This window comes from Amycolatopsis ponsaeliensis, from assembly GCF_030182635.1.
In the GTDB taxonomy this organism is placed as follows: Bacteria; Actinomycetota; Actinomycetes; order Mycobacteriales; family Pseudonocardiaceae; genus Amycolatopsis; species Amycolatopsis ponsaeliensis.
Map to the genome: position 1 here is coordinate 57,672 of NZ_JAPZLD010000029.1, position 56,551 is coordinate 114,222.

At 70.6% G+C, this 56,551-nt stretch carries 51 protein-coding genes, 1 tRNA gene and 1 pseudogene (1 of these 53 running past the window's edge); 26 read left to right on the forward strand and 27 right to left on the reverse strand.

Going from position 1 to position 56,551, the window contains the following annotated elements:
• Positions 1-3,721, reverse strand: partial view of a non-ribosomal peptide synthetase gene (locus tag QQ657_RS35125; protein ID WP_284746618.1) — the start only. The gene continues 14,318 nt to the left of window position 1, outside the view; 3,721 of the gene's 18,039 nt are visible here — the first part of the coding sequence; the start codon lies at positions 3,719-3,721; the stop codon falls past the left edge of the window.
• Between the two features lie 136 nt (positions 3,722-3,857).
• Between QQ657_RS35125 and QQ657_RS35130 the strand changes: the two genes are divergently transcribed.
• The 4 genes from QQ657_RS35130 (at position 3,858) to QQ657_RS35145 (ending at position 7,324) form a co-directional block, all read left to right on the forward strand.
• Positions 3,858-4,895, forward strand: a complete 1,038-nt coding sequence (locus QQ657_RS35130) for a FecCD family ABC transporter permease (protein WP_284746619.1) — start codon at positions 3,858-3,860, stop codon at positions 4,893-4,895.
• Between the two features lies 1 nt (position 4,896).
• Positions 4,897-5,955, forward strand: a complete 1,059-nt coding sequence (locus QQ657_RS35135; RefSeq protein ID WP_284746620.1) for a FecCD family ABC transporter permease — start codon at positions 4,897-4,899, stop codon at positions 5,953-5,955.
• A 4-nt stretch (positions 5,956-5,959) separates the two neighbouring features.
• Positions 5,960-6,763, forward strand: coding sequence for an ABC transporter ATP-binding protein (locus tag QQ657_RS35140; RefSeq protein WP_284746621.1), 804 nt, complete (start codon positions 5,960-5,962; stop codon positions 6,761-6,763).
• A 75-nt stretch (positions 6,764-6,838) separates the two neighbouring features.
• Positions 6,839-7,324, forward strand: a complete 486-nt coding sequence (locus QQ657_RS35145) for a DinB family protein (protein ID WP_284746622.1) — start codon at positions 6,839-6,841, stop codon at positions 7,322-7,324.
• On the opposite strand, the gene QQ657_RS35150 is transcribed toward QQ657_RS35145, so the two are convergent.
• Positions 7,311-8,621, reverse strand: a complete 1,311-nt coding sequence (locus QQ657_RS35150; protein WP_284746623.1) for a lysine N(6)-hydroxylase/L-ornithine N(5)-oxygenase family protein — start codon at positions 8,619-8,621, stop codon at positions 7,311-7,313. The genes QQ657_RS35145 and QQ657_RS35150 overlap by 14 nt on opposite strands.
• A gap of 115 nt (positions 8,622-8,736) precedes the next feature.
• Here QQ657_RS35150 and QQ657_RS35155 point away from each other — a divergent pair, with 115 nt between their 5' ends.
• A complete protein-coding gene (locus QQ657_RS35155; protein ID WP_284746624.1) occupies positions 8,737-9,681 on the forward strand; it encodes a methionyl-tRNA formyltransferase in 945 nt (314 codons plus the stop codon).
• Here the strand turns inward: QQ657_RS35155 and QQ657_RS35160 are convergent.
• Complete coding sequence (locus QQ657_RS35160; RefSeq protein ID WP_284746625.1) at positions 9,644-9,868, reverse strand: hypothetical protein; 225 nt, start codon at positions 9,866-9,868, stop codon at positions 9,644-9,646. The genes QQ657_RS35155 and QQ657_RS35160 overlap by 38 nt on opposite strands.
• 380 nt (positions 9,869-10,248) lie before the next feature.
• On the opposite strand from QQ657_RS35160, the gene QQ657_RS35165 reads away from it, so the two are divergent.
• From QQ657_RS35165 to QQ657_RS35180, 4 genes are all read left to right on the forward strand, one after another.
• Positions 10,249-12,336, forward strand: coding sequence for an alpha-galactosidase (locus QQ657_RS35165; protein ID WP_284746626.1), 2,088 nt, complete (start codon positions 10,249-10,251; stop codon positions 12,334-12,336).
• Positions 12,337-12,448: 112 nt separating this feature from the next.
• Positions 12,449-13,723, forward strand: coding sequence for an extracellular solute-binding protein (locus QQ657_RS35170; protein ID WP_284746627.1), 1,275 nt, complete (start codon positions 12,449-12,451; stop codon positions 13,721-13,723).
• On the forward strand, positions 13,705-14,676 hold the full coding sequence (locus tag QQ657_RS35175; protein WP_284746628.1) for a carbohydrate ABC transporter permease: 972 nt from the start codon (positions 13,705-13,707) through the stop codon (positions 14,674-14,676). Before QQ657_RS35170 ends, QQ657_RS35175 begins: the two co-directional genes overlap by 19 nt.
• A complete protein-coding gene (locus QQ657_RS35180) occupies positions 14,673-15,494 on the forward strand; it encodes a carbohydrate ABC transporter permease (RefSeq protein ID WP_284746629.1) in 822 nt (273 codons plus the stop codon). Before QQ657_RS35175 ends, QQ657_RS35180 begins: the two co-directional genes overlap by 4 nt.
• Here QQ657_RS35180 and QQ657_RS35185 read toward each other — a convergent pair.
• From QQ657_RS35185 to QQ657_RS35200, 4 genes are all read right to left on the reverse strand, one after another.
• Positions 15,491-16,870, reverse strand: coding sequence for a GNAT family N-acetyltransferase (locus QQ657_RS35185; RefSeq protein ID WP_284746630.1), 1,380 nt, complete (start codon positions 16,868-16,870; stop codon positions 15,491-15,493). The genes QQ657_RS35180 and QQ657_RS35185 overlap by 4 nt on opposite strands.
• The gene (locus tag QQ657_RS35190) at positions 16,867-17,931 is read right to left on the reverse strand and encodes a hypothetical protein (protein WP_284746631.1); all 1,065 of its coding nucleotides are present in this window, start codon (positions 17,929-17,931) and stop codon (positions 16,867-16,869) included. Before QQ657_RS35190 ends, QQ657_RS35185 begins: the two co-directional genes overlap by 4 nt.
• 81 nt (positions 17,932-18,012) lie before the next feature.
• Positions 18,013-18,498, reverse strand: coding sequence for a GNAT family N-acetyltransferase (locus tag QQ657_RS35195; RefSeq protein WP_284746632.1), 486 nt, complete (start codon positions 18,496-18,498; stop codon positions 18,013-18,015).
• On the reverse strand, positions 18,495-20,132 hold the full coding sequence (locus QQ657_RS35200; protein ID WP_284746633.1) for an ABC-F family ATP-binding cassette domain-containing protein: 1,638 nt from the start codon (positions 20,130-20,132) through the stop codon (positions 18,495-18,497). The genes QQ657_RS35195 and QQ657_RS35200 overlap by 4 nt, the downstream gene beginning before the upstream one ends.
• A 143-nt stretch (positions 20,133-20,275) precedes the next feature.
• On the opposite strand from QQ657_RS35200, the gene QQ657_RS35205 reads away from it, so the two are divergent.
• The 5 genes from QQ657_RS35205 (at position 20,276) to QQ657_RS35225 (ending at position 25,917) form a co-directional block, all read left to right on the forward strand.
• The gene (locus tag QQ657_RS35205) at positions 20,276-21,187 is read left to right on the forward strand and encodes a PaaX family transcriptional regulator (RefSeq protein ID WP_284746634.1); all 912 of its coding nucleotides are present in this window, start codon (positions 20,276-20,278) and stop codon (positions 21,185-21,187) included.
• Between the two features lie 2 nt (positions 21,188-21,189).
• Positions 21,190-21,969: an enoyl-CoA hydratase/isomerase family protein gene (locus tag QQ657_RS35210; protein ID WP_284746635.1), complete on the forward strand. Its 780-nt coding sequence runs from the start codon at positions 21,190-21,192 to the stop codon at positions 21,967-21,969.
• A gap of 147 nt (positions 21,970-22,116) precedes the next feature.
• Entirely contained in the window at positions 22,117-24,372 is a 2,256-nt protein-coding gene (locus QQ657_RS35215; RefSeq protein WP_284746636.1) for a glycosyl hydrolase family 18 protein, read from the forward strand.
• A 182-nt stretch (positions 24,373-24,554) separates the two neighbouring features.
• A complete protein-coding gene (locus tag QQ657_RS35220) occupies positions 24,555-25,727 on the forward strand; it encodes an alginate lyase family protein (protein WP_284746637.1) in 1,173 nt (390 codons plus the stop codon).
• A gap of 116 nt (positions 25,728-25,843) precedes the next feature.
• Positions 25,844-25,917, forward strand: a tRNA-Pro gene (locus tag QQ657_RS35225).
• Between the two features lie 116 nt (positions 25,918-26,033).
• Here the strand turns inward: QQ657_RS35225 and QQ657_RS35230 are convergent.
• Both QQ657_RS35230 and QQ657_RS35235 read right to left on the reverse strand, forming a co-directional pair.
• A pseudogene (locus QQ657_RS35230) lies at positions 26,034-26,345 on the reverse strand (tyrosine-type recombinase/integrase); the annotation flags it as partial.
• Positions 26,346-26,547: 202 nt separating this feature from the next.
• Positions 26,548-27,228, reverse strand: coding sequence for a hypothetical protein (locus QQ657_RS35235; RefSeq protein WP_284746638.1), 681 nt, complete (start codon positions 27,226-27,228; stop codon positions 26,548-26,550).
• Positions 27,229-28,053: 825 nt separating this feature from the next.
• Between QQ657_RS35235 and QQ657_RS35240 the strand changes: the two genes are divergently transcribed.
• The 3 genes from QQ657_RS35240 to QQ657_RS35250 all read left to right on the forward strand — a co-directional run bounded on the left by QQ657_RS35240 (position 28,054) and on the right by QQ657_RS35250 (position 30,358).
• The gene (locus tag QQ657_RS35240; protein WP_284746639.1) at positions 28,054-28,542 is read left to right on the forward strand and encodes a hypothetical protein; all 489 of its coding nucleotides are present in this window, start codon (positions 28,054-28,056) and stop codon (positions 28,540-28,542) included.
• A gap of 55 nt (positions 28,543-28,597) precedes the next feature.
• The gene (locus QQ657_RS35245; protein WP_284746640.1) at positions 28,598-29,479 is read left to right on the forward strand and encodes a class I SAM-dependent methyltransferase; all 882 of its coding nucleotides are present in this window, start codon (positions 28,598-28,600) and stop codon (positions 29,477-29,479) included.
• Positions 29,480-29,545: 66 nt separating this feature from the next.
• Positions 29,546-30,358, forward strand: coding sequence for an SAM-dependent methyltransferase (locus tag QQ657_RS35250; RefSeq protein ID WP_284746641.1), 813 nt, complete (start codon positions 29,546-29,548; stop codon positions 30,356-30,358).
• On the opposite strand, the gene QQ657_RS35255 is transcribed toward QQ657_RS35250, so the two are convergent.
• The 3 genes from QQ657_RS35255 to QQ657_RS35265 all read right to left on the reverse strand — a co-directional run bounded on the left by QQ657_RS35255 (position 30,348) and on the right by QQ657_RS35265 (position 32,456).
• Positions 30,348-30,695: a ClpX C4-type zinc finger protein gene (locus tag QQ657_RS35255; RefSeq protein ID WP_284746696.1), complete on the reverse strand. Its 348-nt coding sequence runs from the start codon at positions 30,693-30,695 to the stop codon at positions 30,348-30,350. The genes QQ657_RS35250 and QQ657_RS35255 overlap by 11 nt on opposite strands.
• A 35-nt stretch (positions 30,696-30,730) precedes the next feature.
• Positions 30,731-31,120, reverse strand: coding sequence for a hypothetical protein (locus QQ657_RS35260; RefSeq protein WP_284746697.1), 390 nt, complete (start codon positions 31,118-31,120; stop codon positions 30,731-30,733).
• A gap of 91 nt (positions 31,121-31,211) precedes the next feature.
• Positions 31,212-32,456, reverse strand: coding sequence for a GDSL-type esterase/lipase family protein (locus QQ657_RS35265; RefSeq protein WP_284746642.1), 1,245 nt, complete (start codon positions 32,454-32,456; stop codon positions 31,212-31,214).
• Positions 32,457-32,597: 141 nt separating this feature from the next.
• On the opposite strand from QQ657_RS35265, the gene QQ657_RS35270 reads away from it, so the two are divergent.
• Entirely contained in the window at positions 32,598-32,873 is a 276-nt protein-coding gene (locus tag QQ657_RS35270; protein WP_284746643.1) for a hypothetical protein, read from the forward strand.
• Here QQ657_RS35270 and QQ657_RS35275 read toward each other — a convergent pair.
• The 3 genes from QQ657_RS35275 to QQ657_RS35285 form a co-directional block, all read right to left on the reverse strand.
• A complete protein-coding gene (locus QQ657_RS35275) occupies positions 32,870-33,709 on the reverse strand; it encodes a GH25 family lysozyme (protein ID WP_284746644.1) in 840 nt (279 codons plus the stop codon). The genes QQ657_RS35270 and QQ657_RS35275 overlap by 4 nt on opposite strands.
• Before the next feature lie 91 nt (positions 33,710-33,800).
• Positions 33,801-35,249: a radical SAM protein gene (locus tag QQ657_RS35280; RefSeq protein ID WP_284746645.1), complete on the reverse strand. Its 1,449-nt coding sequence runs from the start codon at positions 35,247-35,249 to the stop codon at positions 33,801-33,803.
• On the reverse strand, positions 35,249-37,828 hold the full coding sequence (locus QQ657_RS35285; protein ID WP_284746646.1) for a glycosyltransferase: 2,580 nt from the start codon (positions 37,826-37,828) through the stop codon (positions 35,249-35,251). The genes QQ657_RS35280 and QQ657_RS35285 overlap by 1 nt, the downstream gene beginning before the upstream one ends.
• Before the next feature lie 115 nt (positions 37,829-37,943).
• On the opposite strand from QQ657_RS35285, the gene QQ657_RS35290 reads away from it, so the two are divergent.
• The 5 genes from QQ657_RS35290 (at position 37,944) to QQ657_RS35310 (ending at position 45,263) form a co-directional block, all read left to right on the forward strand.
• Positions 37,944-39,026: a sensor histidine kinase gene (locus QQ657_RS35290; RefSeq protein ID WP_284746647.1), complete on the forward strand. Its 1,083-nt coding sequence runs from the start codon at positions 37,944-37,946 to the stop codon at positions 39,024-39,026.
• Entirely contained in the window at positions 39,023-39,667 is a 645-nt protein-coding gene (locus QQ657_RS35295) for a response regulator (RefSeq protein WP_284746648.1), read from the forward strand. Before QQ657_RS35290 ends, QQ657_RS35295 begins: the two co-directional genes overlap by 4 nt.
• 99 nt (positions 39,668-39,766) lie before the next feature.
• Complete coding sequence (locus QQ657_RS35300; protein WP_284746649.1) at positions 39,767-40,159, forward strand: hypothetical protein; 393 nt, start codon at positions 39,767-39,769, stop codon at positions 40,157-40,159.
• A 1-nt stretch (position 40,160) separates the two neighbouring features.
• The gene (locus QQ657_RS35305) at positions 40,161-41,456 is read left to right on the forward strand and encodes a DJ-1/PfpI family protein (protein ID WP_284746650.1); all 1,296 of its coding nucleotides are present in this window, start codon (positions 40,161-40,163) and stop codon (positions 41,454-41,456) included.
• 153 nt (positions 41,457-41,609) lie between these two features.
• Positions 41,610-45,263 carry a family 78 glycoside hydrolase catalytic domain gene (locus tag QQ657_RS35310; RefSeq protein WP_284746651.1) on the forward strand — a complete coding sequence of 1,218 codons (3,654 nt, stop codon included), beginning with the start codon at positions 41,610-41,612 and terminating at the stop codon, positions 45,261-45,263.
• Between the two features lie 69 nt (positions 45,264-45,332).
• Here QQ657_RS35310 and QQ657_RS35315 read toward each other — a convergent pair whose 3' ends face one another.
• Positions 45,333-45,677 (reverse strand): hypothetical protein, encoded by a 345-nt coding sequence (locus tag QQ657_RS35315; RefSeq protein WP_284746652.1) that lies wholly within the window; start codon positions 45,675-45,677, stop codon positions 45,333-45,335.
• 216 nt (positions 45,678-45,893) lie between these two features.
• On the opposite strand from QQ657_RS35315, the gene QQ657_RS35320 reads away from it, so the two are divergent.
• Positions 45,894-46,076 carry a CsbD family protein gene (locus QQ657_RS35320; protein ID WP_284746653.1) on the forward strand — a complete coding sequence of 61 codons (183 nt, stop codon included), beginning with the start codon at positions 45,894-45,896 and terminating at the stop codon, positions 46,074-46,076.
• A gap of 56 nt (positions 46,077-46,132) precedes the next feature.
• Here the strand turns inward: QQ657_RS35320 and QQ657_RS35325 are convergent, their stop codons facing one another.
• Positions 46,133-46,414, reverse strand: coding sequence for a hypothetical protein (locus tag QQ657_RS35325; protein WP_284746654.1), 282 nt, complete (start codon positions 46,412-46,414; stop codon positions 46,133-46,135).
• A gap of 55 nt (positions 46,415-46,469) precedes the next feature.
• Here QQ657_RS35325 and QQ657_RS35330 point away from each other — a divergent pair, with 55 nt between their 5' ends.
• Complete coding sequence (locus QQ657_RS35330; protein WP_284746655.1) at positions 46,470-47,036, forward strand: cysteine hydrolase family protein; 567 nt, start codon at positions 46,470-46,472, stop codon at positions 47,034-47,036.
• Between the two features lie 47 nt (positions 47,037-47,083).
• On the opposite strand, the gene QQ657_RS35335 is transcribed toward QQ657_RS35330, so the two are convergent.
• Together QQ657_RS35335 and QQ657_RS35340 are read right to left on the reverse strand one after the other, a co-directional pair.
• Positions 47,084-47,986, reverse strand: coding sequence for a serine hydrolase (locus tag QQ657_RS35335; protein WP_284746656.1), 903 nt, complete (start codon positions 47,984-47,986; stop codon positions 47,084-47,086).
• Positions 47,983-48,849 (reverse strand): LysR family transcriptional regulator, encoded by an 867-nt coding sequence (locus QQ657_RS35340; RefSeq protein WP_284746657.1) that lies wholly within the window; start codon positions 48,847-48,849, stop codon positions 47,983-47,985. Before QQ657_RS35340 ends, QQ657_RS35335 begins: the two co-directional genes overlap by 4 nt.
• 67 nt (positions 48,850-48,916) lie before the next feature.
• Here QQ657_RS35340 and bla point away from each other — a divergent pair, with 67 nt between their 5' ends.
• Positions 48,917-49,861: a class A beta-lactamase gene (gene bla / locus QQ657_RS35345; RefSeq protein WP_434056810.1), complete on the forward strand. Its 945-nt coding sequence runs from the start codon at positions 48,917-48,919 to the stop codon at positions 49,859-49,861.
• Here the strand turns inward: bla and rimO are convergent.
• The 8 genes from rimO to QQ657_RS35385 all read right to left on the reverse strand — a co-directional run bounded on the left by rimO (position 49,845) and on the right by QQ657_RS35385 (position 56,406).
• Complete coding sequence (gene rimO / locus QQ657_RS35350; protein ID WP_434056811.1) at positions 49,845-51,212, reverse strand: 30S ribosomal protein S12 methylthiotransferase RimO; 1,368 nt, start codon at positions 51,210-51,212, stop codon at positions 49,845-49,847. The genes bla and rimO overlap by 17 nt on opposite strands.
• A gap of 5 nt (positions 51,213-51,217) precedes the next feature.
• Positions 51,218-51,535, reverse strand: coding sequence for a hypothetical protein (locus QQ657_RS35355; RefSeq protein ID WP_284746659.1), 318 nt, complete (start codon positions 51,533-51,535; stop codon positions 51,218-51,220).
• 95 nt (positions 51,536-51,630) lie between these two features.
• Positions 51,631-52,263, reverse strand: coding sequence for an NAD(P)H-dependent oxidoreductase (locus tag QQ657_RS35360; protein ID WP_284746660.1), 633 nt, complete (start codon positions 52,261-52,263; stop codon positions 51,631-51,633).
• A 27-nt stretch (positions 52,264-52,290) separates the two neighbouring features.
• Positions 52,291-52,542: a hypothetical protein gene (locus QQ657_RS35365; protein ID WP_284746661.1), complete on the reverse strand. Its 252-nt coding sequence runs from the start codon at positions 52,540-52,542 to the stop codon at positions 52,291-52,293.
• Between the two features lie 85 nt (positions 52,543-52,627).
• Positions 52,628-53,878, reverse strand: coding sequence for a PucR family transcriptional regulator (locus tag QQ657_RS35370; RefSeq protein WP_284746662.1), 1,251 nt, complete (start codon positions 53,876-53,878; stop codon positions 52,628-52,630).
• A 24-nt stretch (positions 53,879-53,902) separates the two neighbouring features.
• Positions 53,903-54,601 carry an alpha/beta fold hydrolase gene (locus tag QQ657_RS35375; protein WP_284746663.1) on the reverse strand — a complete coding sequence of 233 codons (699 nt, stop codon included), beginning with the start codon at positions 54,599-54,601 and terminating at the stop codon, positions 53,903-53,905.
• A 15-nt stretch (positions 54,602-54,616) separates the two neighbouring features.
• Positions 54,617-55,720, reverse strand: coding sequence for an FAD-dependent oxidoreductase (locus QQ657_RS35380; protein ID WP_284746664.1), 1,104 nt, complete (start codon positions 55,718-55,720; stop codon positions 54,617-54,619).
• Positions 55,720-56,406 (reverse strand): TetR/AcrR family transcriptional regulator, encoded by a 687-nt coding sequence (locus tag QQ657_RS35385; RefSeq protein WP_284746665.1) that lies wholly within the window; start codon positions 56,404-56,406, stop codon positions 55,720-55,722. The genes QQ657_RS35380 and QQ657_RS35385 overlap by 1 nt, the downstream gene beginning before the upstream one ends.
• Between the last annotated feature and the right edge of the window lie 145 nt (positions 56,407-56,551).

Genomic DNA, 56,551 nt, shown 5'->3' on the forward strand with positions numbered 1-56,551 from the left:
CGGCGGTCGGGAACACCGTCCGCAGCGCCTCGTGCCGGTCGAGGACGTCGTGCAGGGAGGTCCGCAGCGCCTCGACGTCCAGCTCGCCCGCGAGCCGCATGACGAGCGGGACGTTGTAGGTCGCCGACCCGCCTTCCAGGCCGTGCAGGAACCAGAGCCGCTGCTGCGCGAACGACAGCGGCAGCCGTTCGGGCCGCTCGGTGACGCGGGCGAGCGGGCGCCGCTCGGTACCGGTCACCGCCCCGGCCAGCAGTTCCGCCAGCGCGGCGGGGGTCGACGCGTCGAACACCGCCCGCACCGGCACCTCGGCGCCGACGGCCGCGCGGATGCGCTGGATCAGGCGCGTCGCCAGCAGCGAATGCCCGCCGAGGGCGAAGAAGTCGTCGTCCGGGCCGGCCTGCGGCACGCCGAGGACGTCGGCGAACATCTCGCACAGCAGCTGTTCGACGGGGTTTCGTGGCGCGCGGCCCGGCCCGGCGGTGAACCGCTCCGGGCTCGGCAGGGCCTTGCGGTCGAGCTTGCCCGAGGCGAGCACCGGCAGCTTGTCCAGCACGACGAACGCCGAGGGCACCATGTACAGCGGCAGCCGGTCCCGCACGTGCGCGCGCAGCGACGCCACCAGCGCACCGGTCTCCCGCCGGGCCGCCGGGTTGTTCGCGTACGACGCGGGTGTGCCGGTCTGCCGCCCCGGGCGGTACGCGGGGCCGTCCTCCCCCCTCGAGAAGACGGCCTCCAGCGTCCCGCCCTCGGCGGCCCAGGTCACCGCGACCCGGTACCCGGTGCGGTCGCCGAGCCGGTGCAGGGCTTCGACGTCGACGCCGTCACGGCGGTCGAGGGCGGCCAGTGCGGCTTCGGTATCCCCTTCGTCGAGAGCACGCACCGCCGCCAGCTCACCGGACAGGCGAGCGTCCGGGATCCCGGTCACGCGCAGCCGACCGGGCGTCTCCGTGGCCAGGAACCGTTCCACCGCCCCGAGATCGCCGTAGGCGACGACCTGCTCGTCGGCCGCGTCCGGCTTCGGTGCCTTCCGCAGGACGACGTCGTAGCGGTGCCGGGTCAGCTCGTTGTGCGCGCTGCCGCGCTTGGCCCAGAGGTCGACGTCGTCGAAGCCGTCCAGGCCGCGGGCCAGTGCCGGGAAGAAGTCCGGGTCGAGCACCAGCTCGCCCTCGCGCGCGATCGCCTGGTCGACCGCCGCGACGTCGGCCCGGCCGTGCCGCAGCTCGACCGCGGTGCGGAAGGCCCGCAGCGAGCGCAGGTTGCGGAGGTCGCCGAGGAAGATCGTGCCGCCGGGCCGGACGAGACCGGCCGCGGTCCGGACGACCTCGGTGAGGTAGTCCGCGCTCGGGAAGTACTGCGCGACCGAGTTGATGATGACGGTGTCGAACGGCTCGGCCGGCAGTTCGCCCAGGTCGTGCGCGGGGCGGGCGGCGAGGTGCACGCGGTCGGCGAAGGGCATCGCGGCGACCTCGCGCCGGACGTTCTCGATCGCGCTCTCGGAGAGGTCGACGCCCCAGTACGTCTCGGCGTCCGGCGCGATCCGGGAGAGGATCAAGCCACTGCCGACGCCGATCTCCAGCACCCGCTTCGGCTTCAGCGCACGGATCCGCTCGATGGTCGCCGCGTGCCACTCCCGCATTTCATCCAGGGGGATGTCGGAGCCGTCGTAGCTGGAGTTCCAGCCGGCGAAGTTCTCCTCGATGCCGGTCGAACCGGCGAGCATCTCCTCGTGGACGGCGTGCCATTCCTCGACGTGGCCCTGCTCGGCCGCCTGGTCGCGGTCGGGCACCGGCACGGCGTAGGCGACGAGCCGGCCGTCCTGGGCGACGACGACCGACTGGCCGACGCGCGGGTGCTCGGCGAGCACGGACTCGATCTCGCCGAGCTCGATGCGGTAGCCGCGGATCTTGATCTGGTCGTCGGCGCGGCCGAGGAACACGAGGCGGCCGTCCGGGAGCCACTTCACGAGGTCGCCGGTGCGGTAGAGGCGGCCGCCCGAGCCGAACGGGTCGGCCACGAACCGCTCGGCCGTCAGCCCCGGCCGTCCGAGGTAGCCGCGTGCCAGGCCGGAGCCGGCGAGGTACAGCTCGCCGGCGACGCCGATGGGCACCGGCGCGAGGGACGCGTCGAGGACGTACGCGCGGGTCCCCGGGTCCGGGACGCCGATCGGCACGGCCGAGCCGGGCGCGATCTGCGGGTCGCACAGCCCGAGCGTCGAGTTGGTCGTGGCCTCGGTCGGGCCGTAGGCGTTGAACATCCGGCGGCCCGGCGCCCACCGGCGCACCAGCTCCGGCGACACCCGTTCCGTCCCGGCCAGCAGCACGCTGTCGCGCGGCAGGTCGCAGTCGTCGGGGAGCTCGGCGAGCAGCGCGGGCGGCAGGATCATGAAGTCGACGCCCTGGGCGTGGGCGTACTCGGCCAGCTCCGGGCCCGGCACGCGCCGCTCGGCGGGGACGATCACCAGGCGCCCGCCGGAAAGCAGGCCGAGGCACAGGTCCCAGAACGCGACGTCGAAGCTCGGCGACGCGAACTGCAGCACCCGGCTGTGCGGGCCCACCCCGAACCGCTGCGCCTGCGTCGCGACGAGCTTGGCGACACCGGCGTGCGACACCACGACGCCCTTGGGACGGCCGGTGGAGCCGGAGGTGTAGATGACGTAGGCCGCGTTCGCCGGGACGATCGCGGCGGCCGGGTCGGACGCCGGCTCCCACGAGATCGCGTCCAGCAGCAGGACGTCACCGTCGAAGCGGCCGGCGAGTTCGCTGGTGGTCACCACACAGACCGGACGAGCGTCGGACACCATGAACGCGATCCGCTCGGCCGGGTAGTCCGGGTCCAGCGGCAGGTACGCGGCGCCGGCCTTGAGCACGGCCAGTTCGGCGACGATCATCTCGATCGATCGCGGCACGGCGAGCGCGACGACCCGTTCCGGCCCGGCGCCGCGGCCGATCAGGACGTGGGCGAGCCGGTTCGCGCGCGCGTCCAGCTCGGCGTAAGTCAGCTCCTGGTCCTCGAAGACGAGCGCCACGGCGTCCGGTGCCTCCCGGACACGAGCGGCGAACAGTTCCGGCAGGGTCGAAAGGGGGGTGTCGAGGTCGGTGTCGTTCCAGTCTTCAAGGATCCGGTGCAGCTCCGGCTCCGGCATCAGGTCCAGGCGTTCGACGGGCCACTGTGGACGGTTCCGGGCATCGGCCAGGAGGTGCTCGAGGTGCCCGAGCATGCGATCCACGGTGGACTCGTCGAGGACGTCGGCACGGTAGTGCACGCCGTGTTCGGTCAGGTTCAGGTCGAGCGGCAGGTCCGTCTCGGCGCCGAAGCCGACATTCACCAGCAGCGATCCTCCGCGACCGGGCTCGGGCCGCACCTCGGCGACCAGGTCGTCGAACGGAACTTGGTGGGCCAACGCCTGTTCCCGCGCCTCGCGCACACGCGCGACGACGTCCGCGAAGCCGGGCGAGCCACCGAGGTCGACCCGCAGCGGCACCAGCGAGCCGAGGCCGAGCACGACGTCGGCGGTTCCCGCGTACCGGGACAGCAGCACCGTGAACGCCGCGAGGAGGGTCAGCTCGTCGGCCGCCGGCAGCGGCCGGGACAGCCGGGCCGGGACGGGCTCGGCGGCGTACGGCCGGTCGACCGGCAGGGCGAGCTCCTTCGGCGCCGAGGCGAGGCGGGCACGCCAGAAACCGAGCTCCGCCACCTGCTGCACAGCGTCACCGTTGCTCACCGGTAGACCAGCCTCCTGCTGCTCAAGACACCCCGAACCGGGCGTGGACTTAGGGCAACCTAACAAACCGAGGGTGAGAACGCACTGCTGTACCATCGGTTAGCCTTACCTAAAATGAGTACCAGTCGGAGGTGCGGTGCGAACAGACCCCGGAGGGATCGCTCTCACGCGACGCCCGCCACACACGGGCCGCGCACTCGGCCTCCTGGCCGCCCTCGGTGTCCTCGTCCTCCTGTGCCTGCTGAGCATCTGGCTGGGCTCGAAGGAGATCTCGTTCGGTGCCGTCTGGCAGGTGCTGTGGCACGACGACGGCTCCGCGGACGCGGTGATCATCCACAGTGTCCGGATGCCGCGGACGCTGCTCGCGGTCCTCGTGGGCGCCGGCCTCGGGCTCGCCGGCACGGTGATGCAGGCGCTGACCCGCAACCCGCTGGCCGACCCGGGCTTGCTCGGCGTCAGCGCCGGGGCCGCGTTCGCGATCGTCTTCTCGATCACCGTGCTGGGGATCAGCTCGCTCTACGGCTACATCTGGTTCGCCTTCGCCGGCGCGCTCCTCGCCACGGCGGTCGTCTACTACCTCGGCACGCGCGGGCGGGCCGGGTCGAGCCCGGTCAAGCTCGCGCTCGCCGGCGCCGCCGTCACGGCGCTGCTCTCGTCCTTCACCAGCGCGATGGTGCTGTCGGACCCGGTGGCGCTCAACCGCTACCGCTTCTGGTCGGCCGGCTCGCTTTCCGGTGTGGACGCGACCGCGTTGCTGCAGGTCCTGCCGTTCCTCGTGGCCGGCGTGGTGCTGGCGATCGCGAGCGGCCCGGCGCTCAACAGCCTGGCCCTCGGTGACGACGTCGCGATCGCGCTCGGCCGGAAGCTCGGCCCGCTGCGGCTGCGCGGCGCGTTGGCGATCACCCTGCTGACCGGCGCCGCGGTCGCCGTCGCCGGGCCGATCGTGTTCCTCGGCCTGATCGTCCCGCACGCGGTGCGCTTCGTGCTCGGCCCGGACCACCGCTGGCTGCTGCCCTACACCGCGGTCCTCGCGCCGTGCCTGCTGCTCGCCGCGGACATCCTCGGCCGGGTCATGGCGCGGCCGAGCGAAATCCGCGCCGGTGTGATCGTCGCGTTCCTGGGCGCACCGTTCTTCATCTACCTGGTCCGCCGCCGCAAGCTCGTGGAGTCCTGAGATGAGCCTGCTGCACCTGAAGCGTGACCGCGTCACCTTCCGCCTCGAGCGGCCGCCGGTGTCCGGGCGGGTCCGGCCGCGGCTGCTGCTCGTGTCCGTGGTCCTCGCGGTGCTCGCGTTCGTGCTGTTCTGCGTGGGCATGACGATCGGCGACGTGCCGATGACCGTGTCCGACGTGCTGTCCGGTCTGTTCGGCAGCAGTGACAGCGGGAACGGCTACATCGTGCAGGAGCTGCGCCTGCCGCGGGCGCTGACCGGCCTGCTGGCCGGGCTCGCGTTCGGCGCGTCCGGCGCGGTGTTCCAGACGATCACCCGCAACCCGCTGGCCAGCCCGGACATGATCGGCATCAACGCGGGCGCGGCGACGGCCGTGGTCGCCGGGATCTCGTTCGGCTTCGGCGGCGGCCTCGGCACCACCACCCTCGGCCTCCTCGGCGGCCTGCTCACCGCGCTGCTGGTCTACGCGCTGGCGTGGCGGCGCGGCACCACCGGGTACCGGATCCTGCTGGTGGGCATCGGCATCTTCGCGATGTGCACCAGCCTCACCGACTACCTGCTGAGCCGGGCGCAGATCACCGACGCGCAGGCGTCGATCGGCTGGCTGGTCGGCAACCTCGCCAACCGCGGCTGGGAGCACGTCGTGCCGCTGTCCGCCGCGCTCGTCGTGCTGTTCCCGGTGGTGCTGGCACTGTCGCGGTGGATGCAGACGCTGCTGCTCGGCGACGACGTGGCCGCCGGGCTGGGCACGCCGGTGCAGCCGGTCCGGCTCGGCCTGCTGCTCGCGGGCGCCGGCCTGGTCGCGTTCGCGACGGCGTCGGCGGGCCCGATCTCGTTCGTCGCGCTGACCGCACCGCAGATCGCGCAACGCCTCGCCCGGCTTTCGTCGCCGCCGATCACGGCGTCCGCGCTGACCGGCGCGGTCGTGGTGCTGGGCAGCGACATCATCGCGCGCTCGCTGACGGCGTCGGCGCTCCCGGTCGGCATCGTGACCGGCGTGCTCGGCGCCCCGCTGCTGCTCTGGCTGCTGGCCAGGGCCAACCGATCCGGCTCCGGAGGCTGAGAAGATGACACCGTCCTTGCGGGTGCAGGACCTCCGCGTCGCCTACGACGACCGGGTCGTCATCGACGGCCTCGACCTCGACATCCCGCCGGAGCAGATCACGGCGATCGTCGGGCCGAACGCGTGCGGGAAGTCGACGTTGCTGCGCACGCTCGCCCGGCTGCTCACGCCGAAGTCGGGCGGGGTGTACCTCGACGGCCGCTCGATCCACGACCTGCCCACCCGCCAGGTCGCCCAGCAGCTCGGGATCCTGCCGCAGTCCCCGGTCGCGCCGGAGGGAATGACGGTGGCGGACCTCGTCGGCCGCGGCCGCGCCCCGCACCAGAGCTGGTGGCGCCAGTGGTCCACATCGGACGAAGGCGCAGTGGCGTCGGCGTTGCAGGCCACGGAGATGACGGACCTCGCCGACCGCCCGGTGGACGAGCTGTCCGGCGGCCAGCGGCAACGGGCGTGGATCGCGATGGCGGTCGCGCAGGGAACCCCGGTGCTGCTGCTGGACGAGCCCACGACGTACCTCGACCTGGCCCACCAGATCGACGTGCTGGACCTGGTGGTCGACCTCAACCGCGGCGAGGGCCGGACGGTGGTCATGGTGCTGCACGACCTGCCGCAGGCGTGCCGCTACGCCGACCACGTGATCGCGATGAAGTCCGGGCGGATCGTGGCAGCGGGCAAGCCGGTGGAGGTGATCACGGAGGAGCTCGTGGACGAGGTGTTCGACGTGCGCTGCCAGGTGACGCCGGACCCGGTGAGCGGGACGCCGATGGTGATCCCGATCAGCCGCCACCACCCGGCGCCGCTGAACTAGCGCTATGCTGACTGCGGCCCGCCTCGTGTCGTTCCGAGGTCCGTCCGGCCACCACCCCACCTTTGGAGCTGACCTGTGTTCGTGCTGCCCGAAATCACCACCGGATCCGAGCGTCTCCTGCTGGAGGCGACGATGGACCGCCAGCGCCGCGCGGTCGCCGACACCGCGCGCGGCCTGTCCGAAACCGACGTCCGGCGGCGCTTGGTCACGTCCCTGACCACGCCGATCGGCCTCGTCAAGCACGCCGCAATGGCCGAACGCCGCTGGTTCCAGCTCTTCCTGCTCGGCCTCACCGAGTCCGAGTGCGACGGCCCGACGACCCCGGGCGACGCCAGTTTCGTCGTCACCGACGACGAAACCCTCGACGACGTGATCGCCGAGTTCGAGCGGGCCAGTGCGCGCTCACGCGAGATCGCGGCCCGCTTCGAACTCGACGACGTCCGGACGCACGACGTCCTCGGCGAGGTCAACCTCCGGTTCGTCTACCTGCTCCTGATCGAGGACTTCGCCCGCCACGCCGGCCACAGCGACATCCTCCGGGAGCAGCTCACCGCGCGCTGACGGCGTACTCCCCCTCGGGTGCCGCGACCACGCGCCGGTCCACAATGGACTGCAGGATCTCGCCCACCCGCACCGCGGTGTTCGACAGCAGCGACGACGTGATCCCGTGCGTGTGCTCGGTGCCGCCCTGCAGGTAGATCCCGCCGCGCAGGGGCGGCTCCGTCGTGAGCCGGTAGTCGCGCTCGACGCGCAGGCGCCCTTCGTCGTCGCGCAGGCAGCGTGCGCCGAGCTCGCCCAGCAGCGGGGTCGGGTCCGCCGGGCGGTAGCCCGTCGCGTAGACGACCGCGTCGGCCTCCAGCACCGTCTGCGCACCCGTCGTCAGGGACTCGACCGTCACCGTTCCCGTGCCGGTCACCTCGACCGGGCGCGAGACGTTGAACAGCCGCAGCCGCTCCACGCCTAGCACCTTCTCGCGGTACATGCGGCGGTACAGCTCGTCGATCAGGTCGATGTCGACGGCCGAGTAGTTCGTCGCGCCGTGGTAGCGCATCAGGCGGTCCTTGACCGGCTCGCCCGCGCGGTAGAACTGGTCGACCGCGTCCGGGTCGAAGATGCGGTTCGCGAACGAGCTGTCGTCGGCCGGGCTGTAGCCGTAGCGCGCGAACACCGCGCACACCTCGGCGCGCGGGAACTCGTCGTGCAGCAGCGCCGCGACCTCCGCCGCGCTCTGCCCGGCACCGACCACGACGAACCGGCGAGGATCGGTGCCGCGCAAGGCGTCCACCCGGAACAGCAGCTCGCTGTTGTGCCAGACCCGGTCGCCGGCGGTGACGCCCTCGGGGAGCTGGGGCCGCAAGCCCGTGCCCACCACCAGGTTCCGGGCGCGCAGCGACGAACCGTCCGAAGCCTCGACGTCGAAGTAGGCGACTTCCGGACCGTCGTACACCGGCTTCACCGCGACGACCTCGGTGCCGTAGGAGACGACGTCGTCGACCTTCGCGGCCGCCCACTCGAAGTAGTCGTGGAACTCGACGCGCAGCGGGAACAGGTTCTTGTGGTTGATGAAGTCGACCAGCCGCCCCACCGAGGAGAGGTAGTTGAGGAAGCTGAACTCGCTGGTCGGGTTGCGCATGGTGACCAGGTCCTTGAGGAACGACACCTGCATGGTCGCGGTGTCGATCAGCATCCCGCGGTGCCAGCCGAAGCGCGGCTGCCGCTCGAGGAAGTGCGCGGTCACCGGCTCCCCCGGGCCCGCGTTGTGCTCGGCGAGAGCGATGGCGAGGGCCAGGTTCGACGGGCCGAAGCCCACCCCGACGACGTCGTAGATCGGGATCTGTTCGCCGGCCTCTGCAGTCATGTTGCTCCCTTGCGCGCTCCGGTACCGTTCAGGGAACCCTAACCTAACTTAGGCGAGCCTCGCCTAGTACGTTCGTGGTGATGTTCGTCCCCCGATCACGAAAGGGCACTCTCGAATGCGCGTGGCGATGTTCGGCTACCAGACCTGGGGGCACCGGACCCTCCAAGCGCTCATCGACGCCGGTCACGAGGTCGCCCTCGTGGTCACGCACCCGAAGAGCGACCACGCCTACGAGCGGATCTGGGCCGACTCGGTCGCCGACCTCGCCGAGGCCAACGGCATCCGCGTCCTGCTGCGCAACCGCCCGGACGACGCCGAGCTGCTGGCCGAACTGAAGACGGCGGAGCTCGACCTGATCGTGGCGAACAACTGGCGCACGTGGCTGCCGCCGGAGATCTTCGAGCTGCCGCGCCACGGCACCCTGAATGTCCACGACTCGCTTCTGCCGTCCTACGCCGGCTTCTCCCCGCTGATCTGGGCGATGATCAACGGCGAGTCGGAGGTCGGCGTGACGGCCCACATGATGGACGGCGAGCTCGACGCGGGCGACATCGTCCTGCAGCGAGCAATCGCGGTCGGGCCCGCGGACACGACGACGGACCTGTTCCACCGCACGGTGGACCTGATCGCGCCGATCACGGCCGAAGCGATCTCGATGATCGAGACCGGCTACACCCCGGTGCCGCAGGACCGCACGAAGGCGAGCTTCTTCCACAAGCGCGCGGCGCGGGACAGTCTCATCGACTGGACGTCCGCGCCCGCCGACATCGAGCGTTTCGTGCGCGCGCTGTCCGACCCGTACCCGAACGCGTTCACCCACCACCGGGGCGAAGAGCTCCGGATCCTGCGCGCGTCGGTGTCGCAGGGGCACTACGGCGGCACGCCGGGCCGGATCTTCATCCGGGAGGGCGAGGGCGTCGTGATCGTGGCCGGGCCGGACGCGCGCCGCGGCCGGTCACCGGGCCTGCTGGTGGAGCGCGTCCGCACGGCCGACGGCACGGAACTCGCCGCGGCCGACTACTTCAAGACGATGGGGGGCTACCTGACGGACCGGCCTTGACCGGTCCGTTGTCCTTGCCCTGCCCGGTCTCCGCGGGCCGCGGATCGGCGGCCTCCGGCAGACCGGGCAGCGTCCGGACGATGGTGTCCTGAGCCCAGCGTTCGCTGAACCCGGCGAAGAACAGGACCTTCTCGCCCGTGAGCGAGGTCGCGATCGGCAGCAGCCCGCCGGTCACGAGCACGAACACGATCGCCCCGAAACCGCACCGATGATCGACAAAAGCCGACCGACGGCCGCTGCTCGGCCGGCAGCGGCAGCATCACGGCCGCGTAAACGCCGAGGGCCACGGCCGCCGCTCCCAGGAAGATCCCGGAGAGGTACCGGACCAACGCCGATTTCATGGCGACGATGGACGCGTAGTCTTCGATCTGCCGGGTTCCTTCTTCGCCGAGGCGGCCGGGTCTTGTACACGACGCCGCCCGAGCGGCGCTTGCGCTTCGGAGCTACCAGCAGCAGCGCGGCGGGGAACCTGAGCGCGTAGTACTCGCGGCCGTCCGTCCTCGGTGATTACTCCGGTCATCGGGACGCCCCTTGGCCGCCGGCCGCCCCGGCGCCAGGATGGCGCGCATGGGCGAGATCGGTTTCCTCGACGACCACCGGACCTGGGTACTCACCAACGACTCGACCACCTACGCCCTCCGGCTCGACGAGGACGACGTCCCGGCCCACGTCTACTGGGGCCCGAAGCTGCGCACCGAAGACATCCCGCAGCTCCTCGAAAAGCCCCTCCCCTGGTGGGACGGCTTCAACGACCCCAACGAAGGCCTCGACGAACTCGCCGCCGACGGCGGGACCAAGTACTGGACCCCCGCCCTGCAAATCCGCTTCGCCGACGGCACCCGCGCCCTCGAATGGCGCTACCGGAACCACGAAATCCACCAGGACCACCTGCGGATCCACTTCGAAGACCGCCACTACCCCCTCCGGATCACCCTCCACTACCGCCTGAAATCCGAAGTCCTCGAGCGCTGGACCGAATTGACCGCCGACACCGAGGTCGACGTCACCAGGGCCGACTCCGCGACCTGGGTGCTGCCCATCCGGGACGACTACCGGCTCAGCCACGTCACCGGCCGCTGGGCGGCGGAAACCCAGCTCCGCCGCACCCCCGCGCCGCACGGTGAGACGACGTTCGCGAGCCGGCGCGGGATCACCGGGCACCACGCCAACCCGTGGATCATGGTCGACGACGGCACCGCCACCGAACGCCACGGCGAGGTCTACGGCGTCGCCCTCGCCTGGAGCGGGTCCTGGCGCCTCACCGCGACCCGTTCGTCCACGCAAAGGCTCACGATCAGCGGCGGCTTCGGGCAAGACGGCGTCACCCAGCGTGTCGGCCCCGGCAACCCCCTGACCACACCCGTCATCGCGGGCCTCTACACGAACGGCGGCTTCGGTACCGCGAGCCGCGCGTGGCACACCTACGTCCGGGAGCACGTCCTGCCCCACCCGCGGGAACTGCGCCCCGTGCTCTACAACTCCTGGGAGGCAACGGGTTTCGACGTCGACGAGGTGAACCAGCGCACCCTCGCCGACCACGCCGCCACCCTCGGGGTCGAGCTGTTCGTCGTCGACGACGGCTGGTTCGGCGCGCGGACCGGCGACCACGCGGGACTCGGCGACTGGCACGTCAACCGCGACCGCTTCCCCGGCGGCCTCAAACCCTTGGTCGACGCCGTGCACGCGCTCGGCATGAAGTTCGGCATCTGGGTCGAACCCGAGATGGTCAACCCCGACAGCGACCTCTACCGCGCCCACCCGGACTGGGTCCTGCACCACCCGCACCGGCGCCGGTCCGAACTGCGCAACCAGCTCGTCCTCAACTTCGCCCGGCCGGACGTCGAGGCCTGGGCCCACGATTGGCTCGACCGGCTCGTCGGCGACCACGGCGTCGACTTCCTCAAGTGGGACATGAACCGCCCGTTCAGCGAAGCGGGCTGGCCGGGCGACGCGGACCCGGACCGCCTGTGGGTCGAGCACACCCGAGCCGTTTACGCGCTCATTGACCGCCTCCGCCAGGACCACCCGAGCCTGCGCATCGAGGCGTGCAGCGGCGGGGGCGGCCGGATCGACCTCGGCGTGCTCGCCCGCGCCGACCAGGTCTGGACGTCGGACAACACCGACGCCCTCGACCGGCTGCGGATCCAGCACGGCTACGGCCAGCTCTACCCGGCCCGCGCGATGTCGGCGTGGGTCACCGACAACCCGAACTTCGTCACGGGCCGCTCGGTGCCGCTGCGGTTCCGGTTCCACGTCGCCATGGCCGGCGTGCTCGGCGTCGGCGGCGACATCGCGCACTGGCCCGGCGACGACCTCGCGCTCGCCCGCGAGCTGATCGCGCTCTACAAGGACATCCGGCCCGTGGTCCAGCACGGCGCGCTGTACCGGCTGCGGCCACCCGCCGACGACGGCGTCACAGCGCTCCAATACGTCCACGAAGACCGAACCGTCGTCTTCGCCTACCGGCAGGCCGCGCACTTCAACGCGCCGGAGCGCCCGTTGCGGCTCGACGGCCTCGATCCCGCTGACCGGTACGTCGATTCGGACGCCGGCACCACGCACAGCGGGGCCGTGCTGCTCGCCCGCGGGCTGCCCCTCGGCCTGCCGACCGGCGACTTCGCCAGCGTCGTCCTCCGATTGCGGCGAAAGATCTGATCTCTCGGCGGATCGTCCTCGGATTCGACGGGATTCGACGCTTGACACCGCATCAGAGGTCCGATCAAATGCGTCGTACATCACATATGGTGGGTGGCATGCGGGAGGAACGATGAGGCGGTCCCTGGCGCTCGGAGCGGCGATGCTCCTGGCCGTGAGCGGATGCTCGGTCGGCTCGAACACCGGCGGCAGTGGCGGCGAGCAGGAGATCACCTTCCTGACCTTCGAAACGCCGAACCTCACGCCGGCCTACTGGGACGCCGCCATCAAGCGCGTCACCGACAAGAACCCCGGGATCAAGGTCAAGAAGCTCGTCGCCCCGACGGCCGACGGACGGACGTCGTACGCGAAGCAGCTCCTGCAGTCGGGCCAGTTCCCGGACGTGATGATCGCCGTCGACTCCGCGGGCTTCGCCGAAGCGGGCAACCTCTACGCGTGGACGCCGGACGAGCTCAAGGACTTCCAGTTCCCCGACGCCAACCCCGTGAAGGGGAAGTACTACCAGCTTCCGGCGAACACCCAGACCATCCCGCCGATCTACTACAACAAGAAGATGTTCGCCGACGCGGGCATCACCGCGACGCCGAAGACCTGGGCCGAGCTGGAGGCCGACGCCGGCAAGCTGAAGGACAAGGGCAGCACGCCGTTCACCATCGGCGGCGGCAAGGACGGCTTCCCGTCTTCGATGATCCTCTCCGGCCTGGTCAGCACCGAGGTCTACAACCAGATCCCCGACTGGCTGGCCCAGCGCCGCCAGGACAAGGTCAAGTTCACCGACCCGGCGTTCCAGGCGGCGTTCTCGAAGCTCGCCGACCTCGCCGCGAAGGGGTACGTGGACAAGACCAGCGTGTCCCGCGACTACGCCGCGACCGAGCAGGCTTTCCTCGACGGCAAGAGCGCGATGTACCCGATGGGCAACTGGTTCGCCGCCAACGCCGACACCAAGAAGCACGACTTCGAAGTCGGTGTCTTCAACTTCCCCACCGAAGACGGCAAACTCGTCGTCCCGGCCTACACCGGCGGCGGCATGATCGTGAACGCCAAGGCCGCGAACCTCGACGCCGCCAAGAAGTTCGCGCTCGGTTTCCAGCTCGACAAGGACCAGCTCGACGCGTCGGTCAAGGCCGACGGCCTGTTCCCCGCGATCAAGGGCTACACCCCGCCCGCGGACGTCGGCCCGGCCTTCAAGGCCGGCTACGACCTCTACACCCAGGCCGTCCAGCAGAACGCCGTCGTGCACGCCTTCCGGTGGGAGACCGCCGACGACGGCCTGCTGCCCGGGATGAAGGACAAGGTCGACCAGGCCGCCCAGGACGTCATCACCGGCCGCAAGTCCGTGGCCGACGCCTGCGCGTTCCTGGACACCGAGTGGGCGAAGGCGGGCTGACGCAGTTGGCCGCCGTCGTCAGTCCCCCCGCTCCCCCGAAGCCGCACCGGGCGCCGTCCCGAAGCCGGCGGCGCAAGCCGATCCTGCCGCGGCTGGGGCACTTCGCGTCGTTCGGTGCCCCGGGTGTGCTCGTCTACCTGTGCTTCGTGCTGGCCCCGATCCTGATCAGCTTCGGGTACAGCCTCACGAACTACAACCCGTTCAACCCACCGGTGAAGTTCGTCGGCCTCGACAACTACAAGCTGCTCTTCACCGACGAACAGTTCCTGACCGCGCTGAAGGTCACCACGGTCCTGACGCTGATCGTGGTGATCGTGCCGAACGTCCTGGGTCTCGGTGTCGCCCTGCTGCTGGACCGGAAAGGCTGGCTCTACAACGCTTTGCGCAGCGTGTTCTTCACGCCGGTGATCCTCAGCTCGGTCGTCGTCTCGATCGTCTGGTCCCGGCTGCTCGACGACCAGGGCCCGCTCAACACCCTGCTGCGGTCGCTGGGGGTCGAGCACCCGCCGGGCTGGCTGTCCGACCCGGACGTCGCGCTGTACTCGGTCGCTTCGATCGTGTGCTGGCAGATGCTCGGCTTCTGCGTCGTCGTCTACCTCGCCGGACTGCAGGGCGTGCCCGCCGAACTGCTGGAGGCGGCCGAGATCGACGGCGCCGGGCCGCTGCGGCGGTTCCGCGCCGTCACCTGGCCGCTGCTCGCGCCGTCGCTGACGATCAACACGGTCGTCCTGCTCATCTCCGCCTTCAAGACCTACGACTACGTCAAGGTGATCACCAACGGCGGCCCGGGATCCGGTGCCACCGCGACGATCGCGTTCGACGTGCTGCAGACCGGCTTCGACTCGAACCACGTCGGGTACGCGTCCGCGATGGCCGTGCTGATGCTGGTGATCGTCGCGGTCGTGACCACGGTCGTGCTCGGCTTCCTCCGCCGCCGGGAGGTGGACCTGTGACCCGGGCCTGGCTGCGGCCGACGGTCGCGCTCGTCGTCGGCGCCGTGTTCTTCGTGCCGCTGTACCTGGTGCTGACCAACGTCTTCAAGCAGGGCGATCTCATCGCGAAGGACCCCGCGTCCCTCCCGCTGCCGCCGACGCTGGCCAACATCCACGCCGTGCTGACCCGCCCGGACGGCCTGTTCTGGGTCAGCCTGACCAACAGCGTCGTCGTCACCGTGCTGTCGATCCTGGTGCTGACCGTCCTGTCGGCGATGCTCGGCCACTACCTGGCGCGCTCGGGCAAGCGGTGGACGAAGGTCCTGACGCTCGTCCTGCTGGCCGGGCTGATGATCCCGCCGCAGGTCATCCTCATCCCGATCACCGACGTCCTGCGCGTCACCCATCTGATGGCGACGCTGCAGGGGCTGGTCCTGTTCAACGTCGGGTACTACGTGCCGTTCGGCGTGTTCGTGTTCAGCGGGTTCATCCGCGGGGTCCCGGTGGAGCTGGAGGAGGCGGCGCTGCTCGACGGCGCGAGCCGGATGCAGGTGTTCTGGCGGGTGGTGTTCCCGCTGCTGCGCCCGGCGACGGCGTCGGTGCTGATCTTCCTCGGCGTGTGGATCTGGAACGACTTCATCGACCCGCTGATCATCCTCGGCCCGAGCCAGGGCACCACGATCACGACCGGCATCTACCGCTCGATCGGCCAGTACCAGGCCGACCTCGGGAGCGTGTTCGCGCTGATGTTCCTGGCCACGCTGCCGGTGCTGATCTTCTACTTGGCCTTGCAGAAGCAGTTCGTCAAGGGCCTGACCGGCGGCGCGACCAAGGGCTAGCGAAGCGGGACGACGTCGGCGGTCAGGCCCCCGGCGATCCGTTGGTAGGTGGGGTGTTCCCGCGGCTCGGCCACGCCGTACACGGCGGAAAGCAGCTCGGCGAGGTCGGTCAGCAGGTCGGACACGGTCAGCCGCGGCGGGTCGTAGCTCCGGCCGGGCGGCTTGAAGAACAGGCGACACGGCACGTCCTCGCTCGCGCCGAGCGCGGGCTGCCGGTAGTCGACCGCCAGTTCGCGGCACCCGACGCGGTGGAACGGCGCGGGGTCGGTGCCGGGGCCGATTTCGGCGTACCAGCCGCGGACCTCCGGCCGGTCGGCGAGCAGCCTTTGCTCGAGGCGGGCGACGAGCGCCGGGAACCGGCCCGAACCACGCAGCGGGCCCGTGAGCGTGACGTAGCCCAGCAGCGCGGCGGCGGTGAATGCGTGGAACGACGCCATCCCCGACGGCGCCGGGTCGGCAGGCTCCGCACGCAACGCCCACAGGTGGTAGCCCGGCTCGGCGACCGCGCGCCGGAACTCGTCCTCGCCGACGGCCGTGGGCCCGGGCGGGAACGCGATCCGGTAGACGTCCAGGGTCCGGGCGAAGTCCGGGTCGTCCGCGCCGGTGACCGCGTGCACGTCGAGCGGGCGGGCGGCGTCGTGGCCGACGTAGCGGTCCAAGGGCAGCCGGCCGACGTCGTCCCGCGCGCTGAGGTGCGCGGCCATGCACCGGTACTCGGCCGAGTCCGCGGGACGTTCGATCCGCATGGCCCACCGCAGGTATTCCCGCACGACCAGGATGATCGCGGAGGCCGGGACGCGTTCCCGCCAGGCCGCCGACAGCGGCTTGCCGATCAGGATCAGCCCGGTCACCGGCGCCTGTCCCGGCGAGAGCGCGGGCTGCCGGTAGGGAAAGTCGAGGCCGACGTAGCCGTACCGGTGCCAGATCAGGGCTCGCGCGACCGGATCGAGGGTGTCGGCCATGGCCGACACCGCGCGCGGATCGTTCATCTCGGCTACCACCCCGGCGAGTTCGCGCCCGCCGGCGGAGGCGTCGGCGGCCAGCACCGCCTCGATGTGGTCCATCAGCGCGCGGCCGACACCCCGGCCGCGCACGTCGGGCGAAACGAGCAGGTACTCGATCACCCCCGCGGCGGGTTCGGCCAGGTAGTCGGCGATCACGGCGCCGGCCAGCAGGTCGCCGACGAACGCGAGGACGATGTGGTAGTCGTTCGCGCCGTACCAGCCGTGTTCCTTCAGCCTCAGGTAGCCGGCCATGTTCGCGAGCGACTCGCGTTCGTCCGGATCGGGGAACAGGCCGACGTAGAGGCTCCGGTGGAACTCGGCCAGCACGGCGAGGTCGTCCCGGTGGGCGGTGAGCTCCCGGAAGGTGATCACTGCCGGTCATCCTCGCCGATCGAGCCGAGCAGCCGCTGGAAGTCCCGCGACCCGAGCGCGGAATCCCCGGGCACGAGGAAGCCGGACTTCTGCAGCAGTTCGAGCTTGCCGCGGCGCTCGCTGACGTAAGCGGCCTTGTGCGCCAGGCTGTCGAGGTTGTACTCGATCGCGTCGACGTTGGTCAGGTCCGTGTGTTCCCAGAGCAGATAGCAGTCGCTCAGCCGCGGCGGCCGGCCCTCCGGGACGTCCTTGGTGGCCCACCAGCACTGCCAGATGTAGGCGGAGTAGAAGTCCGGGACCTCGAGCATCGGGTCGATCCGGTGGTGGTCGGCCTCCAGCAGCAGGCAGTAGTCGAACTCGCCCTGCCACCGGGCGGCCGCGGCACCCAGCGCCGGGTTGCGCGTCATCAAGTGGGACCGGTGGCAGAGCAGCGCGGTGACCTCGGCCTTGAGTGCGCCGACCCCGCGTTCCCGGAGCATCGGCATGATCCCGCTGCGGATCGCCCGGCCCTTCTCGCCGACCACGGCGACGAGGATCGAGTTCGCTTCGTCGCCCCGGCCGAGCTGGCCCAGGAAGAACCGCGACCGGTCCGGCCCGTCCTCGCTGGTGAAGTCCCACGACGGTGCCCATTCCTCGAACCCCGCGTAGGTCCACTGCTGGATACCGTTGCCGCGCACCGGATCCGAGCCGCCCCTGGCGCGCTCCCACCACCCGGCGTTGAGCAGCACGGCGGGTGAGAACACGCCGGTGACGCGCACCGGTTCCGGGTGGCGCGGCGGGCGGTTCGCCGGACCGAGCCGGGCGCGGAGCTGGTCGACGTCCAGCACCTTCGGCATCCGGTCCCGGCGAGGCACCGACGAAGGCATGCCCCCGACGAAGTCGGTCGTGTGGAGCACCTTCTGCAGCAGCAAGGTCAGCGGGTCCACGATCTCGGCCCGGATGATGTCGGCGATCAGCCCTGGCCGGTAAGGGATCCCCAAGCTGATCTTCAGGGGGCCGACGCCGCCCGAAATGTGCCACAAGGATTCGGTGCCCGAAACTTCGCTCCGGTTGGCCGTCATGTCTCCGCCGTCCACTCGATCGCTGAACGGTGATAGGTCGGAGCCGTACCGGACGTCGTTACACCGGCAGTGAATACCGGATCAGGTGAGGATCTTGACCATCGTGTCGGAATCCGCGGAGCCCGCGCCCACGACCTCGTAGCCTTCCGCGAGGTACAGCCGCTGCGCGAAGTTCTTCCGTTCGACGCTCAGGGCGATCCGCCCGATGCCCGCTTCGAGGGCGCGCGCTTCGATCGCCCGCAGGAGTGCCCGCCCGACGCCGCGTCCGCGCCAGGGGGCGGCGACGCCGATCGTCAGCTCGGGGACGTCGGCGGCGACGAACCCGTACCCCGGTTCCCCGGGCGGGAAGAAGCGCAGCCAGGCCGCGCCGACGCGTTCGCCGTCCGCTTCGGCGACCACGCCCAGGTCGTCTTCCCGTGGCCAGCCGGCGATGTAGTGGGCGGTGTTCGGTGCCGCCAGCACCCGGCGGCGGCTCTTCTTCTTCCACTCCGGCGACCAGTTGACGGCCGCCACGAGCATGTCGGCGAGGAAGTCGCCGTCGTCGCGACCCGCCTCGCGGACGATCACAGCTCGCGGACCTTGCCGCCGTCGACCTCGAGACGCCGGGTGACGTGCACGGCATCGAGCATCCGGCGGTCGTGCGTCACCAGCAGGAGCGTGCCCGGGTACTTGTCCAGCGCCGCTTCGAGCTGCTCGATCGCCGCCAGGTCCAGGTGGTTGGTCGGCTCGTCCAGCACGAGCAGGTTCACGCCGCGGGCCTGCAGCAGGGCCAGCGCCGCGCGCGTGCGTTCGCCCGGCGAGAGCGTCGCCGCGGACCGCAGCACGTGCGCGGCCTTGAGCCCGAACTTGGCCAGCAGCGTCCGGACGTCGGCGTCGGCCAGCTCCGGCACCTCGCGCGCGAACGCCTCGGCGAGCGGGCCGTCGCCGAGGAACAGCTGCCGCGCCTGGTCGACCTCGCCGACGACGACGCCGGGCCCGAGCGTCGCGCTGCCTTCGTCCGGGTCGAGCCGGCCGAGCATCGCGGCCAGCAGCGTCGACTTGCCCGCGCCGTTCGCGCCGGTGATGGCGACCTTGTCCGCCCAGTCGATCTGCAGGTCGACCGGCCCGAGCGTGAACCCGCCGCGCCGGACGACCGCGCCACGCAGGGTCGCGACGACCGCGCCCGCCCGCGGGGCCGCGGCGATCTCCATCCGCAGCTCCCACTCCTTGCGCGGCTCCTCGACGACGTCCAGACGCTCGATCATCCGGTCGGTCTGCCGGGCCTTCGACGCCTGCTTCTCGGTCGCCTCCGCGCGGAACTTGCGGGCATTCTTGTCGTTGTCGGGCTGCTTCCGCCGGGCGTTCTTGACGCCCTTCTCCATCCACGCCCGCTGCATCCGCCCGCGCGCTTCGAGCGCGGACTTCGTGTCGGCGAACTCCTCGTAGTCCTCACGCGCGTGCCGGCGCGCGACCTCGCGTTCTTCGAGGTAGGCCTCGTAGCCACCGCCGTAGACGTTGACCTGTTGCTGCACCAGGTCCAGCTCGACGACGCGGTCGACGGTCCGGGCGAGGAACTCGCGATCGTGGCTGACCAGCACGGTCGCCGACCGCAGCCCGGACACGAACCGCTCCAGCCGAGCGAGGCCGTCCAGGTCGAGGTCGTTGGTCGGCTCGTCGAGCAGGAAGACGTCGTAGCGGCTCAGCAGCAGCGACGCGAGCCCGGCGCGCGCGGCCTGCCCGCCCGAGAGCGACGTCATCGGCTGGTCCAGGTCGACGGCGAGCCCGAGGTCGGCCGCCACTTCGGCGGCCCGTTCGTCGAGGTCGGCGCCGCCCAGGTCGAGCCACCGGTCGAGGGCCACGGCGTAGCGGTCGTCCGCACCGGTTTCGCCCGCGGTGAGGGCTTCGGTCGCCGCGTCGAGGTCCGCCTGCGCCGCGGCCACGCCGGTGCGCCGCGCCAGGAAGGCGCGCACCGACTCGCCTTCGCGCCGCTCGGGCTCCTGGGGCAGGTGCCCGACGGTCGCGGTTGGCGGGTTCAGCCGGATCTCGCCGTCATCGGGCTTGGCGAGCCCGGCCAGCGTCCGCAGGAGCGTCGACTTCCCGGCGCCGTTGACGCCGACCAAGCCGACGACGTCGCCGGGCGCGACCACGAGGTCGAGGCCGGAGAAGAGGATGCGGTCACCGTGGCCCGCGGCCAGGTCCTTCGCGACGAGAGTTGCGCTCATGAGGTAGCCAAGTCTACGGGCCCGTGCTGAACTGTCAGATCATGGTCAAACCCACCGACTGTGTGTGTCCGGTGGCGCTTTGATCACTCAGTGTGGGTAATCTGTTCGGTTGTCGATACTCCCGAGCAGTGAGGTGAAACAGCATGGGCGAATCCGCTCCCCCGGTCACCCTCGGCCGAAGGCCGAAACCGAGGGAAGGCCGCCCGTCCGCGCCCCGGCCCACGGTGAGCCGGCGGCGCGAGGTCAGCCACGCCAGCGCGCGGTCGCTGCTGATGACCGTGCTCGGCGAGTACACGCTGCCGCGGGACAAGCCGGTCTGGACGTCGATGCTGGTCGAGGTGCTCGGCATCCTCGACATCGAGGAGAAGTCGGCGCGGCAGGCGCTGGCCCGCTCCGCCGCCGAGGGCTGGATGGTCTCCGAGCGCGTCGGGCGCCGCGTGCGCTGGTCGCTGACGCCGCCGGGCCGCCGGCTCCTGACCGAAGGCGCCGAGCGGATCTACGCGTTCGGCCGCGAAGAGCGCCCCTGGAACGGCCAGTGGCTGATGCTGATCGTCTCCGTGCCGGAGGCCAAGCGCGACCTGCGCCACCGCCTGCGCACGCGCCTGACCTGGGCGGGCTTCGGCTCGCCCGTCGCCGGCGTGTGGGTCAGCCCGGACCTGTCCCGCCAGCGGGAGGCCCAGCAGATCGTCAGCGAGCTCGGCCTCGACGCCCAGGCGATGTCCTTCACCGCCGGTTACGGCGAGGTGGGCGAACAGGAGACGATGGTCGCCCGATCGTGGGACCTGACCGAGCTGAAGGACCGCTACGAGGACTTCATCGACCGGTTCACCGGCCTGCACCCCACCGGCGGCCGCGCTGTGCTGCGCGCGCAGACCGAGCTGGTGCACGAGTGGCGGCGGTTCCCGTTCCTCGACCCGCAGCTGCCCGCCGAGCTCCTGCCGGCGAAGTGGAGCGGGACGAAAGCGGCGGAACTGTTCCATCACAAACACGTCGACTGGCGCCCGGAGGCCCAGCAGTATTGGGACGACATCGTCGCCGCCGAAGAAGCAGGGTGAACATGACCGACCTGGCCCGCCTCGACCGTGACGGCGGGCTCGCCGTCCTGACCATCGACGCTCCGCCGTTGAACCTCTACACGGCTTCCCTGCAGTCGTCGCTGTCGTCGGCGCTCGATTCGCTGGAGCAGGCGCCCGCGCGGGCGCTGCTGATCCGCGCCGAGGGCAAGCTCGTCAGCGGCGGGGTGGACGTCTCGCTGTTCGACGCGCAGGGCTCGCCCGCCGAGGCGAAGGTGCTCTTCGACGAAATGCTCGCGGTGCCGGACCGGATCGCGGCCCTGCCGTTCCCGACGGTGTTCGCGGCACACAGCCTGTGCCTGACCTGGGCGTTCGAGGTCGCCGTGGCGTGCGACATCATCCTCGCCGCGACGCGCGCGAAGTTCGGGCTGGTCGAGAAGGTCGTCGGGCTGACGCCGACCATGGGCGGCACCCAGCGGCTCGCCGCGCGGGCCGGCGTCGGGCGCGCCAAGGAGTTCGTGATGACCGGCGACACCTACGACGCCGCGACGCTCGAGCGCTGGAACGTCGTCAACCGCGTCCTGCCGGACGAGGGTTTCGACGCTGAGGCCCGGGCCTTCGCCGCGCGGTTGGCCGAGGGCCCGACACAAGCCCATGCGGCGACCAAGCGCGTCCTCGACCACTTTTCCGCCGGCGGTGTCCCGGAGGCGAACGCGCACATCACGTCGATCGCCGCGGAGCTGTTCGAGACCGAGGACCTCCGGGGTGCCGTGAAGTCGTTCCTCGCCGACGGACCCGGGAAGGCGACCTTCACCGGGCGGTGAAACCCCCGTTCGGACAACGGCTTCGACCGTTCGGGGGCGCGCCCGTTTCGTCTTGATCGATGTGGTCTGGACCGGTTGTCCCGGCGCGGGTTACATTCGGACGTGGTCTAGACCACCTCGTCCCCGCGTGCCGCTTGGAGAACCGCCATGAGACGCACTCCCGCACGACTACGCTCCGCGCTCGCCGCCGTACTGATAGCAGCCGGCGGCGTCGCGGCGCTGGCCCCGCCCGCCGCCGCGGCCGGTTCGCTGACCGCCACCCTCGCGCTGAGCGGGACGACCGGCACCTACACGGTCGCCAACACCGGCACCGCGTCGGTGAGCAACTGGGCGATCACCTTCGCGCTGCCCGCCGGCGTCACCGCTTCGACCGGCGAAAACGGCACGGTGACCCAGAACGGCACCCAGGTCACGCTCACCCCGGCGTACTACATCGCGACGCTGGCCCCGGGCCGCAACACCTACCCGTACAGCCCGACCTTCCGGCTCAGCACCGCCGCGACGCCGGCGCAGTGCCGCGTCGACAACGCGAACTGCGACGGTTCACCCGACACTCCCCCGGGCGCGCCGGCCAACCTGCGGCTGGTCGCGAAGACGACCAAGACGGTCGCGCTGGCCTGGAACGCCTCGGCCGCCGGTTCGCTGCCGGTGACCGGTTACGACGTCTACCAAGGGGCTTCGCTGGCCGCGTCGGTGACCGGGACGAGCGCGACGATCAGCGGGCTCACGCCGAGCACCGCCTACTCGTTCACGGTGAAGGCCAAGGACTCCAAGGGAACCACTTCGCCGGCCAGTGCGGCATTGGCCGTGACCACCAACAACCCGGCCGACGACACGTCTCCGCCTTCGGCACCGGGTGGACTGCGATCGACGGCCGCCGACTCGGGAAGCGTGTCGCTCGCTTGGAACGCTTCGACGGACAACACCGGGGTCGTCAGTTACGACGTCTACCGCGGTGCCTCGCTGGCGACGACGGTGACCACGACGTCCGCCGTCGTGACCGGGCTGGCACCGTCCACTTCGTACACCTTCACGGTGCGCGCCCGGGACGGCTACGACAACGTGTCGGCGCCGAGCACCGCGGTGACCGCGCGGACCGGCGACATCGTTTCCGGGTACGCGAAGGTCGGCTACTTCGTGCAGTGGGGCATCTACGGGCGCCAGTACTTCGTGAAGAACCTCGAGACGTCGGGTGCGGCAGCCAAGCTGACGCACCTGCTGTACGCGTTCGAGAACATCGACCCGGTGAACCTGACGTGCCTGTCCGGCGTCACGAAGGGCACCACGGCGAACCCGCAGGACCCCAACCAGGGTGACGGCGCGGGCGACGCCGAAGCCGACTACTCGCGGCCCTTCTCGGCGGCGCAGTCGGTGGATGGCGTGGCCGACACGGGCTGGGAGTCGTTGCGCGGCAACTTCAACCAGCTCAAGAAGCTCAAGGCGAAGCACCCGAACCTGAAGGTGCTGGTCTCACTGGGCGGCTGGACGTATTCGAAGTACTTCTCCGACGTCGCGGCCACCGACGCGTCGCGGAAGAAGTTCGTCGCGTCGTGCATCGACACGTGGATCAAGGGCAACATCGCGTCCTACGGCGGCGCGGGCGGGCCGGGCACGGCGGCCGGCATCTTCGACGGCATCGACCTCGACTGGGAATGGCCCGCGAGCGCCGACGGCCACCCGGGCAACCACTGGAGCCCGAACGACAAGAACAACCTGACGGCGCTGCTGGCCGAGTTCCGCACGCAGCTCGACGCGTACGGCGCGACGACCGGCAAGCGCTACCAGCTGCACGCGTTCACCCCGGCCGACCCGGCGAAGGTGGCGTCCGGCTGGGATCTGTCCAAGGTGTTCAGCTATCTGGACGTCGCGAACGTGCAGGGGTACGACTTCCACGGTTCCGGCAGTGACAATTCGTGGGAGCCGAACCGCACCGGACACCAGGGCAACCTCTATGCGGACGCGGACGACCCGTACAACTTCCATTTCAGCGCGGAAGCGGCGATCAACGCGTACACGAACGCGGGCGTCGATCCCCGGCGGCTGACCTTGGGGCTGGCGTTCTACGGCCGAGGCTGGCAGGGCGTCGCGGACGGCGGGAAGCACGGCGAGTGGCAGTCGGCGACCGGCGCGGCGCCGGGCCAGTTCGCCGAGGAAGCCGGAACACGGGGTTACGCGAACCTCGTGGCGAGCGTGCCGGCGTGCACGGTCTACCACGACACGGCCGCGGTCGCGACGTCGTGCTACACGGGCAACGGCGGCCAGTGGTGGACGTTCGACGACGCTTGGTCGATCGGGTTGAAGACGACGTGGCTGAAGCAGCGCGGCCTGCTGGGCGTGATGGCGTGGGAGATGTCGGGTGACACCGGGACGTTGATGAACGCGGTCAGCGCGGGTCTCGGCTAACGGTACGGCGATTCAGCCCGCTGAACGGAAAACACCTTCCGTTCAGCGGGCTGAACAATTTTCCGGCTCTTTTCTTCAGGAGGCGAAGAAAGGACTCTCCCGGTCTTGACTGCCGATGGTCTGGACCATGAAACTGGCGGGACAGCGCGCTCTGGAGTGACAACGCCGTCTCGAGGAGAGCCATGTCCCGCTTGAGAAAAGTCCTGACCCTCGCGATCTCGGTCCCGCTCGCCCTGGGCCTGGTCGCCACCCCGGCACCCGCGGCGCCGGCGACGTTCACGCACCCGGGCGTACTGGTCAGCCGCCCGCAGCTGGACTTCGTGAAGGCGCAGGTGAACGCCGGCGCCCAGCCGTGGAAAGCCGCGTACGACCAAGCGCACGCCAGCTCTTACGCTTCCCTTTCCCGTACGCCGAAACCACGTTCGGTGGTCGAATGCGGCCCGTATTCGAACCCCAACAACGGCTGCACGGACGAGCGCGAGGACGCGATCGCGGCGTACACGGACGCCCTGATCTGGTACATCTCCGGCGACGCGAGGTACGCACAGAAGGCGATCGCCCTGATGGACGCGTGGTCGGCGACGATCACGAACCACACCAACAGCAACGCGCCGTTGCAGACGGGCTGGGCGGGCTCATCCTGGCCCCGAGCGGCGGAGATCATCAAGTACACGTACACGAGCTGGCCGAACTCGGGCCGCTTCGGCACGATGCTGAGGAACGTGTACCTGAACAAAATCATCAACGGCAGCAACAGCAACGGCAACTGGGAACTGTCCATGATGGAGGCAGCGGTAGGGATCTCGGTGTTCCTCGAGGACAAGACGAACTTCGACAAGGCGGTAACGCGCTACCGAAACCGCGTCGCTGCTTACGTCTACCTGTCCTCGGACGGCGCTCTCCCGAAGACGGTTCCCGGCAGCGGGCTGTCCACACGGGACCAGATCGTGGGCTACTGGCAGGGCCAGGGAACATTCGTGGACGGCCTCACCCAGGAAACCTGCCGCGACTTCACCCACACGGGGTACGGAATCGCCGCGATCGCGGACGTGGCGGAGACGCTGCGCATCCAGGGCCAGGACGTGTACGGAACGGACGTGGGCGAGCGCCTGCGCCAGGCGCTGGGGTTCCAGTCGAAGTACCAGCTGGGCACGGCAGCGCCATCGTGGCTGTGCGGCGGCAAGCTGAACCTCGGTTTGGGCCCGGTGACGGAGGTGGGGTTCAACGCGCTGCACACGCGCCTGGGCATCGCCATGGCGAACACGCAGACACTGACGGAGCGCCAGCGCCCGGCGGGCTCGAACAACCTGTTCGTGGCATGGCAGACCCTGACCCACGCGGGCAACACAGCGTGACCGGCGTCCATCCGCCTGACTTGCGTTTTCGCAGGTCAGGCGGATGAGGCCCCCACGTGAAGGGCCGTTCGGCGGGCACGCTAGAGTACTTATCACGCACTCAGCGAGTGCGGGTCCGGGCTGTGGCGCAGTTTGGTAGCGCACTTGACTGGGGGTCAAGGGGTCGCAGGTTCGAATCCTGTCAGCCCGACCGGATCGGCCACGTTCACGCAGGTGGACGTGGCTTTTTTCATTCCCGAGGTAGTTCCGGGCGCGACTCAGCCCCGGGGCTGCCCACATTCTGCCCACATGCCCCGGGGCTGATCATCACTCCGCCATGCTCGCCAGCGCCTGTGTACGTCGGGCGTCGAGCACGTCCGCGACCTCATCGAGGCGGTCCGGGAACAGGTGCCCGTAGACGTTGAGGGTCATGGCCGCGTCGGCGTGCCCGAGCATCTGCTGAACGACCTTCACGTCCGCGCCGGCCGCGATGGCGAGGGACGCTGCCGTGTGCCGGAGCTTGTGCGGGGTGAGGCCGGCGACACCGAGGTCAGCAGCTTTAAGCGCGGCGTTGAACTCCCGGACGCGCCAGTTGTTCGCCCGCAACGACTGGCCCCGTCCTGTCGTGAACAGGGCGCGCGCGGGGTCGCGTCCGTGAGCGGCCTGTCGCCATCTCGCCGACCTCCCGGAGGGCTATCACACCGCGTCAAGGGGGCGACTCGCAGAAGCACGCTCAGCCGGGCGGAAGGTGCCCCCTTGACCCGGCGCGATCGGGCGTTGCCAGGTCGACGAGATGGCGAAGAGGCCACCCACTTGAAGTAGATCACCAAAAAGGCGAGACCTATTCCGGCAACGATATTCCATCATTCATTTCTAGATAAAACTCGTTATCTGACAACGAGATCGAAGCTGGGTCACGAGTCCCCGCAGGCGAGTCATCAGCCAAGAGGTTTGCATAAGACTTCATTAAGATCTGACGCGGCTCCAAACTGTCGAACCCCTCTAAGGGGAGCCGTCCTGAACGAATAGAAGTGTACAGAAATTCTTCCGCATCGCTAAACGACTTAGCGCCGATATACGCAATACTTATTGAAAATAGTAATCCCGCCAACCAAAAAGGGCCGGCAACAATCGCCAGAATGATCCATAAAGCCAGAGAAGGAATGGCGAGAGCTAGTCTAAATTCACCCTCAGTCCAACGTCGGTCGAACTCGCTATAGATCTGATCTTCCTTGCCGGCGAGTCGATACCTTGCAAAATCAGCATCAGTTCGGCCATGAGGAAGGTGGCCATCGACGTCGGAGAGCTTGAGGACAAGATTGGCCCTGAACAGCGCATTCTCGCTCGCGTGGCGCTCCAGCTCGTCGTCCGGCATGTCCACCATAAACGCGTACCTCAACTTATGGCCGTACTTCTCCGACATGAATCGCGCTCGCCGCAGATGTCCCAAAACGCGTGCCTGAAATCCGCTGTCAGCCTCATACCTGCGCACCAGCCTGCTTTTCAGCGCGTCTTCAATCATATTATCGGCTCGCTGATCACTCCGATGACTGGGAAGTAACCTCTGAGCCCACTTCCATCTACCTAAAACCCGGAAAGATAGCCCGTTAATAAGAGATGTCAAAGATACCGAAAGCACGCCCACAACGTAAGCGAGAAACGAAACGGCAATCAATGTTCCAGGCTTACCGACCCAGTTTGCTAGAGTTACAATCTGACCGAAAACGGTACCTGATAGACTGCGATTTTCAAACATTCTGCCTAGAAGCAGCCATAAGGAGAGTAACCACACATACCCGGCCGACAGCGGCGCGCGAACCTCGCGAAGGCCTGGGAGAACGTTCTGTAGCACGCAGGAAGACTACCGACCAGGCGGCCGACTCGCTCGGTCAAGGCTGGAAGCGCAGGCCTCCCGAAGCGTTTCGCAACCAGCCGGGGACCGGCAGCCCACATTCTGCCCACATGGCACACGCGAATGACGAAGGATGACCATGACCAAGGACTCAAGTCTTGCCTGCACAACGGTCACAGTGAGACGACTGCGCAGCTTCTCGATCTAGCGAGTAAGTGCAAGGGGTCACAGGTTCGAATCCTGTCAGCCCGACGGACACACTTGCAGGGCCCGTGAGCAGCATAACCACCGCTCACGGGCCCTTTGCGTTGCTCCCGTCCGCGATCACCCCAGTCAGGAGCTTCAGGTCGGTACCCGACCAGCTGCCTGACTGTCCCTCCCAAGTCCTTCCTCCGCACCCGCCGACTAAACCACTCACCGAGTCATGCGTGTGGAGGTTGAAGGTCGAAACGTCAGAGGGGGCACAAGATGAAACCCTGGAGAACCATCGCAAGCGTGGCACTCGCAGCAGCTACCGTCGTCGTCCTGCCGGCCGAAGCGAGCGCCTCCGCCGGTGCGTACTGCGTTCAAGATCTCGCAGGTGGCCCGCAAGCCTGCTTCACCACCGAGCGCGCCCTTGAGTCCTACCAGACGGAACTCTCCCTGAGCCCGCTGCTCACCGTCTTCGACAGCACCGACTGGCACGGCGGAAGCGGATACCTCAACTTCGTCAGCGCATACGGACGCACCTACTGCGACGCCGCCAAGGACGTGAACGAGGCGTCCGAAGGAAACCTCGACGTGCGTCACTTCTCCAACGGCGTGAAGGTCGCCGGCCGCATCAGCTCGTATGTCATCAAGGCTGATTCCCGGTGCTCCGTCACCTTCTGGAGCGAGACGGGCTTCAACGGCAATGGCGTCACCTCGAACCAGAACTGCAACGACATGGCCCGGTGCTTCGGCAGCTACTTCAACGATCGCGCATATTCGCTCGCCGTCACCTGAGTGGGCGCCGTAATTCGATGGCTCCCCCTGGACGCCCATTGTTAGCCTCCGCCGCGTGATCCATGAAGACCCGCGGGCGTACCTGCTCGGGCTTGAAGGCCTTGCCTTGCTGCGCGCGTTCACCGGAGAGTTCGACCGCGATTTCGTGGAGGCGCGCATCGCGGAGATCCGGAGCGTGCTCGCCGACGAGGCGCTGGCGCACGCCGCCGTGGACGTCGAGCGGGTCGATACGGTTACGGGCTATCGGCTGTGGTCGGCGACGTACGACCGGCCCAACTCGGCGTTCGACCTCGACGAGCCCGTGGTCAAGGAGATCGTGGACGCGCTGCCCGTGGGAGTTGCGCTCGATGCCGCCTGCGGGACTGGGCGCTATGCCGAGTTCCTCGCCGGGCGTGGCCATCGGGTCGTCGGTGTGGACGGCTCGCCCGACATGCTCGCCCGGGCGCGTGTCCGGGTGCCGCAAGCCGAGTTCGTGCTCGGTGATCTGCGCCGGCTCCCGGTAGCCGAGGTCGATCTGGTCGTTTGTGCCTTGGCGCTGACGCATATCGAGACGCTCGAGCCGGTCATGGCGGAGTTCGCCAGGGTGCTGCGTCCGGGCGGACACCTCGTGCTCGCCGACATGCACCCCGAGCGCGTGGCGCAGGGCGCGGTTCCACCCGTGCGCCAGGATGATGGCCGGCCTGGACGGCTGAGTTCCTACCGCCACCCGATCGGGGACTACCTCCGTGCCGCGCTGCCTGTGGGACTGCAGGTGCGCCGCTGCGAGGAACCTCGATTGCCGACCGGCGAACGATCGGGGCGCACGAGCACGCTCGGAGAGATTGGTCCGTGGGAATTGTGGCCGTGGTGTCTCGCCGACATGGTGCCCGAAGCAGCACGAGCCGTCAGCGCGGGTGCGCCGGCGATGGTCGTCTGGCATTTCCAGCTGGGTGAGTAACCGGACTCCGAGGACGGCGGCGACCGGACCCGCTAGGGTGGTCCGAGCCGATTCGAGGGGGAAGCGATGACCGATCAGGAAGGCGTGGACTGGATCCCGCCCGGGGCCGACCTTTCCCGGCCCAGCGCCGCCCGGATCTACGACTACCTCCTCGGCGGGGCGCACAACCTCGCCGCCGATCGGGCCGTCGCCCAAAAACTCGAGGCCATCCAACCTCAGGTCGCCACCGTTGCCCGGCGGAACCGGGCCTTTCTGCGCCGTGTCGTGCGGTTCATGCTCGAGCAGGGCATCCGGCAGTTCCTCGATCTCGGCTCCGGGATCCCGACCGTCGGCAACGTCCACGAAGTCGCCCAGGCCGTCGATGCCGCGGCCAAGGTCGTCTACGTCGACTACGAACCCGTCGCCGTCGCGCACAGTCTCATGCTGCTCAAGGACAATCCCCACGCCGGGGCCTTCGAGGCCGACGCCACCGACACCGCGGCCGTGCTCGGCTCCGGGCCTGTCAACGACCTGCTGGACCTCACGCAACCCGTCGGGCTGCTCGCCATCACCCTCGGGCACTACCTGCCGGACGTCAGCCGGATCTTCGCCACCTACCGCGACGCGCTCGCGCCCGGCAGCCACCTCGCGCTCACCCATCTCACCAACGACTTCGCCATCCTGCGCGACCCCAAGATCGCCGAGACCATGCGGTCGACGCAGGACAGCATCTACCCGCGCTCACGCGACGAGGTGCTCGCCCTCTTCGACGGCTTCGAGCTCGTCGAACCGGGGCTGACCACCTCCGCGAACTGGCGGCCGGACCGGCTCGCCGCGGTCGTCGACCCCGAAGAAGACGGCCTCTACGCCGGCGTAGGCGTCAAACTCGTCAAGCCGTAGCCGAACCGAACCGCTCCCACGCAGACTGGCGGGTCATCCCCAGCGCCTCGCCGATCTGTGCCCACGTGCCGCCCAGGGTCCGCGCCTTGCCGACCCACGCGGCCAGGTTCTGCTGCACCTGCGTGGTCGCCGCCGAGACCGGGCCGAGGTTCTGCAAAACCTGTTCGAGCGGCAGGTCGTGCTCCCACGGCGCGATGAGCGGCGCGTCCGACGGCTTGCCGTCGATCACCGAGACGCACAGCTGGACGCACCCGTCGCAGATGAACACCCCCGGACCGCCGACGAGCGTGTCCACCTCCGTGTTCGGCTTCGCGCAGAACGAACACCGTGCGATCACCGCGGTCATGAAACCCTCCTTTGTCAGGACGGACCTTACGCCCGTAAGGCGGACCCTGACAAGCTCAAGAACGCGGACGTCCACTCGGCGAGCTCCATCAGCCGCGAAGTGAGCTCTTCGATCTCGGCCCACCGGCGGTGTTCGCGCTCGAGGTCGGGCACCAGGAAGTCCTCGACCAATTGCAGCAACGTGGCGATCTCGTAGGCGACGTCGGCGAGCTGCAGGAACGGCCGGTACTCGGCCTCCGCCCCGGTGCCGTTGCGCGTGGCCCAGTCGCGGGCGCCGTGCCCCGCGGCGCGGCACACGGAGACGACGGTGCGCCGGAGGTCACCGCGCCGGGAGTCCGGCCGCCCTTCGGTCAGCGGGGCGACGTTCCAGGCCACCGACAGCAGGCAGCAGCCCGCGTCGTCCATCGAGTTGTTCATCACCGGACGTACTTTGCGGACCCGCGGGCACACTCCGGTCGCTCCGACTCGCGAGGTCACGCCATCGTGTGAAGAACCCGCCCGGATCGGGTCATCGACGCGCGGAGCCGGCCAGCAGCGGCAGCGAGACGAAGTCCGCCAATGCCTGCTGGCCCGCCGCGTTCGCGTGGATTCCGTCGCCGTTGTCGTACGCCGGGAGGATGATGTTCGGCTTCAACGGGTCCTTCAGCACCTCGTCGAAGTTCACCACGCCGGAACACGTGCCGCCGCACGAAGACCAGCGGGAGACGAACAGGCCGATCTCGTGCCGCGCCAGGTTCGCGGCGTCGCTGTACCCCGGGCGGGGCGTGCTCGGCGTGACGTACACGGCGATCCCGGCCGCGCGCAGCCGCTCGAAGACGGCTCGGTAACTGGAAAGGATCGCCGCCGCGTCGCAGCCGTACGCCAGGTCGTTCGTGCCGTAGTAGTAGATCACCGATGTGACGCCGTGCAGCGCCAGGACGTCGCGGTCGAGGCGGCTGCCCGCGTCCAGGCCCGCCACCGACGGCGGCATCCCTGGGCACGAAGGTGCGCTCGTCGTCCCCGAAACGCCCGCGTTGGCCACCGCCAGCTGCGCCGAAGCGGGTGCCTCCGCGACGATCCGCCGCGCCAGGTCGTCGGTCCAGCGGCGGTCCGCGCCGAGCTGGGTGCACCCCGGACCGCAGTTCGTGCTGCCGATCCCGTCGACCACCGAGCTGCCGAACGGGACGACCGTGCCCTTCAGCGAAGTGTTGTGCACGTCGACGGCGCTGACCACGTACGTCGAGCCGACGGTCGACGTGAAAGCGGCGGCCGAAGTATCGGCGGTGTGGTCCCCCGAGCCCGGCGCGCTCAGGTAGTTGTCCCGCAGCCCCGCGCCGTGACGGCCGGGCGTGGCCGTTCCCGCCACGAACATGCTCACCGCGAGATTCGTGTCCGGGCGCGTCACGAGGCGGGTTTCGTCGCTCCAGACGTCTCCGCCGACCGGAATCGTCACCGAAGACTTCCCGGCGAACGTCAGATCGCGCGTCCCGGAAACCTCGGCGCCGCTCGTGCTGAGGCCGGCGGTGGCGTGCCCGATGGTCAGCGGTCCGGTGCCGAAGGTGTTCTGGAGCCGGACGCGCACGGCGTCGCCGCCCTGGCTGAGGTGGGTGATCATCCGCAGCGACTGGCCGGACACCGGCGCGTCCGCGTGCCCGTCCTGCGACTGCGCCCACGACGTGAACCAGGCGGGCCCCGCGCCGTCCGCGCCGGGCGCCGAGGCGACCACCAGTGCGGAAACCGTGGCCAGCAGGGCGATTCGGTGGGCTGCTCGCACGGTGCCTCCCGGTCCACAAAGGACTTCGTGGCGACGTCGGCGTCACCACTCCCCGACCGATCGTAGGGAGCCGGTCACGGAAGCGGCAAGCAGCTTGTCCGATCTTGTCAGCGGCCGGATTTGCGGGTTCGATGAGCAGTCATGACGCTGCGAGGCCTGCCGAGACGACACGAAAGCACCCCACGGCTGTTCGGCGAACCCTACGAGACCCCCGACGGCACGACGGTGATCACCGTGACCAGCCCACCCGGTGTCTTCGCGATCCGCGAGGGCCAGGCCAAGTTCGAGCCGGCGGTCGACGCGACGCGCATCGCCGTGCTGGCCGTCGGCACCGGCCTGGTGGCGGCGACCCTCGGCACGCTCGCCGTGCTGCGCCGGCCGCCGTGGCCGGACCTCAAGGGCCGCTGGGAGCGTTAAGCCGCTCCCCCGGCCAACGCGACGACCCGGCCGAACGGGCCGTTGTAGTAGTTCTGGTCGCCCGGCAGGCCGCCGCCGCGCGCGAACTGCCAGATGCTCTGCTTGTCCCAGCCCGCCGGCAGCTCGCCGACCTCCGGGCCGTAGCGCGCGAGCCACAGCGGGTTCGTGTTCCCGAACCGGGACGCGTTGCCGGTGCACTGCTTCCACCACGCCGTGCTGGTGTAGATCAGCGCGCTCCGCTTGACCTTCGCCAGGTACGTCCGGGTGAAGTCGGTGATCCACGCCGTCATGTCGGCCTGGTTCTTGCCGTAGCAGACATCGCCGTACGGGTTGTATTCGATGTCCAGCGCGCCCGGCAGCGTCTTGCCGTCCGAACGCCAGCCGCCGCCGTGGGCGATGAAGTACTCCGCCTGCTCCGCGCCGCCCGAGATGTCGGGCCGCGCGAAGTGGTACGCGCCGCGGATCAGGCCCGCCGCGTGCGCGCCGTCGTACTGCTGGCCGTACTGCGGGTTGACGAACCCGGTGCCTTCGGTCGCCTTGACGTAGGTGAACTTCGCACCGCCGGCTGCCGCCGCGGCCCAGTCGACGGCACCTTGGTGCCCGCTGACGTCGTGGCCGAGCGTCTGGTCGGTCGTGTCGGCGCGGGCGGAACCCGGCACGACGCCTTCGTGCAGGGCGATCTGCGTGCCCGCGAAGTTCGTGTCGGCGAGCGAGTAGTCGGGCGCGGCTTCGGCAGGCATCGCGACGACCAGCGAAGCGAACGCGGCCAGCGCGCCCGCCCCGGCGAGGCGCGCCCGCCACCGCCGTTCGTCGTGTCCGGCAACGGTTCGGCTCATCGGGGCTCCGATCTCGGTACGGGCACGGGCGAACCCCATGCTGCCTGCCCTTGTCGCTCCCCGCGAGCGCTGTGTCACTCGATGTGGTGATCTATAGCTCGGTGGTGATGATCGCCTCGACCAGCACCTCCCCCGCCCGGGTGAGTTCGACGACGCCGTCGTCCGGCCGTAGCTCGACGAGGCCCCGCGCGGCCAGCGACCGGAACTTCCCCAGCCACGGTTCCGTGAACAGCGACCGCCCCGGGAACCGCTCGGCGTGCAAGGAATCCCGCAGCGGCTGCAACGTCGTGAGCGCCATCTTCACCGCCCGGGCCTCCTGGGCTTCGGGCGTGAACCGCGTCGCCGAGCCCAGCGGAATCCGGCCGGACGAAACAGTCTCGATGTAGCGGCGGGAGTTGACGTCGGTGATCGCCTCGGAGGCCCGGCAGCTCGACGAACCACCCAGCCCGATCGCGACTTCGGCCTCCTGCTTGTCCTGGTCGACCATGATGGCCTTCCACTTCTCGGGCCCGAGGCCGGCGCGCGCGAAGTACATCGTCGGGTGCTCGGTGTAGCCCGCGGCACGCAGTCCGTCGGTGAGCAGCTCCCGCATCTGGTACTGCTCGCCGAGCGTCGGCCAGCGGTGGCCGTCGCGCACCAGCTTGTCCCGGTACGCCGGCAGCTGCCACGCCGCCGGCTTCTCGCCGGTGACGCCGGTGCGGGTGTCGCTGTAGGACGCCAGGTGCAGCTTCGTGCACACGACGGCCGTGACTTCGTTCTCCAGCACGACGTCGAGGTCGCGGCGGACGCTGTCGAGGGTCTGGTCGAGCAGGCCGTACATAAGGTCGATGCTGACCCACTCGAAGCCCAGCGACGCCGCGTTGCGGACGAAGTCGACGCACATCTCGGCGCTGTGCTCGCGGCCGCACAGCTCCAGCACGTGGTCGTCGAACGACTGGACGCCGCTGGACAGCTTGGTGCACCCCAGGTCCCGCAGCAGCTCGAGCTTGGCCGGGGTGAACGTGCTCGGGTCGCCCTCGAACCGGATCGTCGTGTCGGCGGTGAAGCCGAACTCCGAGCGGTAGAACTCCAGCAGGCGGCGGATCTCCGGCTCCGGCAGCAGCGACGGCGTGCCGCCGAAGACGTTGAACTCCCCGACTTCGGCGCCCGCGAGATGAGGCACGGCGTCGAGCCACAGCTTGGCCTCGGCGATGTTGAGGTCGACCCAGTGCTTCGCCTTTTCGTACTGCACCTCGGGTTTGCCCTTCACCAGCACCACGGGGTACTGGCAGAACCGGCAGCGGTACGCGCACGTCGGGATGTAGGACCACAGGTGGATCGGCTTCGACGAAGCCAGCTGCGCGTCCAGGTCGCGCAGGAACTCCGACGGCGAGCCGGGGACGTTGCCCGGGAAGACGTGCGCCCCGAACGGGTCCTCCTGCACGAAGTCGAGCAGGTGCCGGTTCTCCGGCGCCTCCAGGACGTCGAGCACGGCGGGCCGCGGCCACGCCGGGTCGAGCGTGTGCAGCGAGCCGATCGCCTCTTCATAGGCGAGGGTCATCAGAACACCCCTCCGTTGCCGAAGTAGTTGTGGGCCTCTCCGGATTCCCGGTCCTCGCAGTAGTAGTGGACGAACTCCGCGAAGCGCTCCGCCGGGATCTCCGCCAGGCACGGCGGAAGCGGCGGCGGGAAGCCGATGTCGTCGCCGACGTGCCGCCGCAGGCAGGCGAACAGCTCGTCGGCGAACTCGAGGTAGAGCCGGTACGACGGCGTCTTGTACGCGTGGATCGGCGTGAAGTCGACGACGCGCATCTCGTCGCGGATCTCGGCGATCCGCCGCGCGAGCCGCGACGCCAGATCTGCGCCGAAGAACGCGATGACGGCGTCGTCCTCCAGCAGCGTGGGTGTCAGGAGCACCGGCAGGATCGTGTTCTTCGGCGTGAAGTCCTTGATCGAGAACTCCCACGCCTGAAGCGCCTCGGCCTCGGTCAGATCCGCGGCGACGGCCGGCACCGACGGCCGGATGTCGCGCATGACGATGATGCCGTCGGAGCCGTAGGCCCGGCCGGCGATGACCTCGTCGATGGCGTGGTCGACGCGACGCGGGTTGATCTCGACGCGCGAGCGCGGCGCGTAGGTGATCGCGTCGCCGCCACTGGCCACCTTGATCCCGAAGTCCCAGTCGTCGGACAGGTGGCTGACGAACTTCCCGTCCTGCAGCTGGTAGAAGATCTCGATGCCGCCCGCGCGCTCGTAGGCGTCCCGCTCGACGGCGAAACCCTTGCCGTCCGGGAAGCCGCCGAACAGCGAGAACGTGACGGCGCGGCACCGCAGCGTCCGCTGGATCGCGTCCCACAGCCGTGGCCGTCCGGTGAAGTGCTCGAAGTCGTAGTAGTAGTCGCAGACGCCGATCGCCGCCTTGCTCGACTCCATCGCGGCGAACAGCTCGCTCAGCCAGTGCGGGTCGACGCGGCAGTCCGCGTCGGCCGACACGAGGTAGAACCGCTCGCCCGGATCGGTGTCGGGGCGGTTCCGGCTGCGCGCCGCGGCGAAGTCCATGCCCGCCCGCCGCGCGCACGACACGCCCTGCTCGGGCTCGTGGATGACGTGCAGCGCCAGGTCCGGGTGCGACGCCGCGAAAGCACGCGCGACGGCCACGGTGTCATCGGTCGAGTTGTTGTCGACCAGCACGACCTCGTACCGGCTCTTGTCGAGCGGCGCGTCGCCGTCACGCTGGTCGTGCAGCGTCCGCAGGACTTCCGGCAGGTTCGCGGCCTCGTTGTAGACCGGCAGGACGACGGAAAGCCGCGTGCCGGCCCCCATCGGCGGCGGGTAGAGCCGGTCGACGAGGTCGTCGACGACCCGCGTCCCGAAGTGCGCCTGCCCGAGTTCGGAGTTCGCCCGCACCACTTCCGCCCGTTTCCCTTCGTCGGTGATCAGCTCGGAAACCTCGCGCGCGAACGCCGCGTCCGGCAGGTCGCGGGCCCGGATGTCCAGCACCGGCGCCCGGAATCCCTTGCGGCCGTACACGACGTCGTACAGTTCGTACCCGCTGGTGACGTACGGCGTCCCGGAGGCGATCGCCTCGCTGACCGGGTTGCCGTAGCTCTCGTAGTCATACGAGGTCAGGAACGACACGACCGTCGCGTGCGCCAGCAGATCCCGCACCGAATAGCGGCCGGGCACGGCCGTGTCGTACGGCGTCAGCCAGCCGCCGAACACGACGCGGTCGCGGACGCCGAGCCGGGTCGCGAGGCCGGTGAGGCGCGCGTGCTCCGCCGGGGTCTCGTCGACGTCGCCGGCGACGAACAGCCACACGTCCGGCAGCAGCGTGAGCAGGCGCAGGTCCCGGTCGATGCGCTTCTGCGGGATGATCCGCGTGATCCGGGCGAGCAGCGGGACGTCGTCGGGAATGCCGTGGTCACGCCGGAAACCCGCGTTGCGCTCGTCGACCCGTGCGGGCGCGATGGCGAACGCGTTGGGCAGGACGTCGATGGCGCGCAGGTCCGGCACCCACTCCAGCGTCCGGGCCTTCGCCTGTTCGTGGAGCGCGAAGTAGTGGATGTGCGGCGAGTTCCGCGGCGCGGGGACGCCGGGGTACGGGAACCGGCCGTACTTGGCGATGCCCGGTTCGCTCTGCCACATGAGGTCGTGGTCGCGCCAGAACACGAACCGGCCGAGGCGGTGGCGGGCGCCGTAGCGGTCGATCGCGCGGTAGAGCGCTTCGGTGTAGGTGAGGTTCTCGGGCAGGGTGCCGTTCTCCACCATCACCATCGTGACGCCGAGGCGTTCCCAGGTGGCCACGATCTTCCCGGCCAGCTCACCGGCGATCCGGTCGATCTCGGGGCGCAGCGTCTCGTCGCCGTGCTGGACGACTTCGCGCAGGACCCGCTCGACGAACTCGCCGTCGTAGCCGCGGATCCCGTCGACGCCGTCGACGCGGTCGAGCGTGACCCACCCCGGTAGCAGCCCGGCTTCGTCGCGGTAGGGCCGGAAGAAGGCGCCCTTGTCGGCCTTGATGTCGTAGCCGAGGTCGAGGTGGACGCGGTGCCCGGCGAACCGGTGCGCCGTCTTCAGGAACTCGACCACGACCCCGGACAGCGGAGTGGCGTCGAAGGACACGCCCCAGAGGACTGACATCGATGTCGGACTCCCGTCTCGGCTTCGCCGTCGGTCCCAGCGTAAGCGGAGGAGCTCCGGGCGGCCGCGTGAGCGAGTGGTTGACCGCGGCCGTCGAACCCCGCAGAGTGGCACCGTGACCCGGGCCCTCGGGGTGCTGACCTGCGGCGCCTTCCTCTCGATCGTGCTCGGGGTCCTCGGTTCCGGGGAGCCCGTGCTCGCGTTGGTGTTCGGCGCGGTCTTCACCGCGCTCGCTACGGCGGGCTTCGGCTGGGTGCGCGGCCGCGACGGGTGGGTGTGGCCGGCCGCGTACGTCGGGGTCCAGCTGCCCCTGGCCTTCGTGACGTTCACGATCAACGCCGGTGCCGGCGCGACGCTGTTCCTCGTCGTGCTGGTCAGCCAGTGCGTGCTGCTGCGCCTGCCGCTGCCGGTGATCGCGCTCGTCATCGCGGTGGTGCCGCTCGTGCACCTCGGGATGTCACTGGGTGCAGGTCTGCGGGAAGGCCTCGGCACGCTGGTTTCGGTGCTGTTCGCGGCCGTCATCACCGAACTGCTGCTGCGCGAACAGCGCTCGCGCGGCGAACTCGCCGAGGCGCACGAGAAGCTGCGCGACTACGCCACCCAAGCCGAACGGCTCGCGACGGCGCAGGAACGCAACCGCGTCGCGCGCGACATCCACGACGGGCTCGGGCACTCGCTGACCGTGGTCCAGATGCAGGTCAAGGCCGCACGGGCGGTGCTGCCGATCGACCCGGGCAAGGCCGACGAAGTCCTCGCGAAAGCGCAGGAGCAGGCCGAGAACGCGCTTTCCGAGGTGCGTCGCTCGGTGAAGGCGCTGCGCGAACCGCGGCCGACGCCGTTGCCGGACGCGTTGCGGGCGCTGGTTTCCGAAGCGGGAGTCCCGGCCGAGCTGGCGGTCTCCGGTGCCGAGCGGCCGCTGCCGGAAGAGCACCGCGAAGCGCTTTTCCGGACGGCGCAAGAGGGGCTGACGAACGTACGCAAGCACGCCAGCGCGGACCGCGTCGAGCTGGTTCTGGACTACGCCGACGCCTCGGTCCGGGTCGTGGTCCGCGACGACGGCGCCGGCAGCGACGGCGGCGCGTCCCCCGGCTTCGGGCTGCTGGGGCTGCGGGAACGCGCCGAACAGCTGGGTGGCAAGCTCGACTTCACCTCGGCGCCGGGCGAGGGCAGCGCGCTGAGCATGGAGGTCCCGGGATGACACCGGTCCGCGTCCTGCTCGTCGACGACCAGGCGCTGTTCCGCGAAGCCCTCGGCACCCTGCTGGCCACCCACGACGGCATCGACGTCGCCGGCGAGGCGGGCGACGGCGAGGAAGCCTTGAGGCAGGCCGCTTCCGTGCGGCCGGACGTCGTGCTGATGGATCTGCGCATGCCGGTCCTCGACGGTGTCGCCGCGACCCGGCGGCTGCGGCTGGAACACCCGTCCGTGCAGGTCATCGCGCTGACGACGTTCGACGACGACGAAGACGTGTTCGCCGCCCTGCGCGCGGGCGCGGTCGGGTACCTGCTCAAGGACGTCTCCTCGGCCCGCCTGATCGAAGCGGTGCTGGCCGCCGCGCGCGGCGAGTCGGTGCTGCAGCCGTCGGTCGCCGCGAAGGTCGTCGCGCGGTTCGCGCAGCTGCCCGAACCGGCTCCCCAGGCCCTGGTGGTGCCGTTGTCCGAGCGGGAGCGGGAAGTGCTGCGGCAGCTCGCGGACGGCCGCAGCAACCGCGAGATCGCCGCGAAGCTGTTCCTCGCCGAGGGCACGGTGAAGAACCACGTGACGAACCTGCTGGGGAAGCTCGGCGCCCGGGACCGCACCCAAGCCGCGTTGCGCGCCAGGGATCTCGGCTTGCTCTGAGCGGTCACATGACCCGGGTCATGACTTCCGGCACGTCCCGATCCGGCCGGCACCCGGGATTCTCGTCCAGGAGCGAAACCGCACTGGAGGGAACCCGAGATGACCACCACCGCCGCCCCACCCCGGACCACCACCCGCAAGCTCGCCCGGTTCGCCGGGCACTACGTCGAGATGGTCGCCGCCATGCTCATCGGCATGGTGGCGCTGCACCCGCTCTGGCCGTCGTCGTGGCTGGAGCGCGCGGACGTCGACGCGCTCGTCATGGCCACGAACATGACCGTCGCGATGACCGCGGCCATGCTGCTGCGCCGGCATTCGTGGCCGCGGATCGCCGAGATGGCCGCCGCCATGTACCTGCCGTTCGTCGTGCTGCTGGTGCCGTTCTGGCTCGGCGCGATCGGCGGCGGCACGCTGATGGTCGCCGGGCACGTGATCATGTTCCCGCTGATGCTCGCCGCCATGGTGTGGCGCCGCGCCGAGTACTGGCACTGACATGCGGACCGTGCTGAAGTGGTTCGCCCTGGTCATCGCCGTGCTCGCCGTCCCCGCCATCGGCGCGACCGTCTCCGCGCTCTCGGCGTTCGACGCTCTCTACTCCCCCGGCCCGGACCGGCCCCTGCCCGCCGCGGCACCGCCGGTCCACGATCCGGCCAAGCCGACCGCGGTGATCGTCGTCGGCGACCGCGGGGCCGTCGTCTCCGACACCCTCGCGCCGTACGAGATCCTGGCCGCGACCGGCCGGTTCAACGTCTACACCGTCGCGTCCAAGCGCGAGCCGAAACCGCTCACCGGCGGCCTCGACCTCGTGCCCGACCTGAGCTTCGACGACCTCGCCGCCCGGCTCGGCCCGAAGGCACCGGACCTCGTCGTCGTGCCCGCGCTCCCCGACGTCGGCGAGCCCAGCACCGAGCCGGTCAAGAACTGGCTTCGCACGCAGGCCGCCCACGGCGCGAAGCTGCTGAGCGTCTGCAACGGCGGTGGTGTGCTCGCCTCCACCGGCCTGCTCGACGGACGGCCGGCCACCGCGCACTGGCTGAAGCTCGAAGCCTGGGAAGCCGACTACCCGGCCGTGCGCTGGGTGCGTGATCAGCGGTTCGTCGACGACGGCGACGTCGTCACGACCGCCGGGATCCTGTCCGGTATCGACGGGACGCTGCACTGGGTGGAACGGCTGGCCGGCCGCGAGGCGGCGGCCGACGCCGCGAAGGCGATCGGCTGGACGCGCTACGGCACCCGGGTTCCGGTGCACGCGCCGGCGTCGATGCCGGACGCGGCCGCGATCGTCAACGCCGCCTTCCGCTGGAACCCGGACGAGATCGGGGTCCTGCTCACGAACGGTGTCGGCGAGATCGAGCTCGCGTCGGTGTTCGACACCGAAGGCCAGTCGCTGTCCTCGCGCACGCTCGCCGTGAGCGCCGACGGCGCCCCGATCCGGTCGCGGCACGGGCTCACCTTCGTGCCGCGCGGTTCCCTCGCCTCGGTGGATCTCGACCGGCTGGTCGTGCCGGGCGCGACGCGCGGGGTGACACCCCCGCCCGGCGGCCCGGCCGCGGAGTACGTCCACGACCGGCCCGGTTTCGCCTACGACACCGCGGTGGGCGCGCTCTCGCGCCATACGGACGTCGCGACCGCGCGCTGGACCGCGAAGGTCCTGGAGCTGCCCACCGACGGCGTCGTCTTCGAAGGCCGGGCGTGGCCGTGGCTGCCCACGGCGCTGCCGATCGCCCTGGTCCTGCTGGGCGCGGCGGCCGTCACCGTGGTGGTGCGGGTGCGGAAGCGGCGGTCCTAAAACGATTTAGGATTCCCTCGATCGTCGAAGCGATTCACCAAGCGTGCGTCCCGGTGGAGTATTGCCAACGTGTGATTTCGTGATTACAGTCACGTATCACGCTCTATTGAAACGTTTTAAATATCGTCCCGTCCCCGCCGTTAGGGAGCCTGCATGCTGCCCTCGAAGCTCTGGCGCGCGACCACCACCACGCTCGCCGCGATCCTGGTCCTGTCCGCCACCGCGGTCCCGCCGGCCGGTGCCGCTCCACCGGTGGAACTGACCGGTGCGCACTGGATCTGGTACCCGGAAGGCGACGCCCGGGTGAGTGCGCCCGCCGCGACCCGGTACTTCCGCACCACCTTCACCGTCCCCGCGGCCGCGGTCAGCGACGCCCGGTTCGTCGTCACCGGCGACGACACCGCCGACGTCTGGCTCAACGGCAAGCCCCTCGCCTCTTCGGCCCGCACCACGGACTCGTGGCGATCGGCGCTGTCGGTGGACCTGCGGCCCGCGCTGACTCCCGGCGTCAACACCCTCGCCGTCGCCGTCCGCAACGGCGGCGGCGCGGCCGGCCTGCTCGGGCGGGTGCGCGTGACGACCGCGTCGGGCACCACCGACGTCACCACCGGAGCCGGCTGGAAGAGCGCGACGACCGCGCCGGACGGCTGGGAACAGCCCGGCTTCGCCGACGGGACCTGGGCCGCCGCCCAGGACCTCGGCACCTACGGCACCGGCCCGTGGGGCACGCGGGTCGCCGCGCCCGCCGCCTCGGCCAAGACGCCGCTCACCGTCGCGAGCGCCACGATCGGGCAGCGCGTGAACCCGCTCGGCGTCGACCCGGCCCAAGCCCGGTTCGGCTGGAAGCTGGCGTCTTCGGCCGCGCAGCAACGGCAGTCGGCCTACCAGCTCGTGGTGTCCACCGGCGGCAAGGACGTCTGGGACAGCGGCCGCGTCACGTCCGCGCAGCAGGCCGACGTCGCCTACGGCGGACCCGCGCTCACTTCGCTGACCGCCTACACCTGGAAGGTCCGCGTCTGGGACGGCGAAGGCCGGATGAGCGGCTGGAGCCCGGTGCAGCGCTTCGAAACCGCGCTGCGCGACCCGGCGGCCGAGTGGACCGGCGCCTTCCTCGGCCGCGCCGCGGCCGGCCCGGACCTCGCCGGCTCGAGCTGGGTCTGGTACCCCGAAGGCGATCCGGCCGGCGGAGTTCCCCCGGCCACCCGGTACTTCCGGAAGACCTTCGACCTCGCCGCGGTGCCGTCGAAGGCCACGCTGGTCGTGACCGGGGACGACACCGCCACGGTCTGGGTCAACGGCACCCAGGTGAGCGACTCGCCCCGCGTCGCCGACTCGTGGAAGACGGCCGCCGTCGTCGACGTCGGCAGCCTGCTGACCGCCGGGACGAACACGATCGCCGTCAGCGCGGAGAACACCACGCAGAGCCCGGCCGGGATGATCGCCAAGCTGACCGTCCAAGGTGGACCGACGGTGAGCACCGACGGCACGTGGAAGGCGAGCCAGACCGGCCCGGCCGGCTGGCAGCAGCGCGGGTTCGACGACAGCTCCTGGCCGGCGGCGCGGGCGCTGGCCGCGTACGGCACCGGGCCGTGGGGCGCGAACGTCGCCGTGAGCGCACCCGCTCCCCTGCTGCGCAAGAGCTTCACGGTCTCGAAGCCGGTCGCGAGCGCGCGGCTGCTCACCACCGCGCTCGGCCTGCAAGAGACCCACCTCAACGGCGCCAAGGTCGGTGGCGAGGTCCTCGCTCCCGGGTGGACGGACTACACGAAACGCCTGCAGTACCGCGTTTCCGACGTGACCGGGCAGATCCGCTCGGGTGAGAACGTGCTCGGCGCGATGGTCGGCAACGGCTGGTACTCCGGCAGCATCGGCATCGCCGGCAGCCAGAAGTACGGCACCGAGCCGTGGTACTCGGCGCAGCTGAAGCTCACGTTCACCGACGGCACGACGGCCACCGTCGCGACCGACGGCACCTGGAAGACCGGCGACGGCGCGATCCGCGCCGACGACCTCTACCAGGGCGAGACCTACGACGCGCGGCTCGCGACCGGCTGGGACCGGCCCGGCTTCGACGACCGCGCCTGGGCGGCTCCGCGCGTCAAGACCGGCGCGAAGCCGAACCTGGTGTCCCAAGTGGACAACGGCGTGACGGTGCAGCAGGAGTTCAAGCCCGTCGCCTGGACGCAGCCCAAGCCGGGCGTGTGGGTCGCCGACCTCGGTCAGAACTTCAGCGGCTGGAACAGGTTGTCCGTGACCGGCCCGGCCGGCACCACGGTGACCATGCGGCACGCCGAGGTGCTCAACCCGGACGGCACGATCTACACGACGAACCTGCGCGCGGCGCAGGCGACCGACCGGTTCACCCTGGCCGGCACCGGGAGCGCGGAGACCTACGAGCCGCGGTTCACCGTGCACGGCTACCGGTACGTCGAGCTGACCGGCCTACCCTCGGCCCCGACGGCGGTGACGCTGACCGGCCGGGCGATGTGGACCGCCGGCGCGCAGCCCGGCACGTTCACGACGTCGAACGCGCAGGTGAACCAGCTGCAGCACAACATCCTGTGGGGTGAGCGCTCGAACATGCTGTCCGTGCCGAGCGACTGCCCGCAGCGCGACGAGCGGCTCGGCTGGACCGGCGACATCGGGATCTTCGCCGGCACCTCGACGTTCAACCTCGACGTCGCGAACTTCCTCGGCAAGTTCAGCGACGACCTGGTCGACGCGCAGCACGACGACGGGTCGTTCACCGACGTCGCGCCCGGCGTGCTGAGCGGGTCGGGCACGGCGGGCTGGGGCGACGCGGGCGTCATCGTGCCCTACACCCTGTGGCAGCGGTACGGCGACACCGCCGTGATCAACGAGCACTTCGCGGCCATGGTCAAGTGGGTGGAGTACCTGCGCTCGACGTCCGGTGCCGACCTGATCCGCGACCACCAGACGTTCGGCGACTGGCTGAACGTCAACGACAACACCGCGCAGGACCTGATTTCGACGGCGTTCTTCGCGTGGTCGTCCCGGCTGGTGTCGCGGATGGCCGCGGCCACCGGGCACACCGCGGAGGCGACGAAGTACGGGACTCTGGCCGACCAGGTCGGGGCGGCGTTCACGTCCCGCTTCGTGGCGGCCGACGGCACGGTGGGGGCGAACACGCAGACCGGGTACGTCCTCGCGCTGGCGTTCGGGCTGCTGCCGGCCGACCGCGTCCAGCCGGCGGCGGACAAGCTCGCTGCTCGCGTCGCCGCCGCGAACGGTCACCTCAGCGTCGGGTTCCTCGGCGTCGAGAACCTGCTGCCGGTGCTGGCCGCGCACGGGCACGCGGACGTCGCGTACCAGGTGCTGCTGCAGCCGGACTTCCCCGGCTGGGGCTACATGATCGGCCACGGCGCGACGACGATCTGGGAGCGCTGGGACGGGATCAAGCCGGACGGCTCGTTCAACGACCCCGGGATGAACTCGTTCAACCACTACGGCCTCGGCTCGGTGGGCGACTTCCTGTACCGCTCGGTCGGCGGGCTGTCGCCGGCTTCCCCGGGCTACGCGTCGCTGCTGGTGGCGCCGCGTCCGGGCGGCGGGTTGACGTCGGCGAAGTCGGCGTACGAGACGCCGTACGGCAACGCGGTCAGCGACTGGTCGATCTCGGCCGGGAAGCTGACGCTGCGGGTGACGGTGCCCGCGGGTTCGTCGGCGACGGTGCAGGTGCCGACGTCGCAGCCGGGTTCGGTGGTCGCGCCGCCGGAAGCGGTGCCCTCGTCGTCCGGGTCGTACTTCGTGCCCGCGGGTACGTACACCTTCACGGCGACCGCATAAACCGAGAGCCGGTACCGCCGCTTCCCCGCGGCGGTGCCGGCTCGCTCCGGGCCTTCAGCAGGCCCGGGGTCAGTGGCGCAGCGCGAGGTTCAGCACGTCACCGGCGTGATCCAGGCAGTCGACGCAGATGACGGCGTCCCGCGCGGCGCAGTCGACGCGCAGCAACGGGCGCCGCAGGCCCAGGAACGTCCGCCGCTCCCGGCGGCCGCAGAACTCGCACACCGCGGCCAGCGGCGACGTCACCGCCGCCAGCACGTCCCCGCTGCCGGTCTCGCGGTCGGCGCCGTCGCGCACCACCCGGAGCCCGGCCCGCACGCAGTCCACGCAGATCGGCCCGGCCTTGCCGGGGACCCGCGGGCCGTGCACGGTGCCGCAGAACCGGCAGGGCCGCCCGGCCCCGTTCGCCGCCGTCACGCCGCCTCCTCACCGGTTTCGCCGCGCGCACACGGGTGCGACGTCACCTCCCGGCCACGCTACCCGCATCCGGCCGGGCTCCGCGTGTGGTGACGATCCTCACCGCGCTCGTCCGGCTCCGATGTGTAGGCACTCCGCGACCGGGTAATCGGGGGTCAAGGCCCTTTTGGCGACTGGCCGATCCGGAAATGTCGCCGCAACGGAAGGTGCACTCCGATGAACGACAAGCTGGAAAACAAGGGCGAAGAGCTCAAGGGCCGCGCGAAGGAAGCCGTCGGCGACGCCACCGGCAACGAGCAGTGGCAGGCCGAAGGCAAGGCCGACCAGGCCAAGGGCTCGCTCAAGCAGGCCGGCGAGAAGATCAAGGACGCCGTGAAGGGCGTCAAGGACAAGCACTGATCTTTGCCACAGCTGCCGCACCCCGGATCGCGGGGTGCGGCAGTTTTGTCGTCGCCTTACGCGAGCCGCTCCACGGCGTCGCGCGCTTCCTTGAGGTCCGCGCCGGTGTTCTCGCGGTAGACCTTGATAGCCTGGATCTTCTTGCCCTCGCGCACCAACGCGGTGACCTCGGCGAGCCCCGGCTCCTCGACGGTCACGCCGAGCTGCGCGACGATCGCGTCCAGCTTCCGTTCCATCCGCTCGAGCCGGCGGCTGAGCCTGCGTTCGGTGGCCGACGAGCCCAGGCCGACGACCACGACGAGCAGGACGACCCCGAGCAGCAGCATCCCGTAGTCCATGGCGGGTCATGCTACGTCGCGAAAACTGTCGGTGCCCGCGTTTAGGGTGGGTGGCATGACGACATTGACGGATCGCCCGAACACCGCGTTGCTGATCGTCGACGTGCAGAACGGCGTGATGAACGGGGCCCATGACCGCGCGGCCGTCCTCGCGAACCTCGTCGCCTTGGTCGAGAAGGCGCGTTCAGAGGGGGTCGAGGTGGTGTGGGTGCAGCACACGAGCGAGGAGCTGCCCCGCGGGAGCGAGGTGTGGCAGTACGTGCCGGAGCTGGTGCGCCGCGAGCCGGAACCGTTGGTGCACAAGACTTACGGGGATTCGTTCGAGGACACCGACCTGGAGGCGGTGCTGTCGGGGCGCGGCATCGGCAAGCTGGTGGTGGCGGGAGCCCAGACGGACGCATGCATCCGAGCCACCCTGCACGGCGCGATCACCCGCGGCTACGACGCGACGCTGGTGTCCGACGCGCACACGACGGAGGATTTGTCGGCGTACGGGGCTCCGTCGCCTGGGGAAGTCATCGCGCACACGAACTTGTATTGGCAGTTCCACACGGCGCCGGGCCGGACGGCGGGGACGGTGAAGACCGCGGAGGTGGAGTTCGGGGTGACGGCACCGGCTTGAGTCGCGGCGGCGGGCTGGGCCTGCGCGAATCCCGTTGCCAAGCGAATTCACACTCCGCGCAAGTGGTCGCGCAGCGCCCGGGCCACCCGAGCCATCAGCACGTCCGCCTCGGGTTGCAGGACCGCCGCTACCCGGGACTCCGTCAGCGCCACCACCCCGAACACCCGACCGTCCGCGTGCTCGACCACGCCGGCCTCGTGGCGCAGGTTGAGCAGCGTCCCCGTCTTCGATGACCAACGGGCCGCGTCCGAGGCGAAGTCCGGTGTCAGACGGTGGCGGATCACGTTGTGCGCCATCAACTCCCGGACGCCCGCCGCCACCGTCGGGTCGATGCGCGACGGCGTCCACAGCGCCTGCAGCAGCTCGAGCACCGCCCGGGCCGACGCCGCGTTGGCTCGTGTCACGTCCAGCTGGGCCAACCGGTGCCCCTGTCCCTCGGTGCCCGCGCCGATGGCCAGTGAATGCGCCAGGTCGACCTCGCCCGCGCCGAACCGCTCGGCCGGTGTGTCGACGAGGTCCGCCATCAGGTGGCGTACCGCGATCCCGCGCAACCCCCAGCCGTCCAGTGTGCGCATGATCGAGTCCGGCGGGGTGAGGCCGAACAGGACGTCGGCCGCCACTCCGTCGCTCAACGCCGTGCTCAGATACAACAGGTCGTCGATCGCGATGCGGGCCGGGTGGCGGAACCGCGTCAGCCCGATCGGCCCGGGTGTCGTGACCTCGCCGGGCGCGACCTCCAGCTGCGTCGCGCCGTCCAGCTCGCCGCGGCGGATGCGCTCCAGGGTCGCCGCCGCCAGGGGGACCTTGACCAGCGACGCGATCGGGTACACCCGGTCCGGGTCGATCCCCAGCTCGTGCCCGGACCGCAGGTCGCGGACCAGGAACGACCCGCGCAGACCGCCTTCGTCCAGCGAGGCCCGCAACTCCCGGACCAGTCCCTCCGCGCTCACGCCTCGGCCCCCAGACACCGCGCGACCGCCGAAGACAGCCCACGCAACCGATCGGCGTCCTCACCCAGCCCCGCGGCGACCGCGAAGCCGCGTGCCAGCGAGATCTCCCCGACCGGCCGCCAATGCAGCCCCAGCTGCCCGGCCTGCGTCGCTGAGCACAGCAGCAGGTCCGCCGAGCCGAACACCGCCGCGGCGGCCGCGGTCAGCGAGCCGGCCACGGCGACCTGGGCGGGCGGCAGGCCCACGGCGTCCCGCACCCGCAGCAGCCGGTCCCGCACGTGCGGGACGTCGTCCTCGGGCTGGATCCGGACGTGCCGCCGCGCTCCACCGGCTCGCCCGGCCCGCAACGTCTCCAGGTGCACGACCCGCGCCGCCGGCGAGACCACCCCGGCCAGGCCCAACGGCACGGCCCACACGCCCTCGTCGGCCGGGACGGCGACGAGGGCCGCCCGCACCTCTTGCGTGCGGACCAGCTCGGCCCGCTCCCCCGGCGGCGCGACGCGGAACTCCAGGTGGACGTCTCGCGCGCGGGCCTCGGCGGTCAGTTCCGCCAGCTCGCGCACGCCGCAGGTGTCCGGGACGGCCACGCGCATCGGCCGCAGCCGCGCCTGCCCCGCGTCGTGTTCCAGCGCGTCGGCCAGCTGCACGAGCCGCCGGGCCGAGGCCAGCACGTCCCGCCCGAACGGCGTGAGCCGCGCCCGGCGGGTCGTCCGGTCGAAGAGCCGTTCGCCGAAGTGCCGCTCCAGCGCGGCGATGCGCCGGCTCGCGACCGGCTGCGGGATCCGCGCGACCGCCGCGCCCGCCGTGAAGCTCCCCGCCTCGCTCACGCTCACGAACGCCCTGCAACCGCCGACCAAGTCCACGACCTCACTTTATGCGATTCCGGCATCGAACCGCGCACTTCCGTCTTGGACAGCATGGGCGAACCCGATGAGACTGCGGAGGTCGATCAAGATCGGAAAGGGATGCCTCGTGCCGTTCCCCCACGTCCGGCGGGCCGCGCTCACCGCGCTGGCCCTCCTGTCGCTCACCGCCTGCGCCGCCGAAGCCCCGGCCGCAACCCCGCCGTCGCCGGTGCCGTCGAAGACCGCCGCCGCTCCGCAACCGGACTTCGCGCCCCTCGAGCGCGAGTTCGACGCCCGCCTCGGCGTGTACGCCGTCGACACCGGCTCCGGGCGCGAACTCACCCACCGCGCCGACGAGCGCTTCGGCTACGCCTCGACGCACAAGGCGTTCTCGGCCGCCGCCGTCCTCCAGCGCACGAGTGTCGACGGACTGGCGAAGGTGCTGAAGTACACCCGCGCCGACCTCCAGCCGAACTCCCCGGTGACCGAAAAGCACGTCACCACCGGCATTCCCCTGCGCGACGCGATCGACGCGGCGCTGCGCTACAGCGACAACACCGCCGCGAACCTGCTGTTCAAGGAGCTCGGCGGACCACAGGGACTCGCCGCCGCGCTGCGCGGGATCGGCGACACGACCACCCACGTCGACCGGACCGAACCCGGCCTCAACGACCTCGCGCCCGGCGACATCCGCGACACGAGCACCCCGCGCGCGATGGCGGCCGGCCTGCGCGCGTTCACCCTCGGCACCGCGCTGCCGCCGGAGAAGCGGCAGATCCTGACGGACACGATGCGCGCCAACACCACCGGCGCCACCGTTATCCGGGCGGGCACGCCCGCGGGCTGGGCCGTCGCCGACAAGACCGGCACCGGCGACTACGCGACGCGCAACGACATCGCCGTCGTCTGGCCGCCGGGACGCGCGCCGATCGTGCTGGTGGTCATGTCCGACAAGAAGGCCAAGGACGCGACCGCGGACGACCGGCTGATCGCGCAGGCGGCGAAGCTCGTCTTCAGCGGCCTTCAGTGAGGACGCGGGCTACGAGATCGACGCCGTGCGTGCCGACGACCTCGGCCCGGACCAGTGAACCCGGTTCCGGCGCCGCTCCGGTGAACGTCACGTGCCCGTCGACATCCGGTGCCTGGTGCGCCGCCCAGCCGATTCCGGCGGTCCCGACCAGGACCTCCACGACGGCGCCGAGCCGTTCCTCCGCGCGGCGCGAGACCAGGTCGTCGGCCAGGACCGAGAGCTCCTCGACGCGCTCGGCACGCACCGGGGCCCGGACCTTGTCCGGCAGGCCGACGGCTTCGGTGCCGTCTTCGTCCGAGTACTCGAACACGTCGGCGGCGTCCAGCCGGGCGTGCTCAAGGAAGAGCTTCAGCTCGGCGAAGTCGGCGTCGGTCTCGCCCGGGAAGCCCGCGATGAAGTTGGACCGCACCCCGGCGTCGGGCGCCACCGCCCGGATCCGCTCGAGCAGCTGCAAGAACCGCTCCCGGTCGCCGAACCGGCGCATCCGGCGCAGCACCGGGCCGCTCGCGTGCTGGAACGAGAGGTCGAAGTACGGCGCGACGCCCGGCGTCCCGGCGATCGCCTCGACGAGGCCGGGCCGCAGCTCGGCCGGCTGCAGGTAGCTCACCCGGACGCGGTCGGCGACGGCGGCGAGCTCCGGCAGCAGCTTCTCCAGCGCCTGCAGGTCGCCGAGGTCCTTGCCGTACGAGGTCGAGTTCTCGCTGACCAGCACCAGCTCACGCACGCCGTGGCCGGCGAGCCACTCGGCCTCGGCGAGGATCTCGGCGGGCGGCCGCGAGACGAAGGCACCGCGGAAGCTCGGGATCGCGCAGAACGTGCACCGCCGGTCACAGCCCGATGCCAGCTTGAGCGGCGCGATCGGCCCGCCGCCGAGCCGGTGCCGCAGCACTCGCGGGCCGCTCGCCGGGCCGTGGCCGGGCACGTGGGCGACCTGCACGGCGGGCCGCTGCACCGGCGTGATCGGCAAGAGTGTGCGCCGGTCGCGCGGGGTGTGCGCCGGTGCGGTCCGGCCCTGGAGGACGTCCTCGATGCGCTGACCGATCTCGGGGTAGTCGTCGAACGACAGGACGGCGTCGGCCTCCGGCAGCGCGTCGGCGAGCTCGCGGCCATAGCGCTCGGCCATGCAGCCGACCGCGACGACCTTCGCGCCCTTGCCGGACGCGGCCAGGACCGTGTCGATCGACTCCTTCTTGGCCGCTTCGATGAAGCCGCAGGTGTTGACCACGACGACGTCGGCTTCGTCCCCGGCTTCGGCGAGGCGCCAGCCCGAGTCACCGAGGCGGGCGGCCAGCTCGTCGGAGTCGACCTCGTTGCGCGCGCAACCCAGGGTGACCAGGGAGACCGTGCGCACGGCGATCAGTACGCGACGACGGTGACGGTCGGCGGCTTCGAGTCCCCGATCGCGGAGACGACGTCGCCCCGGCCGCCGCCCTCGTCGCCGATCGCCCGGGTCTGGACCAGCACCGGCGCGTCGATCGCCGGCGCGACGGCGGTCAAGGGCAAGTACGCGGTGACGACCAGGCCGCTCGCCAGCAGCACCCGGGCGATCTTGCGGCGCCGATCACCGGATTCCCGGACGCTGACGCACGTGCCCCACTGCTGCCCGGCCGGCGCTTCCGGTGTGTTCCCCTGACGGCGACGACGTTCTTCGGCCATCCGCTCGAGCATGCTCACGGGTCCCCCTCGGTGCGTCCGGTAGCCGGTCGAGCCGAGAATCGCACGCCGCGCGAAACCGCCTCAAGGTCTTCACCGGAAGTGGCCGGAACCGGTCAGTGACCACCGAACAGGTGCCGGACCTCGGTTTCGACGTCGTCGAGCCACCCGGCCCGTTGCCGCTCGTCCGCGTCGGCGACCACGCGCAGCACCAGCCGGCGCACCTCGGGTTCGCCGAGGTAGGGCGCGAGGCAGCGCTTCCAGATCGCGTCGAGCGGGTCACCGAAGAGCGTCCGCTCGCGCTCCTCGGTGGTGTCGGACGTGTTGACGACCAGCAGCCGCCGCAGCGAGAGCAGCGGCTCTGGCGCGCCGCCGGCATCGTCGAGGCGGTACGCGACCCCCGGGACGAGGATCCGGTCGAGCCAGCCGCCGAGGATGGCGGGCGGCTTGCCCCACCAGTTCGGGTGAATCGCTACGAGCCCGCCCGCTTCGCGCAGTTCGTCCCGGTGCCGCCAAACCAGCGGATCCGGTTCGGCGGCGAGGAACTCCTCCGCCCGGGTCCCGCTCGTGTACGCCTCTTCCGCGGTGAGCACCGGGTCGAAGCCTTCGGCGTACAGGTCGTGGAAGAGCACCGGCCGCCCGGCGCGGGTCAGGGACTCGCGGACCCGCGCGGCGAGGGCGTGGTTGAAGCTCCCCGGCCGGGGGTGGGCCAGCAGGACCACCACCGGCCGGGACGTCTCGTCGATCACCGCGTCAGCTTGCCACGGCGTCCGGCGTCAGCCCGCGTTCGCCAGCAGGCCCGGCCCGGACGGCGCGCTCTCCATCAGGCAGGCGTGGCACGGCATCCCGCGCAGCCCGTCGAGCACTTCGGCCTCGCCGGGGAAGATCCCCTCGCCGCACAGCGCCGTCAGCTGAGCCGGTACGGCGCCCGCGGGCGGGACGGGGATCAGGTGACAGACGCGTCTGCTTTCGCCGACGACGCCTCGGCGTAGCCGCACCAACGCGAGCATCCCACCGTTTTCACCCATACAGGGACCGTAGGCCGATCAGCTCATCGCAGCTTCGTGCCCGGGCACCAACGATCTTCGTCGCCGGTGGTCCGGGGTACCAAAGTCACGCCGGCGACAGCACCGCCGCGCCCAGGCGATGGCTCAGGTTGAGCGCGAGCTCGACGTCCAGCCGGCTGTCCGCGAGCTCGCGCGGCAGCAGCTCCTGCGCCTTGCGGACGCGGTACTGCACCGAGTTCTTGTGCATCGTCAGCTCACCCGCGGCCGCCGTGTAGCTGCCGCCGGACGCGAGGAACACGCGCAGGGTGTCGCGCAGCCGCGCGCAGTTCTCGTCGTCGGCGCTCAGCGTGCCGAGCGTGCTCGCGACCCACAGCCGGGCCGCGTTGAGGTCGGTCGTCATCAGCGCGACCGTGCCGACCTCCCGGAAGGTCAGCACGCGGTCGCAGTGCTCGCCGGCGGCCAGCGCCAGCGCGTGCACGCGGCGGGCCTGCTGGTGGGTGTCGCGGAACCCGTCGACGCCGGTGCCGGGGTCGCCGACCGTCACGCGCACACCGGGGTCGGCCTCCGCGAGCGCGGCGTCGAGGTGCTCGCGGCGGACCGACGCAACCGGGAGCCACGCCCACGCGCCGGCTTCGTCGCGGGGCACGAACAGCGGACGGCCCTGGCCGCCGGCGCGCTCGAGCACCGCGCCCGCGACCGACTCCAGCAGCGACAGCACGTCGTGGGCCTCGGACGCGTGCCAGACGATCATCCCCACGTGCGTGCCGCGCAGGCGGTAGCCGATGACCGCCTCGGCCGCGTCGACGTCGGCCGGGCCGCCGTTCTCGCCCAGCAGGTCCAGCACCTTCGCCGCCCGCGCGGCACTCCGGTTGAGCAGCCACTTGTCGCGTTCGTCCTGGTAGACGCTCACGAGCTGGCGCACCACCCGCGTGATGAACTCGTAGGCGACCTTGAGCAGCCGGCGCATCATGGCCCCGAGCAGGGCCGCGTCGTCGACCAGCCGGATGCACTCCTGGAACCCGAAGTCGAGCATCGCGGCCTGTCCGAGGTCGTACGCCCGGATCAGGTCGAACACCGGCGTGCCGCGCTGCGCCAGCCGGCGCGCGTACTCCATGGCCGCGGCCGGCGGCTCGACGGTCGCGGGGTCGATGCCGTGCCGGAAGATCTGCAGGGCGGTCTCGATGTTCTGGTAGACGCTCGCCGACAGCAGGCTCACCATGCGCTCGTCGTCGTTGACCAGCTGGGGCAGGTCGGCCGCGTACAGCTGGACCAGCTCCGCGGTCAGTTCGCCCGCCCGGTCCGCGAGGGTGGCGGCGATCTGCCGGATGCGATCCGAGACGATTTCTTCGTCCACCATGGAGCCACCCTACGGGGTGAACGATCAAGCTCGTGCGGCGAACTCGTCGATCAAGGCGAACGTTTCGGCCGGTGCCTGAACGTGCGGCACGTGCCCGGCGCCCGCGACGACCTCGAACCGGGCGTCGGCGAACGCGGCGGCGTAGACCTTGCCGAACTCCGGCGGCACGACGACGTCGTCCGCGCCCCAGACCAGCAGCGCCGGGATCCGGACGCGCGCGAGCCGGCGCAGCAGCTTCGGGTCGGCGATCCGCGGACCGCCGTAGACCCGCAGCGCGGCCATGTCCGCGGGGTCCGGCCCGGGCGCGCCGGGCGGCGGCTGCGGCAGGCTGATCGCGTGGCCCTCGACCTCGGGGCCGATGCCGTCGAGCACGACCAGCCGGCCGAGCCGGTGCCCGCGGTCGCGCACGGCCATTTCGGACGCGACCCAGCCACCGAAGGAACTGGCCACCACGAGGACGTCGCCGGCGTCTTCGTCGTCCAGGAGGTCGAGGTAGGTGACGGCGAGGTCGTCGACGCCGGAGAACCAGTCCGGCCGGGGCGTGCCGGCCCAGCCCGGGTGCGTAGGCGCGAGGACGCGGGCGTGCGGCGCGAAGTGCTCGACGATCGGCTCGACGCCGCGCGGGCCGGCGCCGCCGTGCAGGACGAGAACCGTGCGGTCGCCGCGGCCGGTGTCGACGAGGGGGATGTCCAGCCCCGGGTGGGGCCGCAGGGTGCGGGTCATGGTGGTCCTTTTCGGTCAGTGGTGGGCGGTGTGGGCGAGCATCTGCTCGACCAGAGCGGCGGGCGCGTCCGGCCGGAAGCAGGCTTCGAGGTTCTCCGCCGACTCGCGGGCGGCTTCTTCCGCTCGCGGGAACAGCGCGGCTTCGTAGGTCGCGAGAGCGCTTTCGTCGTCGTCGTGGGCGGCCAGCGCGAGGGCCAGCTCGGTGGCGTCGAGCATGGCGAGGTTCGCGCCCTCCCCCGCGAACGGCGACATGACGTGCGCCGCGTCGCCGAGCAGGGTCACGCCCGGCACCCGCGCCCACCGGTGGCCGACCGGCAGGGCATGGATCGGGCGCGGGATCAGGGTTTCGTCGCTCTCCTCGATCAGGGCGCGCAGCCCGGCGTCGAAGCCGGCGAAGACGTCGAGCAGGCGTGCGCGGTCGGTCAGGCCGGTGACCGCATCGGGATCTTCGTTCTTGACGGCGGCGTACACGCGGATCCGGCCGCCGCCGTTGCGCTGGGCGATCAGGCCCTTCCCGCCGGCCAGCGCGAACATCGAACCCGGGCCGACGAGCGCGGCCACGGCCGGATGCTCGTCGTCCACATCGGACAGATGAGCTTCCACGAACGACAGTCCGGAGTAGACCGGCACGGCGGCCGACAGCAGCGGCCGCACCTTCGACCACGCGCCGTCGGCCCCGACGACCAGGTCGGCCTCGACGACTTCGCCGGTGCCCAGGGTGAGCCGGCCGGCGGACACCGCGGTCACCTTGGTGCCCCAGCGGACGACGCCGGCCGGCAGCGATTCGACCAGGAGCCGTTTGAGCTCCCCGCGATCCACCTCGGGCCGCGTACCGCCGCTCTCCTCGGCGGTTTCCTCGAAGTGGACGACGCCGTCGCGGTCCAGGATGCGCAGCGCTTCGCCTTCTTCCCGCGCAACAGCACGGAACTGCGCGGCCAGACCGGCTTCGGCGAGTGCGCGCAGGCCGGACTCTTCGTGCAGGTCGAGCGTGCCGCCCTGGTCGCGGGCGGTCGGTGTGGTGTCGAGCTCGTAGACGGTCGACGCGATCCCGCGGGTGTGCAGGACACGGGCCAGCGTGAGGCCGCCCAGTCCGCCGCCGACGATGGCGATTCCGGTCATCAGATCTCCCTGGGTTCGGGGCGCGGGGTGGCGAGCGCGCCGTTGAGCAGCGCGTCGAACGCCCACCGCGAGCGAGCGGGGCCGGGGCCGGACACCAGGTCGGCGGCCAGCGCGGCGATGTGCGGATGGGTCTGCGCAGATGCCGTGGCCAGCGAGTCGACCATGACGTCGTGCTCACGGGCGGCGCCCGGCTTCTCCCGGCGGCTTCCGTGTTCGACGGCGGTCGCCGTCGCGGTCAGCAGCAGCACGTCGACCGCCCAGGCGGCCTGCCCGCGGGCCATGCCGCCCTCGTCGAGCAGCGCGAGCACCGCCTCGACGAGGGTCAGGTAGTGCGGCCCGCTCAGCCGGGTCACCAGCGCGACCCGGGCGAGGCTCGGGTGCGCGAAGAGGACGGACCGGTAGGAGTCGAGGACGGACCACAGTCGCTCGCGCCAGTCACCCGTCCCGCCGAGGTCCACCTCCGCGAGCAGTTCGTCGAGCACGGCGGCGTGCAGTTCTTCGGTGTCCTTGACGTACACGTAGAGCGAGGCCGCGCCGGTGTCCAACTCCTTCGCGAGCCGGCGCATGGTCACGCGCTCGACCCCCTCGGCGCGCATCACCGCGACGGCGGTCGCGACGATGCCTTCGCGGGTCAACGCCGGTTTCGCCGGACGTTCCCGGCGGTTGTACGTGCTTTCCGGAGCCATGCCTCCACTGTAGCGAACATGTTCGTTCCGAGCACGTTCGCGACGAACATGTTCGTGCGGTGTGCGTCACAGCCTCCCGGCTCGCGTCGGCGTGTACGCGGCGACACCGGGGAGGACGCCATGGGGATCCATCCACTGCAGAACG

Excerpts from the sequence above, each read along its gene's own strand:
- QQ657_RS35260 (WP_284746697.1), bottom strand. The coding sequence starts at position 31,120 with ATGAACAACTCGATGGACGACGCGGGCTGCTGCCTGCTGTCGGTGGCC.
- QQ657_RS35135 (WP_284746620.1), top strand. The coding sequence starts at position 4,897 with ATGAGCCTGCTGCACCTGAAGCGTGACCGCGTCACCTTCCGCCTCGAG.
- QQ657_RS35205 (WP_284746634.1), top strand. The coding sequence starts at position 20,276 with ATGGGCGAATCCGCTCCCCCGGTCACCCTCGGCCGAAGGCCGAAACCG.
- QQ657_RS35295 (WP_284746648.1), top strand. The coding sequence starts at position 39,023 with ATGACACCGGTCCGCGTCCTGCTCGTCGACGACCAGGCGCTGTTCCGC.
- QQ657_RS35155 (WP_284746624.1), top strand. The coding sequence starts at position 8,737 with ATGCGCGTGGCGATGTTCGGCTACCAGACCTGGGGGCACCGGACCCTC.
- QQ657_RS35385 (WP_284746665.1), bottom strand. The coding sequence starts at position 56,406 with ATGGCTCCGGAAAGCACGTACAACCGCCGGGAACGTCCGGCGAAACCG.
- QQ657_RS35275 (WP_284746644.1), bottom strand. The coding sequence starts at position 33,709 with ATGAGCCGAACCGTTGCCGGACACGACGAACGGCGGTGGCGGGCGCGC.
- QQ657_RS35190 (WP_284746631.1), bottom strand. The coding sequence starts at position 17,931 with ATGACGGCCAACCGGAGCGAAGTTTCGGGCACCGAATCCTTGTGGCAC.
- bla (WP_434056810.1), top strand. The coding sequence starts at position 48,917 with ATGAGACTGCGGAGGTCGATCAAGATCGGAAAGGGATGCCTCGTGCCG.
- QQ657_RS35380 (WP_284746664.1), bottom strand. The coding sequence starts at position 55,720 with ATGACCGGAATCGCCATCGTCGGCGGCGGACTGGGCGGCCTCACGCTG.
- QQ657_RS35170 (WP_284746627.1), top strand. The coding sequence starts at position 12,449 with ATGAGGCGGTCCCTGGCGCTCGGAGCGGCGATGCTCCTGGCCGTGAGC.
- QQ657_RS35370 (WP_284746662.1), bottom strand. The coding sequence starts at position 53,878 with ATGGTGGACGAAGAAATCGTCTCGGATCGCATCCGGCAGATCGCCGCC.
- QQ657_RS35150 (WP_284746623.1), bottom strand. The coding sequence starts at position 8,621 with ATGACTGCAGAGGCCGGCGAACAGATCCCGATCTACGACGTCGTCGGG.
- QQ657_RS35330 (WP_284746655.1), top strand. The coding sequence starts at position 46,470 with ATGACGACATTGACGGATCGCCCGAACACCGCGTTGCTGATCGTCGAC.
- QQ657_RS35140 (WP_284746621.1), top strand. The coding sequence starts at position 5,960 with ATGACACCGTCCTTGCGGGTGCAGGACCTCCGCGTCGCCTACGACGAC.
- QQ657_RS35280 (WP_284746645.1), bottom strand. The coding sequence starts at position 35,249 with ATGACCCTCGCCTATGAAGAGGCGATCGGCTCGCTGCACACGCTCGAC.
- QQ657_RS35365 (WP_284746661.1), bottom strand. The coding sequence starts at position 52,542 with ATGGGTGAAAACGGTGGGATGCTCGCGTTGGTGCGGCTACGCCGAGGC.
- QQ657_RS35305 (WP_284746650.1), top strand. The coding sequence starts at position 40,161 with ATGCGGACCGTGCTGAAGTGGTTCGCCCTGGTCATCGCCGTGCTCGCC.
- QQ657_RS35270 (WP_284746643.1), top strand. The coding sequence starts at position 32,598 with ATGACGCTGCGAGGCCTGCCGAGACGACACGAAAGCACCCCACGGCTG.
- QQ657_RS35320 (WP_284746653.1), top strand. The coding sequence starts at position 45,894 with ATGAACGACAAGCTGGAAAACAAGGGCGAAGAGCTCAAGGGCCGCGCG.
- QQ657_RS35375 (WP_284746663.1), bottom strand. The coding sequence starts at position 54,601 with ATGACCCGCACCCTGCGGCCCCACCCGGGGCTGGACATCCCCCTCGTC.
- QQ657_RS35210 (WP_284746635.1), top strand. The coding sequence starts at position 21,190 with ATGACCGACCTGGCCCGCCTCGACCGTGACGGCGGGCTCGCCGTCCTG.
- QQ657_RS35310 (WP_284746651.1), top strand. The coding sequence starts at position 41,610 with ATGCTGCCCTCGAAGCTCTGGCGCGCGACCACCACCACGCTCGCCGCG.
- QQ657_RS35200 (WP_284746633.1), bottom strand. The coding sequence starts at position 20,132 with ATGAGCGCAACTCTCGTCGCGAAGGACCTGGCCGCGGGCCACGGTGAC.
- QQ657_RS35215 (WP_284746636.1), top strand. The coding sequence starts at position 22,117 with ATGAGACGCACTCCCGCACGACTACGCTCCGCGCTCGCCGCCGTACTG.
- QQ657_RS35285 (WP_284746646.1), bottom strand. The coding sequence starts at position 37,828 with ATGTCAGTCCTCTGGGGCGTGTCCTTCGACGCCACTCCGCTGTCCGGG.
- QQ657_RS35300 (WP_284746649.1), top strand. The coding sequence starts at position 39,767 with ATGACCACCACCGCCGCCCCACCCCGGACCACCACCCGCAAGCTCGCC.
- QQ657_RS35250 (WP_284746641.1), top strand. The coding sequence starts at position 29,546 with ATGACCGATCAGGAAGGCGTGGACTGGATCCCGCCCGGGGCCGACCTT.
- QQ657_RS35325 (WP_284746654.1), bottom strand. The coding sequence starts at position 46,414 with ATGGACTACGGGATGCTGCTGCTCGGGGTCGTCCTGCTCGTCGTGGTC.
- QQ657_RS35235 (WP_284746638.1), bottom strand. The coding sequence starts at position 27,228 with ATGATTGAAGACGCGCTGAAAAGCAGGCTGGTGCGCAGGTATGAGGCT.
- QQ657_RS35165 (WP_284746626.1), top strand. The coding sequence starts at position 10,249 with ATGGGCGAGATCGGTTTCCTCGACGACCACCGGACCTGGGTACTCACC.
- QQ657_RS35220 (WP_284746637.1), top strand. The coding sequence starts at position 24,555 with ATGTCCCGCTTGAGAAAAGTCCTGACCCTCGCGATCTCGGTCCCGCTC.